Genomic DNA, 56,773 nt, shown 5'->3' on the forward strand with positions numbered 1-56,773 from the left:
TCGCGGCCACCAGGCCACGCAGCGGCAGCGCAAGGAAAGTGATCAGAATCACGCCCCAGTAGTCCATTCGCTCAATCAGGCGGTTCGCAAAACAGGCGGCGACGACCATCACAACCTGGGCGACCACGACAGTCTGGGCAGCGAAGGCATTAGGATCGCCTTGATGCGCCGCGACGACCGCAAGCCCATAAAGCGGCAGCATCGCCGCATTGCCCAGATGAAAAATCGCGAGCGATGCGGCGAGCAGCCGCAAGGGCCGGCACGTTAACAAGACGCGAAAACCGCTCGCATGCTCATGCTCAAGGTTCGACTCCCCCGATGTCGGGCCCCCGAGACCGCGCGCGCTGTCGTGATCGATTGCGTCGCGACGGATCAGCAGCGTCGCGATGACAGTCAGGAATCCGAACACACCGGCCAGCACGAACACCGCGCTGAATCCGTAGCGCCATCCAAGCCAGCCCGAGAGCGCGGCACCGATCACGTTGCCCGCGTGATTGGCCACCTGATTGCGGCCGAACTGCCGGTCGAAACCTTTCTCGCGCACGATTCCCAGCGTCACGCCGGCCACCGCCGGACCGAGCGCCGCCCCCGTCACGGCAGTGAATATCTGTGACGCCGCCACCATCCAGTAACTGTGGGATATCCACAGCGCGAGCGACGCGAGCGTCGTCATTACCCCCGCGACGACGATGATGCCGCGCTTGTGATGCGTCGCGTCCACCAACGCACCTGCCGGAGCAGTCGCAAGCACGCCCGCGATACCACCCAGCGTCATCACCGTGCCGATTGCGTCCGGATGCCAGCCATGCGCCTGAAGAAAGACGCCGAGAAATGGCCCGATACCGGCCTGCACATCGGCCATGAAGAAATTGAGTCCTTCGAGCGCGTACTGAGGATTCATGGCTCACTCATGGCGTCCGTTCTTGTTGGGTCGAAGCTGCGTGCCGACGATGCTGTGCTCCTGCGAGACTTCGACGGCATAGGCGTCGGTGCCTGGCGCCGGGTGACGTTAGAGGGATGGGTCTGCATGGCGCGCCACGACATACGCGCCATGCACGAGGCGCAGCCTTGTCAGGGCGCCTCCGGCGCATCGACGAGTTCGGCGATTTCGTCGACCTCGATCGTGCGGCCGTGCCTCGTCCTGACGCCGTGCCCCCACGCGTGAACGTGCACGCCCGGCGTCAGATAATCGGCCAGTTCGGCGGCAGTGTGAGGCGGCATGCGCAATGACGTGCCGTCGTCCAGCAGTGCGCCGCGCAATTCGCCTTTCGGGCCGAAGAGCGAAAGCACCACTTCGCCCGATGCGTCCATCGGTTTGCGTTTTACATCCGGCTTGTGATGCTTCTCGCCTTTGAGATGGGGACCTTCGTCGAGAATCACGACGCCGCTTGCGGTCGTCAGCGAAACGGCGGCGGTCATGTCGGCATCGCGTGGCTTGATGCCGCGCACGCGTACGACATCGCCGGGCGTGACGTGACGCACGATCTGTTTCGACAGATGCGGGGGAAAGTGAACCTGACGCGAGCCGACGATGAGGCCGTCGACTTCACCATGCGGATTCAACAGAAAACGTGTGACTTTGCCGCGTGTTTCCGGAAGGCTCGTAGGGTCGATCCAATGCATGTTCGTTGTCCTTAAAGTTGTGATGGCGCTGCCTCAATGCATCTGCGGCATGGGCAGCATGGGCGGCATGGGCGCGTTCCGCTCATAGAGCGGAGTCAGATTGCCCGGCGAGCCGAAGGCGGTCGCCTGAAGCGCGGTGCCGTATTGATTGCGCGTGCCGTAGCCTTGCGCCGATACGGTCGCCCCCGTCCGCACCAGGGCCGCAAACTGTTGAGCCACGGGCGGGGTGAGTTTGATCACCGTGCCGTCGGAGAGGATCACGCCATCGGGTTCGCCGCGCGGTGCGGTCGTAATGTGCGCGACCTGTCCTTGCGCGCTCAGGCGCGAGAGTCCTCCTTCGCGCGCGGCGCGCGGCATCGGCTGTACGCCGCGCATAGGCGGCTCGTCGATCACCTGCCGGCCCGTCTGTGTGTCGGTGATGCGTTGAGCCGCCAGGCTGCCACCTTCCTCACGTCTGCCGCTCACTTCTACGAGGTCACCGCGACGAACTGCCGAAGTCAGTTGCGCGCTCATATGCGGAGGAAAGCGCACAAGGGTGCCGTCGTCGGTGATGAAGCCATCGACGTCGCCATCCGGATTCGTGAGGAAGCGCGCGACGGTGCCGCGCGTGATCGCGACCGAAGCCGCGTCGGCAAGCACGCGCGGCTCTGCACCTTGCGGCGGTGCAGGCAGCGGCGTTGCGGAGAGGGAAGGCAGCGGAGGATCTGTGCCGACGCGCGGCGGTGTCGGCGTTGCAGCGGATGGTGCTGCGCAGACGGCGTTCGCTGTAAGCAAGGCCGCGAGCACGGCGATTCGCAAGCTGGCATATCGGGTCGATTGCATGATTCACTCCTTTTTGCGTAGCGAGGAATCATCTGCAAGGCGTATGCCAATCTGGAAACGCCGGCGGCTCGACCCATTTCGCGACCACGCCGTGTGGAAGTGTCAAAGTACCGGACAGCACATGTCCAATTCCGGACGGTGTGCGCTTCAGACGGAGGCGTCGGACATGGCCAGCGACGCCATGCGCGTGTAGAGCGACTGGCGGCTGATGCCGAGCCGCCGCGCCGCCTCGGCGCGATTGCCGCCCGATGCCGACAGCGCATGAACAATCAGCGCGCGCTCTAGTTGCGCCACCGCTTGCGGCAGCGGAAGCTCGAGCAGCGCCAGGGGAATCGGGTCATCCGCGCTGTCGCGTGTCGCTGACAGAAAGGCGAAATCGTCACGCGTGAGCACCTGGGCCGGCGCAAGCGCGCTCGCCCGCTCGATCGCATTGGCCAACTCCCGGACGTTGCCGGGCCAGGCGAAGGTGGCGAGCAGGCGCTGCGCATCGGCAGAAAGATGTTTGCGCGCGGTATCGGCCGATGCATTCGCAAGGAAGTGCTCGGCAAGCGGCAGGATATCGGCCACGCGCTCGCGCAGCGGCGGCATATGCAGCGGAATGACGTTGAGACGAAACAGCAGGTCTTGCCGGAACGTCCCGGCCGCGACCATCGAAGCGAGATCGCGATGCGTGGCGGCGACGACACGCACATCGACCGTCACGATCCGGTTCGTGCCGAGAGGGGTCACTTGCCGCTCCTGAAGCACGCGCAGGAGCTTCGCTTGCATGGGAAGCGACATATCGCCGACTTCATCGAGAAAGAGCGTGCCGCCATGCGCTTCCTCGACGCGCCCTCGCCTGTCGCCCTGTGCACCCGTGAATGCGCCTTTGCCGTGTCCGAAGAGTTCGCTCTCGAGCAGATCGTCGGGAATGGCCGCACAGTTCACCGCGACGAAGGGACCGCTCGCGCGCGCCGACGCACGGTGCAGCACCCGCGCCGCGATTTCCTTACCGGTCCCCGTTTCACCGGTGATCAGCACGGTCGAATCGCCACCCGCCGCGCGGCCGAGGCGCTTCTGCACCTCACGCATGGTCTCGCTCACGCCGAGCAGTTGCGGCTCATCGGATCGTGCCTCGTCGGGGAACACGCGTGCGGCGGGCGCGTCGGCCTGGGCCGACAGAATGCGCTTGAGCAGCGCGGCGACCTCGTCCCGTCCGACCGGCTTGGTGAGGTGCTCGAAAGCGCCGAGCCGCATTGCCCCAATGGTGTTGTCGCTTGTCGCGTGCGCAGTGAGCATCACGACCGGTACGCTCTGTAGCCCCGGCGTTTTGCGCAGCGTTTCCAGCACGGCGAGGCCGTCAGCGCCCGGTAAGCGGAAGTCGAGAAAGATGCAGTCGGGCGCGGGACGCCCGCGCAACTGCTCGAACGCGTCATCGCCGGACCGGGCTTCGGACGGCGAGTAGCCGAGGTCCTGCACGGTTTCCGCAAGGCCTTCGCGGAACGCGTCGTCGTCATCGATGATCAGGATGGTCGCCATGGCAAGTCGATCACAAAGCGTGTCACGTTCGAATCTTCCGCAAGGTAGGCGCGCCCACCATGCGCCGACGCAATCTCGCGGACGACGGCGAGACCGAGACCCGATCCCTCGGGACGGCCCGTCACGAACGGCTCGAAGATCCGCTCGCGCTCGGCGGGCCTCACGCCGGCACCATTATCGATGACTTCGAGCCTGAGCCGTTCACCGCCTTGCGCGACGGCGCAATACGCGCGGACCGTCACGTTCCCGCCTGACGGCGCGTGCCTGAGCGCGTTCACAAGAAGGTTGTCGAGCGCACGTGCCATCTGCGCGGGATCGAAAACGGGCCGCGTCGGATTCTGCGCAACTTCCGCGCCGAGCGTGACATGTCTACTTTCGGCGCGCGATTCGTGCGTATGAACGATATCGTCGAGCCACGCGCGCAGATCGACCTCGCATGGGCGAACCGTCACCGATTGGGTCAGCGCCAGCAGGCTCGTTACTTGCAGCTCGATGCGCGCCACCTGCTCGATGATGGTCCTCAACGCGGCTTCGCGGCGTGCGCCGTCACCCGCCAGCGCGTTCTCGGCCTTGAGTCGCATCGCGCCCGCCGGATTGCGAATCTCATGCGCGATTTGCGCCGCCATCTTCCCCAACGTGCTGAACCGCTCGGCCTCTGCGAGTTGCCGGTTCAGCGCGTTGGCATCGTGCTTGAGTCGCTCGGCACGCTCCCCGTAGCGGTTAAGCGCATCGACGATCTGGTCGAGATCGCGTTCGCCAAAGCGCTCAAGCCGCTTGCCGCGCTCGAACCCACCGTCAGGTGCGAGCGCATGTTCGAGCCGTGCGAGGCTCTGTCGCCATCGCTTGAGCGTCAGCGCCAGAAACAGCGCCAGCACGACGATGACGGCGAGCACACCCGCCAGGATGGCGGCGGCGCGCTCGCCGTAGGGTCCAAGCGGCGGTCGGGCGCGCGTCAACGTCCATGCGAGCAGGTCCGCGTGTTGCGGGACCGGACAGGCGACCGCGAGCACGGCGTCCGTCCCGCTCAGCACCGTCTCTGACTGCAACTGCCGGGTACTGAAAGCGCTCTTCAGTGCACGGAGAATAAGTGGCGTCTCGGCTTCAGGAATATCGCGTTTAACGCCGCTGCCTCCATAGGTAGGAAATGCGTACGCAACAAAGCCGCTCGACGCATTCGAAGGCGGTTGACTGGTCCAGAAGCCGCCTTCTACACCGTCGGTCTGGAGCAGCACAAGATCGAGCACCGCGTGCATCAGATCGACGTTGGTTTCGCCGGAGCGCTGCATCGACAGGTCGTAGCGCGAGGCAATCGCGGTGCAAGCGGCCGCCGCTTGCTGCCTCGCGGTGACGACGCGCTCGCTCAGCGCCGACGACAACATGAGCCACACGGCGACACTCAGCAAACCGCACAGCACGGCGATGAGAATCCAGAGCGTGAGAAGCTGAGTGGAAAACGAGGGTCTCGGCATTGAAGATCATGAACGAACGGCGACGGCGGAGTGTAAAGCAAGTCTCCTGCCAGGCACACGGCGCATTGGAGTGGAGAGTATGTTACCTGGCGATGACGGGACCGCGTCCTGAGATGACTCCGTGTGCCACGCTTCACCGTGCGGCAATGTGCTTCGGAAAGCTCATCGCGACGACGAACCCACCGTCGGCTGCGTTGGAAAGCTCAAGCGCGCCGCCGTGATGGCGGACGAGGCGGCGCACGATGGCGAGGCCCAGCCCGCTGTGCATGGTGCCACCGCGCGCGGAATCGAGCCGGACGAACGGACGCAGCACCCGGTCGAGGTCCGGCTCGGACACGCCAGGCCCGTGGTCGCGCACGACGAGTTCGTAATGCCCGTCATGCGCTCGCGTGACGAGCTCCACGGGCGGCTCGCCGTAGGTCAGCGCGTTCTCGACGAGGTTCGACAGAATGCGGTCTATATCCACGATGGGCAGCATGAAATCGCCCCCGGCGCGCAGATCGAGCGTCACGAGCGCATCGGTGTCCGCTGCGCCGCTGGGACTCAGTGCGTCGGTGTAATCGCGGCGACAGTAAGCATCCACGCTCGTCATGGGCGAACTTTCCGGACTCTCGCGTGCAAAGTCCAGAAACTGCGTGATGACGCGCGACATGGAGTCCGTGTCGCGCAGAAAGCCGTCGCGATCTTCGGGATCGGTCAGCAGGTCTGCGCGCACCTGCATGCGCGTGAGCGGTGTACGCAGGTCGTGCGCGATGCTGGCGAGCATCACGGCGCGCTCCCGCTCGGCGTCGGCCAGTTCGCGGGTCATGTCGTTGAAGTCGCCGATCAGCTCGCGCACCTCACGCGGTCCCCGCTTGCGCACGATGCTTGCGTGGTGCCCGGTTCGGTGCTCGCGCGCGGCGGCGGCGAGGTCGCGCACCGTCCCGTTGAATCGCCATGCGAGTACGACGGCGACTACTATGGCAAACGCCAGTGTCAAGGCAAGGGCTCCCGTGAAGCGGCTCAGCGGCACGTCTGCCTGCGGCAGCACGATACCGCGCATGCTGTCCGCGGGAAGCACGCGCAGTGTCCCCTGGTCGTCCATCGCCACGTGGGTGCCGGGCGGCAGCACGTGCCGCAGTTGCCATTCGATGGGCCCGCCCGTGTCGCCGCGAAAGCGCTGGGCGTCGGCCGCCGGCAGTTGCTTCAGGTCCACGAACGAAATACCGAGGATGTTCGCCACGGACCGCGCGCCTGCGCTGTCCTGCTGGACCATGCTGGCGCCAGCCTCCACGACGCGCGCAATATGGAAGGCGGCGAGGCTCGCGCGGGTTTGCTCAATCAACAGCAGCGACGTGAGGTGAACCAGCACGAGCAGGCTTACCGTGGCGACGACAAGCCGGCCAAACATCGAATCAAGCGGATTCTTCATCGGCCGCGCCGTCCGGAATGAACATATAGCCGACGCCGCGCATGGTTTGCAGCCGTCGGGGATTGGACGGATCGTCCTCGATCAGGCGGCGCAGGCGCCATACCGGCACGTCGATGCCGCGCTCGGTGACTTCGGCATCCGGGCCGTGGAGCAGCTCAATCAGCCGCGTGCGCGAGAGCGTCTCTCTGGGGTGCAAGGCCAGCACCTCGAGCAGTGCATACTCCCCGCCCGTGAGCTTCACGGGGGTGCCTTCGCATCGCAGCGTGCGGGTTGAAAAATCCAGTTCGAAACGACCGAACCGGCAAGGGGCGCGCTTCTTCTGTACCACCGTGGTTTGCTGCGGACCTTGGCGGCGCAGCACCGCGCGAATCCGCGCGAGCAGCTCCTGCGGCATGAACGGCTTGCCGAGATAGTCGTCCGCCCCGAGTTCCAGCCCCAGCACGCGCTCCACGCCTTCGGCCCGCGCGGTCAGCATGATGACCGGAATCGTGTCGCCGCTCGCGCGCAGCTGCTTGAGCGCGGTGAGGCCGTCTACCCCCGGCATCATGAGGTCCAGCACGATGACGGACGGCCGCTCGCGCTGCAGCCGCCGCGCGAGATTCACAGCGTCGTGCAGAACGGAGAACGCGATGCCGCGCTGCTGGAAAAACTTGCGCAACAGGTCGCGCAGTTCGGCGTCGTCATCGACGAGCAGGACTTGCAGGGCGGCGTCGGACAAGGCGGGTGCTTGCACTTCCATCATTCGAGGAGAGGTGAGGACGCGGTAATCGTAGCCCAAGGAGAACCCGATTGGCTTTCTGAATATTACTGGGAGTCGCGCTCGCTAACGAAAGCGGCACAACGCTCCGGCCACGGGGATGTTGGGTGCGCCGAAAGCCCGATTCTCTTTCTTCTCCTTCGTCTGTCTTGGCGCGTAACTGGACAGTAAGTTTCCGTAAGCACGAAAACCTCCGCCCTCGGTAGCGTTACGCCTTGCCCAGCACCGGTTCCGCTCTGCTGCTACTGAAGCGTCCGGTGCCGTCCCGTTCTCGCATCGCGCCGTCGCGATGTCCAAACAGGTCAAAGATGAAGACGCCCATCCTCCAGAACCACCCGCACCACCCTATGACGTGCTGGCCGCGCCGGCTGTTTGCTGCACTCTCGATACTCGCCGTAGTCGGCACCGCCGGCTGTAACAGGCAAACAGGCGGACCGCCGGGCGGACTGGCCGCGCAAACGGCCCAGGTGGGCGTGCTCACGCTCGCGCCGCAGCACATCGTCGAGACCACCGAACTCTCCGGTCGCCTCTCATCACAGAAGGTCTCGGACGTTCGCCCGCAGGTGAGCGGCATCGTCCTCAAGCGCCTGTTCGTGGAAGGCAGCGACGTCACCGCGGGCCAGGTGCTCTATCAGGTCGACCCGGCCACCTATCAGGCCGCCTACAACCAGGCGCGCGGCACGCTCGAAAACGCCCGCGCCACGCTGGCTTCGGCGAAGACGAAGGCGGACCGCTACACGGAACTCGTGAAGATCAACGCCGTGAGCAAGCAGGACTACGACGATGCCGTCGCCGCCGTTCGCGAAAACGCCGCCAGTGTCACGGCCGACGAGGCATCGCTCGAATCGTCGCGCGTGAACCTCCAATACACACGCGTGCGGGCGCCGATTTCAGGGCGCATCGGCGCATCCACTGTGACCGAAGGTGCGCTCGTGACCTCCGACCAGACCACCGCGCTCGCCACCATCCAGGCGTTCGACCGGATGTACCTCGACGTCACACGGCCCAGCAGCGAATGGCTGAAGCTGCGCAAGGCCTTCGCTTCCGGGCGCCTGAAGAAGACGGGCAACGACAGCGCCGCCGTCACGCTCGTGATGGAAGACGGCACCGAATACGCCCACCCCGGCGCGCTACAGTTCTCCGGCGTCACGGTGGACGCCACCACGGGTTCGGTCACGCTGCGCAGCACGTTCCCGAACCCCGAACGGGAACTGCTGCCCGGCATGTTCGTGCGCGCCCGCCTCGTAGAAGGCGAGAACGACAACGCGATACTCGTGCCGCAGATGGCGGTCACGCGCGCGTCCGACGGCAAGGCGAGCGTCTACGTGGTAGATGCGGCCGGCAACGCGCAGCAGGTGCAGGTAACAGCCGACAACGCGTTCCGCGACCAATGGATCGTGACCTCGGGTCTGCACGCCGGGGACCGCGTGATCGTGAGCGGTCTGCAGAGCGTGCATGCAGGTGCGCCGGTCAAGGTGGCCGCCGATACGTCGCAGAGGCAGGTGGATGCGGCATCAGGAACATCCGCGACAGACACGGCCTCGACCGTGTCGGCACAACGCTAGGCGGAGAACGGCATGGCAGAGTTCTTCATCAAGCGTCCGATTCTCGCGTGGGTCATGGCCATCGTCATCATGCTGGTGGGTGCGGCGGCGGTCACGAGCCTTCCTGTAGAGCAGTACCCCACCATCGCGCCGCCCTCGGTGCAGATCACGGCCACCTACCCCGGCGCCTCGGCCGATACCATCGCGGCCACCGTCACCCAGGTGATCGAGCAGAAGCTGAGCGGCATCGACAACGTGCTGTACATGTCGTCCACGAGCAGTTCCGCAGGGCAGGCCACCATCACCTTGACGTTCAACCCCGGCACGAATCCCGACATCGCGCAGGTGCAGGTTCAGAACAAAGTGTCGCAGGCCACGCCCACGCTGCCCCAAACGGTGCAGGAGCAAGGCGTTCAGGTGGCGAAGGCGTCGACGAACTTTCTGATGATCGTCGCGCTCTCGTCGCCGGGCGGCACCTGGAACTCGGTGGATCTCGGCAACATCATTGCGAGCCAGATCGAGGACCCGCTCTCGCAGCTCAACGGCGTGGGCGACGTGACGCTGTTCGGCGCGCAGCACGCCATGCGCATCTGGCTCAATCCGGTGAAGCTGCGCAGCGTCGGCCTCACGGCTTCGGACGTGACCTCGGCCATTACGAACCAGAATGTCGAGCTCTCCACGGGCCAGGTGGGCGGCGCGCCTGCCACGGATTCGCAGGCCATCAACGCCACCATCCGCTCGTCCAGCCTGCTCACCACGGCTGATCAGTTCGCCAACATCCTGCTGCGCGTGAACAGCGACGGCTCGGGTGTGCTGCTCAAGGACGTGGCGCGCGTGGAGGTGGGCGGCGACAGCTACGAGACCTCGTCTCGCCTCAACGGCAAACCCGCCGCGGCGCTCGCCGTCAAGCTTGCGACCGGCGCGAACGCGCTCGAAGCCGCCAAAGCGGTGCGCGCGAAGCTCGCCGAACTCCAGCCGCAACTGCCGAAGGACGTCGCGATCAGTTATCCGTACGACACCACGCCATTCGTGCGCATTTCGATCGAAGAGGTCGTGAAGACGCTGTTCGAAGCGGTCGTGCTGGTGTTTCTCGTGATGTACCTGTTCCTGCAGAACGTACGCGCCACGCTGATTCCCACCATCGTGGTGCCGGTCGCGCTGCTGGGCACATTCGGCGTGATGTCGATGATCGGTTTCTCGATCAACGTGCTTTCCATGTTCGCCATGGTGCTCGCCATCGGCCTGCTCGTGGACGATGCGATCGTGGTGGTGGAGAACGTCGAGCGCATCATGAGCGAGGAGAAGCTCGAACCGAAGGCGGCCACACGCAAGGCGCTGGGCCAGATCACGGGCGCGCTGATCGGCGTGACCACGGTGCTCACCGCCGTGTTCATTCCGATGGCGTTCTTCTCGGGCTCCACCGGCGCGATCTACCGGCAGTTCTCCATCACGATCGTGTCCGCGATGCTGCTGTCGGTCGTGCTCGCGCTCACGCTCACGCCGGCCCTGTGCGCCACGCTGCTCAAGCGCGCCGACGCCGAGCACCACGAGAAGCGCGGCTTCTTCGGCTGGTTCAACCGCTGGTTTGGGAAAGGCAACGCGGGCTACAGCTCGTCGCTCGCCCGTGTGGTGGCTCGGCCTACGCGGTACATGCTGCTCTACGGCGTCATCGCCGGCATCGTGGCGTTGCTCTACGTCACGCTGCCCTCCTCGTTCCTGCCCGACGAGGACCAGGGCTACTTCATCGTGTCGATCAGCGCGCCCGCGGGCACGCCGGCCTCGGGCACGCTGAAGACGGTGCAGGCCGTGGAGCAGTATGTGCTGAACGACGAGCCGGGCGTGAAGCAGGTGATCGCCATCAACGGCTTCAGCTTCAACGGGCAAGGGCAGAACAACGCCATCGCGTTCGTGAGCCTCAAGGACTGGAGCCAGCGCAGTGCGCGTGACAGCGCGCAGGCCATCATCGGGCGCGCCAACCAGCATTTCGCGGGGAATCGCGATGCGCGCATCTTCGTGCTGAATCCGCCCGCCATTCAAGAACTGGGCACGCAAAGCGGTCTCGACTTTGAGATCGAAGACCGCGGCGGCGCGGGTCACGATAAGCTGCTCGCCGTGCGCAACCAGTTTCTCGGCATGGCGTCGAAGGAACCGACGCTCGCGATGGTCCGCCCTTCCGGCCTTGAAGACACGCCGCAGCTCCAGGTGGACGTCGACCGCAAAAAGGCCAACGCGCTGGGGCTTTCCGTCTCCGACGTTAACGACACGCTGCAGACGGCGTTCGGTTCGTCCTACGTGAACAACTACATCGACACGGGACGCGTGCAGAAGGTCTATGTGCAGTCCGACGCGCCGTATCGCATGATGCCCACCGATCTGGGCGACTGGTATGTGAAGGCGAGCAGCAGTTCGTCATCCTCATCGTCTTCAGGCACGACCACGACAGGCTACGACTCCACGATGGTGCCCTTCTCGTCGTTCGCAAAAAGCCGCTGGACGTTCGGGCCGCCGCAGATCGAGCGTTACAACCGGCGGTTGGCCATGGGCATTTCGGCCTCCACGCGGCCCGGTGTGAGCACCGGCGAGGCCATGAACGCGGTCGAGCAGCTCGCGCACAAACTGCCGCCCGGCTTCGCTCTGGAATGGACAGGACAATCGTACCAAGAGAAGCAGGCGGGCTCCCAGGCCACGACACTCTACGCGATCTCGCTCGTCGTCGTTTTCCTGTGCCTCGCGGGTCTCTACGAAAGCTGGTCGATTCCGCTCGCGGTGCTGCTCGTCGTGCCGCTCGGCGTGCTCGGTGCGTTGCTTGCCGCGCATGGGCGCGGACTTTCGAACGACATCTACTTCAAGGTGGGACTGCTGGCCACCATCGGGCTTTCCACGAAGAACGCCATTCTGATCGTCGAGTTCGCGAAGGATCTGCAGGCGCAGGGGTACAGCCTCGTGGACGCCGTACTCGAAGCCGCCCACATGCGGCTGCGCCCCATTCTCATGACCTCGCTCGCGTTTGTCTTCGGCGTGCTGCCGCTCGTCATCAGCACGGGTGCCGGCGCCGGTGCACGCCACGCCATCGGCACGGGTGTGACGGGCGGCATGATCGCGGCCACGGTGCTCGCCATCTTCTTCGTACCGGTCTTCTTCGTCGTGGTGCGCAGACTGTTCAAGGAACACGGTCACGCCACGCACTCTGCCGACATCAACGAGGGCAACGCATGAAACGCACACTGATCGCCCTTCTTTGTGCGGCCGCACTGGCAGGCTGCACGCTCGACCCGACGTACCAGCGCCCGGCCGCGCCGGTCGACAGCACCTGGTCCGCCACCCCCGCGCCGGCGCAGCCGAAGGCGGCGCAGACCACCGCGGCGGCGCCGCTGGCTGCCGACCTCGGCTGGCGCGACTTTTTCAAGGACCCGCGCCTGCAAAAACTGATCGAACTCGCGCTTGCGAACAACCGCGACATGCGCGTGGCCGCGCTCAATGTGGCGGAGTACGAAGCGCAGTACCGCATTGCGCGCGCCAACATCGGAGCGACCATCAGCGCATCGGGCTCGGTCACGCGCGAACGCGTGGAAGGCTCCACGAGCGCATACAGCTCAAGCAGCGCGAGCGTAGGCCTCACGTCGTGGGAGATCGACTTCTTCGGCCGCCTGCGCAGCCTGAAGCGTCAGGCACTGGAGCAATACCTCGCGACGGACGCGGCGCGCACGAGCACGCAGATCAGCCTGATCGCGACGGTCGCCACCGACTATCTGCAACTGCTCTCCGACGAAGCTTCGTTGCAGATCGCGCAAAACACCGTGGATGCGGACCAGCACACCTACGACCTCACGGTGAGCATGATGAAGATGGGCAACGCGTCGCTGCAGGACGTGCGCCAGGCCGAAAGCTCGCTGGCGAGCGCGCGCTCGAGCCTCGCCTCGTACACGCGTGCGGTGGCGCAGGACCGCAACAACCTGGTAGCCGAAATCGGCGCGCCGCTGCCCGACGATCTGCCCCAGTACCCTTCGCTGATGGAAAGCGAAAACACGTTCGCGGACATCGGCGAAGGCGTGCCGTCGGATCTGCTCACGCGCCGACCCGACATCGTCGAAGCCGAGCACACGCTGAAGGCCGCCAACGCCAACATCGGCGCGGCGCGCGCCGCGTTCCTTCCGAAGATCGAGCTGACGGCTTCTGCGGGCACCACAAGCGGCAGCCTCTCGAACCTGTTCAAGGCGGGCACCGGCGCGTGGACGTTTGCGCCGTCCATCTCTGTGCCTATCTTCGACTTCGGCTACAACCGCGCCACGCTGGACGTGGCGAAAGTCGAAAAGGACATCGACATCGCCAACTACGAAAAGGCCATCCAGACGGCGTTCAAGGAAGTGTCGAATGCGCTCGCGGGACGCACGACGTACGTCACGCAAGTGATCGCAGACCGTGATTATGTGAACTCCGCGCAGCAGTACTACGACCTCGCGCAGGCACGCTACCACAGCGGCACCGACAGCTTCCTGACCCTGCTGGACGCGCAACGCACGCTCTACACCGCGCAACAGCAACTGGTCACGGACATGCTCGCCAAACAGTCCAACCTGATCACGCTGTACAAGGTGCTGGGCGGCGGCTGGACCGAAACCGGCGCGGTGGCGCAGCGGTAGTCAGGCGTGTCACCGGGGGGTCGTTTTCCAGCTGGAAACGGCCCCTCTCATTCTGTCCACATTTGTCGCCCTTCGCTTTTTTCGGAACACGCGGCGATCTGTGCCTGAAGGATGAGGCTTGCGCGTACGGTTACGTACAGCGGTTTCCGTACATGCGTTAAGCCACCGTGCGCGGGTTCGAGTCATCTGCCACAAGCGTCCCGGAGCGACGCCGAGCACCTGCTCACGGCCGGCACGGACGTACCGTTGATGCGGTTGTCCCCAAAAAACAGTTTGACAAACTATCTTTAGATATATATCTTACGACACATCTTAAGACGCACACGGAGGGCGCATCATGCGTCATCACCACCGCTTTGCCGGCCGGCACGCCGCAGATCACCCGTTTGATTCTCCCTTCGAGCGCCCGTCGTTCCACGCGCTCTGGCATGCGTTGACCCGTCCCCATTCAGCTCGCGACGAAAGCGCGGAAAGCGTCCACCGCTTCTCTGCGCATGCGCTCTGGCACGCAATCGGCCGCCATCATGAGCATCGCGGCGGGCGCGGTCCCTTCGGCGGCGGGCCGGGCGGTTTCGGCGGCGACGGCGACGGCTTTCCCCGCGGCCGCAAATTCAGTTCCGACGACCTGCAACTGCTGCTGCTCTCGCTGATCGACGCGCAACCGAGCCACGGCTACGAGCTCATCAAGGCGCTGCAAACGCGCTCGAACGGCTTCTACAGCCCGAGCCCCGGCATGGTGTACCCGGCGCTCACCTATCTGGAAGAACTCGGCTACGTCACCGTGCAGCTCGAAGGCAACCGCAAGCGCTATGAACTCGCGCAGGCGGGTCGCGAGTATCTCGCGGCCAATCGCGAGCGCGTCGAGTTGATGCTGGCGAGACTCAGCCACATCGCGCGCAAGATGGATTCGGTGCGCCGCGCATTCGCCGGCGAAGAGCCGGCCGACATCAGCGAGGGCGGCTGGCTGCCCGAGCTGAACCAGGCGCGCCGCGCGCTGAAAAATGCGCTGCTGCGCCGTGACAACGCGCCCGCTGAAGAGCAGCGCCGCATTGCCGCGATCCTCATGCGAGCCGCGCAAGAAATCGAAGGCGAACAGAATCCAGGGAATCCTAACGATAACGCAACCGCCACCTGAACTGGCCGCTTCCGGCGCTTCGCGCGCCTCACACTGAATCCACGCGGCCAACGAACCGACAGGAGTAGCGCCTTCATGCCGACTCAGGAAAATCGACTCGACCTCGCCGTGCAACGCGTGCGGCATCCGCTGAAATTCCGCCTGCTGCAAGTGAAAAAAGTGCAGCCGCTCACACCGCATCTGATCCGCGTGACCTTGACCGGCGAGGACCTGCACGACTTCGTGTCCGCCTCGTTCGACGACCACATCAAGGTGTTCTTCCCGGAGCCCGGCGCCGACAAGCCGGTCCTGCCGCAAGCGGGCCCCGACGGTCCCTTGTTTCCCGAAGGACGCCGACCGGTCGCGCGCGATTTCACGCCGCGCCGCTTCGACCGCGAGGCGCGCGAGCTCGACATCGAATTCGCCATGCACGATGCCGGCCCCGCGGCGACGTGGGCGGCAGAGGCGCAAGCCGGCCAGTATCTCGGCATCGGCGGGCCTCGCGGTTCGCTCGTGATCCCCACCGCTTTCGACTGGCACTTGCTGATCGGCGACGACACCGCGTTGCCCGCCATCGCGCGCCGCCTCGAGGAGCTGCCGGCCGGCAAGCGCGTAGCGGCTGTGATCGAGGTAGCCGATCCGCCGGCGCGCATCGAGTTCAAAACGCAGGCGGAGCTGCATCTCGTGTGGCGTTACCGCAGCGAAGGCGACACGCGCGGCGAGGCCTTGCTGCAAGCGGTCCGCGCAACCTGCCTGCCGCGAGACGGCGAAGGCTATGTGTGGGCCGCGGGCGAATCAGCGACGATTCGCGCCGTTCGCTATCACCTGTGCACGGAACGCGGCGTCGACAAATCGCGCATTCGCGCGGCGAGCTACTGGAAACAGGGCGCCGTGGCCGTGCATGAAACGCTCGACGACTGAGCGCCACGCCCAAAACAACAACAAGGAATCTGCCGATGTATTCGCTCGACGCAAACCATGAGCGCCGTCTGCTCTGGCTGCTCGCGCTAACCCAGTTCACCATCATCATGGACTTCATGGTGATGATGCCGCTCGGTCCTCAGATCATGCATTCGTTCGGCATTACGCCTGCCGAGTTTGCAACGGCCGTGTCGGCGTATTCGTGGTGCTCGGGCTTGTCGGGCCTGTTCGCGGCCACCTATATCGACCGCTTCGACCGGCGCCGTCTTCTGCTCGCCATGTATGCGCTCTTCGCGTTGTCGAACCTCGCGTGCGCGCTCGCAAACAGCTTCCATCTGCTGCTCGCCGCGCGCGCGTTCGCGGGCATTACAGGCGGCGTGCTGGCCTCAGTCATCATGGCCATCGTCGCGGACGTGATTCCGGTGCAACGGCGAGGGGCCGCCACCGGTACCATCATGACCGCCTTCTCGCTTGCCGCGATCGCGGGCGTGCCGGCCGGCGTCATGTTGGGCGCGCATTTCGGCTGGGCCGCGCCATTTCTGCTGCTCGTCGCACTGTCGGGCGCGATCTGGCTGGCCGGCTGGCGACTCGTGCCGTCGCTCGCCGGGCATCTGAGCCGGCGTCAGCCGCCGCTCGTGGAAGTGCTGCCGGACTTGATGCGGCTTCTCTGCGACCCACGGCATCTGGCCGCCTTCGCGCTGACTTTCGTGATGATGGTCGCGCACATGCTCGTCATTCCGTTTATCTCGCCAGTACTGGTAGCCAACCACGGCGTCGCGCCTGAGCAGTTGTCGTGGCTGTACATGGCCGGCGGCGCGGCAACGTTCTTCACTTCGCGCCGCGTCGGCAAGCTCGCGGACCGCTTCGGCCCGCGGCGCGTGTTCCGGATCACGGCGCTGCTTGCCTGCCTGCCGGTACTCTTCGTGACGCACTTGCCGGATCTGCCGTTTTACGCGCTGCTGCTGTTCTTTCCCGTCTTCATGGTCCTCATGTCCGCACGGATGGTGCCGATGCAGGCCCTGCTGACCACCGTGCCGCAGCCGGATCGGCGAGGTGCGTTCCTCAGCGCAAACAGCGCGCTGCAGGCACTGGGCACAGGCTGCGGCGCGTGGTTCGGCGGCCTGATGCTCGGTAATGCTTCTGACGGTCGGATTCTCGGATATGGAACCGTCGGCTGGGTCTCGGTGGCGGTCGCGCTTGCCGGTGTTCTATGGATCTCGCACGTGCGAAGCGCGCAGGTACCGCAAAACGAAGCGCCCGCGCCGGCTGTCGTGCGCGGCGATGCGGTGGCCGGGGAAGGGTGACTGGAAATGCAATGAGCGGGCGCGGGTTTCCCCGCCCCGCCCGCCCCGCTTTACTTCCGTTACGTCCGTTACTTCCCTTACTTCATTTCCGCGCCGAGATCCGCCAGCGGATGCGCCTCCCGCTTCCACGGCGAAGTCAGAAAATGCCTGACGCGCTCGGGCCGCACTTCGGCCAGCGTGGCCGGCGCCCAGCGTCCCTTGCGGTCCTTGTCGATCAACTGGGCCCGCACGCCTTCGCAGAAATCGCCCTCTTCGATCGCCCGTTTGACGATGCCCAGTTCCATCCTGAAGCACTCGGCGAGTGTCATCTGGCGGCCGCGCAAGAGCGCCTCGCGCGTCACGTAAAGCATGGTGGGCGAATGGGCCGCGAGTGCATCGCACGTGGACTGCAGCCACTGCCTCGCTTCGCGCGGCGGGTCGCGCTCGAGATCCTGCCGCAACGTCGCCATGATTCTGTCAACGCCGGAACGCCGGTCGAAATGCCGCAACACCCGTTGCGTCAACGGCGCCAACGGGGCGTGCGGCACGATGTTGCACGGCGGCTCGAACACGCCGCGCAATGCGCTCATAAGATCGCCGTCGTGCGACATGCGCCGCAAGCGCTCTTCCGAAGACGCAAGCCAGTCGGCCGGCACGCACAGATCGGCGAGCTGCAGGCGCAACGCGTCGGCGCCCGACAATGTTGCGCCCGTCAGACCGACATACAACTCGAACTCCACGGGCATGACCGAAAGAAAGCGGGTCGCGCCGACGTCCGGCACGAAACCGATGCGCGTCTCCGGCATCGCGATCCTGCTGCGCTCGGTCACGATGCGCAGACGCGCCGCCTGCCCGAGTCCCATGCCGCCGCCCATCGCGATGCCGTCGAGCACCGCGACCACCGGCTTCGGAAAAGTATGCAGCGCGTAATCCAGCCGGTATTCGTCGACGAAAAACGCAAGCCAGCGGTTATCGCCGTTCGTCGCGAGGCGATGCACCTCGCGCACATCGCCGCCCGCACAAAAGCCCTTCTTTCCAGCGCCTTTCAGCACGAGCGCGACAATGCCGTCGTCATGTCGGCAATGCTCGAGCAGTACCGCGAGCTCGCGAATCATCGCGTGGGACAGCGCATTGAGCGCAGCCGGCCGGTTCAGCGTGATGATCGCGACGCGGTTGACCACGCGAAACAGGATCTCGCGTTCTGCTTCGACCGGCGCTTCGGGCATAAACTCGGGCAAGACGCTTTGTAAAGCGCTCATCGTTCGGTCTCCTCATTTTCGGCCCGCGGGGCGCTCGTGGTGTTCTGAGCGTCTGCGGCCTCGCCGTCCTGCATGACCTCCCAGCGCGGCGCGCGTTTTTCGAGGAACGCGTTGACGCCTTCGCGCTGATCGGCCCCGTCGAACAGATCGACGAAACGCTCGCGTTCCAGTGCAAGCGCGGCCGAGCGCGGCACGCCGTGACGCGCCTGATGTATCAACGTCTTGCTGAAGCCGACGGCCTGCGGACTCAGCGTCGCGACGCGCGCCGCCATGGCGAGCGCGGCCTCGCGCGCGGCGCCCTTGTCCACCACCTCCTCGACGAGACGAATACGTAGCGCGGTGGCCGCATCCACCCGTTCGCCCGTGAGAATCATGCGCTTCGCCCAGCCTTCGCCGACGAGCCACGGCAACGTCTGTGTGCCGCAACCGCAGGGCAGCAGCCCGACCGCGGTCTCGGGCAGCGCCATCACCGCGTGCTGTTCGGCAATCCGGATATCACACGCCAGTGCGCATTCGAGCCCGCCGCCCATCGCATAGCCGTTGATCGCGGCGATCACCACGGGCCGCGCGTTCTGCAACGCTTCGAAGGCCGCGCCGAAGCGCGCTGCCGCGACACGTGCGACTTCGCGGTTGCCGTCGGCGAAAGTATTCAGGTCCGCGCCTGCGCTGAAGAACTTCGGACCCTCGCCGGTGATGACGATGGCGCGAACCCGCGCCTCGCCGTTCAGGCGCGCAACCGTCTGCTGCAAGTGCAGCAAGCCTTCCGGCGTGAAGGCATTGGCGGGCGGGCGGTTCAGTGTGAGTTGCGCCACTGCTCCGCCGTGCGCGTAGTCGAGTTCGATCATCGCGCGTCTCCGTTGCCGCTGCCCTGCCCGCGGTCGTCACGATAGAGCTTGATGACTGCGGAAAAGTCCAGACGTCCTGCGCCTTTTGTGCTCATCGTCTGATAGAGCTGCTGGGCGAGCGCTCCGAGGTACACCGGCTGACGCGCAAGCTTCGCGGCGTCCGTGGCGAGTCCCAGATCCTTCAGCATGAGGTCCGTGCCGAAGCCGCCCGTATAACCGCGCGAGGCCGGCGCGCCGTCTATCACGCCCGGCATCGGGTTATAGGTGTCCGAGCTCCAGCAGCGGCCCGTCGACGTATTGATGATGCCGCCGAGCACCTTCACGTCGATGCCGAGCGCTTCGCCGAGCGACATGGCCTCGGCCACGCCCGCCATCGTGATGCCGAGCACGAGGTTGTTGCAGATCTTCGCGACCTGGCCCGTGCCCGTGTCGCCGCAATGCACGATGTTCTTCCCCATCGCCGACAGCACCGGCTTCACCTGCTCATATGTGCTCGCGCTGCCGCCCACCATGAAGGTCAGCGTGCCCGCTGCGGCGCCGCCCGTGCCGCCAGACACGGGAGCATCGACAAACGTATTGCCGCGCTGCGAGGCGAGTGCGGCGAACGCTTTGACGCTGGCCGGATCGATCGTGCTCGAATCCACGATGACGACGCCTTTGGGAATGCCGGCCAGCACGCCGTCTTCGGCCGTCAGCACGCTGTGCACATGCGCCGCCGCGGGCAGCATCGTGATCACGCATTCGACATCGCTCGCCGCCGCTTTCGGCGACGCAGCAGCCTTCGCGCCCGCCTCGACGAGCACCTGCACGGCCTGCGTATTCAGGTCGAAAACGTTGACCGCATGGCCTGCTTTCAGCAGGTTGTGCGCCATCGGCGCGCCCATGTTGCCGAGTCCGATAAAGCCAATCTTCATGATGCCGCCTCCATGGTTGCGGGCTCGTTCAGCGCAGGCTGATGGTCGTGTTCACACCGTCGTTGACTGTATCGTCGTCGAACCAGCGCGCGGTGACCGTTTTGGTTTGCGTGTAGAACTGCACGACCTGCTTGCCGTACGGGCCCAGGTCGCCGAGCTTCGAACCGCGCGAACCCGTGAAGCTGAAAAACGGCACGGGCACCGGAATCGGAATGTTGATGCCGACCTGGCCGACGTCGATCTCGCTCTGGAATTTGCGCGCCGCCGCGCCGCTTTGCGTGAAGAGGCCGACGCCGTTGCCGAACGGATTGCGATTGACGAGCGCGATAGCATCGTCGAGCGTCGCGGCATTGAGCACAAGCAGCACCGGCCCGAAAATCTCGGTGCGATAGATCTCCATCTCCGTGCTGACGTCCGTGAAAATCGTCGGACCGATGAAATTGCCTTCCTCGTAGCCCGGCACTTTCACGTCGCGGCCGTCGAGTGCTAGCGTGGCGCCTTCTTTCACGCCCGCTTCGATCAGCCCGAGAATGCGCGCTTTCGCGGCGCGCGAAACAACCGGGCCGATATCCGTGTTCGGCTCGTGGCCCGCGTTGACCTTGAGCGTGCGCGCCTTCGCGACCAGATCGGGCAGCCACTGCTGCGCCGCGCCCACCAGCACGACCACCGACGTCGCCATGCAACGCTGCCCCGCCGCGCCGAAACCGGCGCCCGCGAGCGCATTCAAGGTCTGCTCCCGATTCGCATCGGGCAGCACGACGGCGTGATTCTTCGCGCCCATCATCGACTGCACGCGCTTGCCGTGCTCACCGCCTAAGCGGTATACGTGCGTGCCGACCGCCGTGGAGCCGACGAAGGAAATCGCCTTCACCAGTTCATGCGTGCACAGCGCGTCGACCACGTCCTTGCCGCCGTGCACCACGTTCAGCACGCCCTTGGGCACGCCCGCCTCGAGTGCCAGCTCGACCAGTTGCATGGTCGACAACGGGTCCTGCTCGGAAGGCTTCAGCACGAAGGTATTGCCGCAAACAATCGCCATCGGAAACATCCAGAGCGGGATCATGGCGGGGAAGTTGAACGGCGTGATGCCCGCGCATACGCCAAGCGGCTGACGCAGCGTGTAGGTATCCACACCGCCCGCGACGTTTTCGGCGAATTCGCCTTGCTGCAAGGTGCCGATCGAGCACGCATGCTCGACCACTTCGAGTCCACGAAACACGTCGCCTTCGGCATCCGCGATCGTCTTGCCCTGTTCGGCGCTCAGCGTCTTCGCAATGCGCGGCATGTGCTCGCGAATCAGCGCCTGGTACCGGAGCATGATGCGCATGCGCGCGCCGATGGGCGTGTCTTTCCATGTGCTGAACGCGGCATGCGCCGAGCGGATCGCTTCGTTGACTTCGTCGGCGGTTGCGAAGGGCACGCGCGCAAGCACCTGTTGCGTCGCCGGATTGATAATGTCACGCCATTCGGTGGTTTTCGATTCGACGAACTCGCCGTTGATCAGCAGCTTCACGGTGTTCGAGGCCATTGCGTTCATGCGGTGAACTCCTGTTGTACCTGAAATGGACCTGTACCGGGCCTAGGGCCGGCCAGCGATTCTGGACAAAAATGCACGAGGCGACGCGCGCTAGCGCAGGTCGGGGAAATCTTCTTCCCAGTACTCGTCCGGCAAACGCGCGGGTTCCGCCTGCCGCTCCATTTCGCGTCGCCGCAACTCCACGCGGCGGATCTTGCCCGAGATGGTTTTCGGCAGTTCGCTGAATTGCAGACGGCGAATCCGCTTATACGGTGCGAGTTTTTCGCGGGAGAAGGCGAACACGGCCCGCGCGAGTTCCGGCCCCGCTTCGTACCCCTGGCGCACGGTGACAAACGCTTTGGGCACCGAAAGGCGCAGCGCGTCGGCGCTCGGCACAACCGCCGCTTCGCCTATGGCCTCGTGCTCGATCAGCACGCTTTCCAGTTCGAAGGGACTCAGCCGGTAGTCCGACGATTTGAAAACGTCGTCGGCACGGCCCACGTACACGTAATAGCCGTCATCGCGACGCAGGGCGACGTCGGACGTGCGGTAAAAGCCGTTGCGCATGGCCTGCGCGGTCGCCTTCTCGTTGTTCGCATAGCCCGTCATCAAACCCAGCGGTCGCCCCGTTCCGTCGGGTCCGAGCGGCAACGCGATCTCGCCTTCGGTGACAGGCTGATCGTCGGCGTCGAGCAATTCGATCCGATAGCCCGGCAACGGACGCCCCATCGAACCCGCCACGACCGGCTGCCCCGGCGAGTTGCCGATCTGGCAGGTGGTCTCGGTCTGCCCGAAACCATCGCGAATCGTGATGCCCCACGCGTGCTTCACGCGCTCGATGATCTCCGGATTCAGCGGCTCGCCCGCGCCGACAATCTCGCGCAGCTTCACCGGATACTCCGCGAGAGGCTCCTGCACGAGCATGCGCCACACGGTGGGCGGTGCGCACAGCGTGGTCACGTTGAAACGCACCAGCACATTGAGCGTGTCCTTGGGCACGAAGCGCGCGAAGTTGAACACGAACACGCAGGCCTGCGCATTCCACGGCGCGAAGAAACAGCTCCACGCGTGCTTCGCCCAGCCCGGCGAGCTGATATTCCAATGGATGTCGTTCGGCTGCAGGCCGATCCAGTACAGCGTCGACAGGTGGCCGACCGGATAGCTTTGATGCGTGTGCTCGACGAGCTTCGGCTTCGAGGTCGTGCCGGAGGTGAAATACAGCAGCAGCGGATCGGTGGCGCGCGTGACGCCCTCGGGCGTGAATTGCGGCGATGCGTCATACGCCGCGGCCAGATCGATCCAGCCGTCGCGCGGCGCGCCCACGGAAAGGCGCGTCAAAGGCACGTCGAGCGAATCGAATTTGGAGAGCTCCGCGCTATCCACCACCGCAAAGTTCGCGCCGCCAATCTGCACGCGGTCGCGCACGTCGTCGGCAGAAAGCTGGGTAGTGGCGGGCAGCACGATGGCGCCGAGCTTCATCGCAGCGAGCATGACGTCCCACAGTTCGACGCGGTTCGGCAGCATCAGCAGCACGCGGTCGCCGCGCTTCACGCCCACGCCGCGCAGAAAGTTGGCCATGCGCGCGGAGCGTTCCGACATCTGCGCGTACGACAGGCGCAAGCCCTCTCCGGCCGGATCGTCGACGATCCACAGCGCCGGGTTGTCGTTGCCGCGCGCGATCGCGTCGAAATAGTCGAGCGCCCAGTTGAACTCGTCCAGCACCGGCCAGGCGAACTCGCGGTACGCGCGGTCATAGTCGGTTCGATGACGCAGTAACAGGTCGCGGGCGTCGAAGAAGGCTTTCGCTGCAGTCATGGTCGTCTCCTGATTGGGCGCGGTGGGATCCGCTCTGGCTCGGGTTGGCTTCGCTTTGCTCTGTCGGCAAGCTATTTTGCGCTCAAACTCGGCTTGCGCAGCGTTCAGACATGACGCGCGATCACCATGCGCTGCACTTCGCTGGTTCCTTCGTAAATCTGCGTAATGCGGGCGTCGCGATAATGGCGCTCCACTGCGTAGTCTTCGAGGTAGCCGTAGCCGCCGTGAATCTGGATCGCGTTGGAGCAGATCTGCTCGGCCGTTTCCGAGGCGAAGAGCTTGGCCTGCGATGCCTCCGACAAACACCGCTCGCCCGCCGAGCGCAGCCGCGCCGCGTGGTGCACGAGCAGGCGCGCGGCGTTCAGGCGCGTGGCCATGTCCGCAAGCATGTTGGCGATGGTCTGGTGGTCTTTTAGCGCCTTGCCGAACTGCACGCGCTCGCTCGCATAGACGCGTGCGGCGTCGAACGCGGCTCGCGCAATCCCGACAGCCTGCGCCGCGATGCCGATGCGCCCGCCTTCCAGATTCGACAGCGCGATGCGCAAGCCCTCGCCCGGTTCGCCGAGCAGGTTGGCTTCGGGGACCGTGCAGTCGTCGAGCGAAATAGGACAGGTGTCCGACGCGCGAATGCCGAGCTTGTGCTCCGGCTTGCCGACGTTGAAGCCCGGCGTATCGGTCGGCACGATAAACGCGGAGAGACCGCGCTTGCCGCGATCCGGATCCGTGACGGCGAACACGATCGCGATGTCGGCACGCGCCCCGTTCGTCACGAACTGCTTGTTGCCGTTCAATATCCATTTGCCGTCGCGCAGCACCGCACGCGTGCGCAGGTTGTTCGCTTCCGAGCCCGCTTGCGGCTCGGTCAGGCAGAATGCGCCGATGCGCCGGCCGGTGGCAAGGTCGTGCAAATAGCGGTCTTTTTGCGCGTCGCTGCCGAAGTTGAGAATCGGTCCGCAGCCGACAGAGTTATGCACGCTCATCAGCGTCGCACAGGCGGCGCAGCCGGCCGCGATTTCTTCGAGCGCGAGCGCATAAGCCACATAGTCGGTGTACGAACCGCCCCATTGCGGCGGCACGATCATGCCGAGAAAGCCGAGCTCGCCCATTTGCCTCACGACGTCCGCGGGCAGTTGCGCGTCGCGGTCCCACTGCGCGGCGTTGGGGGCGAGGCGCTCGGTCGCGAAGTCGCGGGCCGCGTCGCGGATCATGCGTTGTTCTTCGGTGTAGAAGCTGTCCATGAGCGTGCGTCCTGTGCTTGCGTTGGCAGCAAGTGTAGGCAAGCTTCATGGCCGCTTCGATGCTCAGTCCGATCATTGTGCGTGAGCGCGTTTGCCATAGCGCGTGTTCGCAGCCCACCATCAGGACGGACGGCGGCCCAACGGCCACGGCCACGGCCACGCGCGCGGGACACCGCGCGAACCCCGCACGCGGCGGCCCGCTCAATCTGGCGCGGGCACGGGCGTGTGCGTCGCCCTTCCCCCGCTCCTTCAGAAGTTGTGGCGGATACCGGCTGTGACGCCCGTCGTCGTGCCTTGCTGACCATTGATCGCGTAGCCCATCAAGAGGCCGCTGTTCATGGCGCCGCGATTGTTGACCGCGGCAAACTGCGTGTAGAGCGCTGTTCGGGTGGACAGCGAGTACACCACGCCTATCGCACCGAGAATCGACGAATTGACCGAATCGTTGCGATCTGTCCGGTAATACACGCCGCCGTTGACGTTCAACGCAGGGGTCGCATTCCAGTCGAGGCCAAAGCCGTAGATGTTCGAATTGAACGAGTGCGCGACCTTGAAGTTCACGAACTGCGCTTTGGCGGTAACGTTGGCGAACCGGTAGAGAGCCCCTACCATGCGCCCCGAAAAATCCAGTGTGCTCGGAATCGGCGTGGAAACGGTACCGCCGCCATTGCCGGAATACAGTGCGGCGTTGATCACGAAGTTGCCGAGCTGGTACCTCAGATTGCCGGAATATTGCCGGCCCGCCTGAAAGTCGCCGGCTTTTCCACCGAACGCAAGCAGTGCGCTGCCTTGAAAGCCCGCAAAAGCTGGGCTCGTGTAGGACATGCCGTTCGAGTTGAAGGCCCCCGTACCCGCCACGTTGTTCGCGTAGTTGACGAGACCGCTGCCGATCTGCGAGAAGCCGCGCGGATCGGTTTCATATAGCGACAGAAAAAAGGGCGAGTACTGCAAGCCGAGCTTCACCTCACCCGGCTTGCCGGCCAGAGAAACGAAGGCCTGGCGCCCGAAGAAATTGCCGTTGGAATTGTTGATGCCGCCATTCATCACACTCACACCGCTTTCGAGCGTGAAGCGCACTTTCGCACCTCCGCCCAGGTCTTCCACGCCCGTCAGCCCGAATACCGTGGGCGAACTGCCGCCGTCGACCGCCGCCAATTGATGACCGTCGTTAAGACCCGTCTTCGCATTGAGCGTGCGGCTCATGTACAGCAGTCCGGCGTCGACGCGTCCATATAAGGTCACGCTGCTTTGCGCACACGCGCTGCCGATCACAGAAGCTCCGCCGATGCACGCAATGGGCAACTTCACGCACCTGGAAAAGCGACTCATGTTGTCTCCTCCGATATTTAGTATGACTATGTATATAGAAAACGCAGGCGCCGCATTCACGGCGCCGGTTTCTCCCGAATAGGAACTCGTTGTTGTTATCGAAAACTACGTGGTTCGCCCGCCGTCTAATCGCGGCCGGCCTCGATGATCTTTTGCGCCAGCGCCGCGGGGTTCGAGAACATCACCTGGTGGCTTCCTTCCATGTGCAGCACGCGGCAAGGGAAAAGGCGCTCGGCAAAGCGCGGAAACCAAGCATACTCGCCTGGCGGCATCGCCACATCGGCTTGCGCGTTCAGGTAGGTCTTCGGAATCTGCAGCGTGTAGAAGGTCTTCAGCGGGACCTTGTCGGTGAGCATCCGGTACGGTTCGGGGCACAGCAGGCTGTAGGTGTGCTTTGCGGTGGCCTCATCCGCGTCACCGATAAAACTGTCGCGCCAGACCGGGTACGGAAGCACCACGCAATTGTCGCCACGCTCCGCCGCAATGGCATCCATCATCACGGAGTACGCGGGCGGCGACACGTCGCTCACGCTTTCCCCGTCCTTCAGCACAAAGGCGTTCCAGTAGACGAGCCGCCTGATACGCTCGGGAATCTCCTCCGCGACGCGCGAAATGACCGACCCGCCGAAGCTGTGCGCCACCAGCACGATGTCCTTCAAACCTTTGCTGGTGATGTACTCCACGATCGAATTCACGCCCTGCGCGTGACCCACGTCGCGCTCGCCGGGTCGCGCATCGCGCGTATGCCCCGCCACCGTCGGCGTGTGCACTTGGTGCCCGGCCATTCGCAGATTCTCCGCCACCGGCGCCCATAGCTCGCCATAGTGCCAGGCGCCGTGAATCAGTACGAACGTATATCTCCTGTCCATGTTTTCTCCTCTGATTTGAAAGCCAGGTATTGTTGAATGCCTAATGTAGGTTGAAGAAGCGCCGTGCATTGCCGCCGAGAATTTTCTGCCTGGCCTGCTCGCTCAGATGCGGATGCCCGTCGACCAGCTCGCCGATGCGCTGCTCGCCTAGCGGAAACGGATAATCGGAGCCCAGCATCACGCGGTCTTCTCCCATGGTGTCGACCAGAAACTGCAGTGCCCCGCGATCGAACACTGCGCTGTCCACATGAAAGCGGTCGAGGTACGACACCGGCGGATTCGGACATGCCTCGCGCACGATGTCGCGCTGCTCCCACGCGTTCTGCACGCGGCCGAGCAGAAACGCGAAGCTGCCGCCGCCATGCGCGAAGCAGAGCTGGAGCGAGCGCGGTATGCGCTCGAAAGCGCCGGAGAGAATGAGCGAAACCATGCTCAACTGCGTTTCCGCCGGCATCGACACCAGCCACGGCAGCATCCATTTCTTCATGCGACCGTCGGTCATCATGTCCCACGGGTGCACGAGCACCGGAATGCCGTCGTCCGCGCAATGCGTGAGAAAGGCCACGAGGTGTTCGTCGTCGAGATCGCGCGGCCCGAGATGATTGCCGATCTGCACGCCGTGGTGACCGGCGCGGCGCGCGCGCGTCGCCTCGCGACACGCGAGTTCCACGTCTTGCAGCGGCACCTGCGCGAGCGCCAGCAAGCGGCCGTTTGCCCGCGCGCACATGTCGAGCGCGCGGTCGTTCATGCGCATCGCCCATTCGTGTGCGGCGCGGGGCTCCTGGCTATAGCCGAACATCACGGGCGTCGCGCACATGAGCTGCCGCTCCACGCCGAGCGCATCCAGTTCCGCCACGCGCGCGACGGGGTCCCACAGTGCCCGCTTGACCGGGCGGAAGGGCCGCTCGCCGGTCATGATCATGCCGTGTTCGCCGTCGGCGTCGATCCTGAGCCAGGGCGCGCGTTCGGGATCGAGACTCGCCGCTTCCGCCTGAGTGATCGGCGGAAAAAAATGCGAGTGCATGTCGATTCGCAAAGTCATCTTTTTTTAGCCTGATGGTTGTGCCTGTTTTTCCTGCTTCGCGTCAACGCGCGTGTCCCGGGTGGAGATGGCCGCAGTTCTTGCAGCGGCGCAAGTCCTCGGACGCAAAGAAGGCGTCGAAGAGCGGCGGCAGATCGGTCACGATGCTCTTCAATTGCACTTCCACGCGGTGCACGAGGTGACTGCATGCGTCGCAATACCACTCGAATCCGTCGACCAAACCCGCCGGCCTCTGCCGCTCGACCACAAGACACAGGCTGCCTGCCTCGGGCCGCTGCGGCGAATGGCGGACGTGCGGCGGCAGCAGGAAAATGTCGCCTTCGTTCAGATCGACGCGCTCGCGCTTGCCGTCGATCCACAGATTCAGGTACGCATTGCCGCGCATCTGAAAGAAAAATTCCTCGACAGGATCGTCGTGGTAGTCGGTCCGATGATTCGGGCCGCCCACCACCGTGACGAGAAAATCGCTGTCTGGCCACACCTGCTGATTGCCGACCGGCGGCTTCAGCAGATGTGCGTGCTCGTCGATCCAACGCTGGAAATTGAAGGGTTTGCCGTACTTCAACATGGTCTTGTCTCCATCATCTTGTCTTCCTGGATGTGGCGCCTCGCGTTTCACCGGCGAGGCGCGTAGGCAATCGCCTTAATCTCGATCAGCAGATGGGCATGCGGCAGTTGATGCACCGCCACCGTCGTGCGCGTCGGCCCCGTCTCGTCGAAATACTCGTTGTAGATCTCGTTATAGCCGCCGAAATCGTTCATGTTGACGAGGAACGATGAAATCTCAACGACGTTCGACAAGTCCGCGCCCTCGCTCTGCAGAATGTCGCGCATGTTTTCGATCACCGCGCGGGTCTGCTCGCGAATGTCGAGCGTGAGCGTGCCGAACTCGTCGGCGGCCGCGCCCACGATCGTATTGTCGGGCCGCCGCGCGCTCGTGCCGGAGACAAACAGGAAGTCGCCGGCGCGCGTGATATGAGGAAAACGGCCGCGCGGCGTCGCCTTGCCGGCTACGACGCGCGCGTGAGAAGTGGTGTCGTCGTTCATGATGGTCGGTAAGTAGTGAATTCCGTCACGCTGAGCCCGTTGACGAGGCACTGCACGTGCACGCCGTGGGCAAGCGCGTGGGCGGCCCGCTGGATCTCGCAGGCCGCGTCGAGCGTAAAGCCGGCGGTGCCCGTGAGCTGGGGATCGGCGTCGCCTTGCATGCGGCCACGTCCACGCGCGGCCAGCTCGTCGTAGTCGATCATGCGCTTGCCCTCCCGGCTTGCGCTTGCTGTTGCTGCCGCGTTTGGACCATATCCAGGGCGACGTCCACGATCATGTCTTCCTGGCCGCCCACCATCCGGCGGCGCCCGAGCTCGACCATGATGTCGAACGCGGACAGCCCGTACTTCGCGGCGGCCGCTTCGGTATGCCGCAGAAAGCTCGAATACACGCCAGCGTAGCCGAGTGCGAGCGTTTCGCGGTCCACCCGCACGGGTCTTTCCTGCAGCGGGCGCACGATGTCGTCGGCCGCGTCGATCAGTTGCTTGACATTGCAACCATGGTTCAAGCCCTGCCGCTTCGTCGATATTCGCACGCGTGCCGGGTCCGGCCGAGCGGCTCGAAATCGACGCGACGATCCCGGCATAGTGAACCGGCGCGATACGCGACACCGCGTGAACATGGGAATTGTCGCCTGTCCGCCGCAGGTGACCATGTTCAGATTCGCCGCGCCGACATGCTCGAATGCATTGACCACCGGCACGACAAACGGTCCGATCGCCGGGGGCGTGAGATCGATCATCTGCAAGCCGGGCTTCGCCGCGTGCAGGAAGGCGTCGTTCTTCACATGCGCCGAGGCGGAGGTCGCGTCGAACACAATATCGATGTCCTTGAACATCGGCAGGCGCGCGAGGCCTTCCACGCCTTCGTGCGTCGTCGCGACGCCGAGGCGCCTCGCGCGGGCGAGTCCGTCGGAAGCGGGATCGATGCCGACCATCGCTGCCATCCTCACATATTTAGCATGACGTACCGTCTTGATCATCAGATCGGCGCCGATATTGCCCGGACCGATGATCGCCAGATCGAGCCTGTCCTTCGTTTTCATGTGGGCTCCGATTGGGTGGAAAAAGAGGCGCTCACCGTCCCGTGTCCCTCGATGCTCGCGGTGAACACGTCGCCCGCACTCGCGGCGACCATCGGCCCCGCGAGCGTGTGCCGCTCATGCGGCAGATCGCGTTCGAGCACGAGTGCGATTTCCGCCTCGACTTTCGGCTGCTGCGTGCGCGACATCGCGATCTCTTCGCCGTCCGCAACCGCCATGGTGTCGAACAGCATGCCGAAATCCGGCTGATCGACGCCGAATTGCCCCTGCACTGCACGCGAAGTCAAACCCACCTTGCAGCCGACGAGCCGTTCGCCGCTGGTCAGGCGCCGTTCGGTGTTGACCCGCTGCGCTTCGTACGCGGCGCCGCAGCGGATCGCCGCCGAGCTGCGCGATCGCATCGCGCACCGGCGCACACGCCACGCCGCTCTGCGCGGCCTGCCACAAGCGCTGTGCGATGGCTTTCGTCGCGCTTCGATCGAGTTCACTCATGCAACCCTCACGCAGACGTTGGTCAGTTCGGAATAGAAATCGAGCGAATGGCGACCTCCTTCGCGGCCGATGCCGGAGAGCTTCGAGCCGCCGAACGGCGTGCGCAGGTCGCGCACATACCACGCGTTGATCCACACGATGCCGGTCTCGATGCGCCGCGCCACGCGATGCCCGCGTGCGAGGTGCGTGGTCCAGACGCTGGCGGCGAGGCCATATGCGCTGTCGTTGACGCGCGCGACGACTTCGTCTTCGCTGTCGAACGGCGCGATATGACACACGGGGCCGAACACTTCCTCGGTGACGACGCGCGCCGTGTCGGGCAAGCCGGTCCAGATGGTTGGGAGTACGAACGCCCCTTCGTCGCGCGCGTCGTCAAAGCGCGGCACGTCGCCGCCCGTCACCACGGTCGCGCCCTCCTCGACGGCAAGCCGGAAGTAGGACAGCACCTTGTCGCGATGGCCGTGCGAGATGAGCGGCCCCATCGTCGTCGACGGGTCCTCGGGCGAGCCGACCCGCAATGCCTCGGTCTTCGTTTTCAGCGCCGCGACGAAACGTTCGAAAATCGGCCGCTCCACATACACGCGTTCGCTGCACATGCAAACCTGTCCCGCGTTCGTGAAGCTCGACTTGAGGACGCCTTCGACGGCGGCGTCGAAATCGGCATCGGCGAATACGACCGCCGCATTCTTGCCGCCCAGTTCGAATGAAATCTCCTTCACGCCGTCGGCCACGTTCTTCATGATCGCGCTGCCCGTGCGGGATTCGCCCGTGAAGGTCACGGCATCGATCTGCGGATGTCGCGTGAGAAATTCGCCCGCGGCGTTCGAGCCATGGCCGTGAATCAGATTGAACACGCCGGGCGGCAAACCCGCGGCGTGAATCACTTCGGCCAGCAAGGTCGCGGATCCGGGCGTCTCTTCGGAAGGCTTGGCGACCACGCAATTGCCCATGGCCAAAGCCGGCGCCACTTTCCAGGTCAACAACAGAAGCGGCAGATTCCACGGCGAGATGATGCCCACCACGCCAAGCGGTTTGCGCGTCACGTAGTTGATCAAGCTGCCGCCGTCGGCCGTCCGGGTTTCGAAGTACTCGCCATGCGCGTAACGCACGAGGTCGGCGAAAGTGCGGAAGTTGGTCACGCCGCGCGCGACGTCGAGCGTGCGCGCCTGCGCGAACGGCCGGCCCGTGTCGGCCACCTCCGCCGCGACGAAATCCTCGAAACGCGCCTCGATGCCGTCGGCGATCCGGTGCAGCCACTCGGCTCGCTGCGCCGGCGTGGTGTCTGCCCAACCGGCGCGCTGGGCCGCGCGCGCGGCGCGCACGGCGCGATCCACACTCGCTTCGTCGGCCTCGCACACGCGGGCCACGAGCGAGCCGTCCACCGGACTCACGTCGTTGAACGTGATGTCGCTCGCAACGAATTCGCCGCCGATGTAGTGCCGCAATAGCCGCTCTCCGTGCGCGGCGCCAGCCTGTTCTGCAATCACAATGTCTCCTGCCAGATGAAGTATGTGCAGGAGTCTATGAGCGGCGCGCCGGAAACGAAAATCAGGCCTTCGTCGCCAGCTATGCGAAAGAGGCATAGCAGCGCCGCGACCGCACTGCAGCGCTTCCGGCCTTCCGTTGCCTCAGACGGAACAGCCGATTTCGTGCGACGTATCGGTCGCCACCTCGCGCAGACAGTCGATGAACGACAGGCACGCGGCGCTCTGTTCCTTGTTGGAGCGCACCGAGAAACCGACCGCGCCGAATGCGCCCGTCTCCGGCAAGTCGAGTATCCGCAGCACACCCGCCGCCTCGAACTGGCGCGCAGCGACGCGCGGCATCAGCGCGACGCGCGGCGTTTCGAGCAGCAAGCCGATATTGGTCAGCAAAGACAGCGATTCGACGATATCGACGGGCAACGGCAACCCGGCCGCGCGGAACAGCTGCTCGGCCGCGAGCCGCGACGGCGAGTCGGGCGTGGGCAGAATCCACGGCAGCGCAGCCAGCTCGGACAGATGACCGACACCTAGAGGGCCGTCCTTGAAGCCCTTGCCGGCCACGACGCACAGCGACTCCTCGAACAGCACCTCATGAGTCAGCGGGAAGGCATTGGCAATGGGCAGTTCGCGCTCCGGCAAGCGGCCCACGACCACGTCGAGGTCGCCCGTGGCCAGCGCCGGAAAGAGATGCGCCGTGGTGCCCTCGCGCACGGTGACGAGCACCTTCGGCGAGCGCGCCTTGAGCGCGGCGATAGCATGCGGCAGAAGGCGGGCCGACGCGGCGATCAGGGTGCCGACAATCACATGACCGCTCGTGCCGAGGCGAAAGTCGTTCACTTCGTCGGTCATGTAGCGGAACTCGGCCATCAACGACTTGACGCGCCGCCCAAGCAGCACGCCGAGGTCGGTCGGCATGACCCCACGGTTGGAGCGCGAAAAAAGCGGCCCGTCGAAATACGATTCGAGCTCCTGAATCACCCTCGTCACGGCCGGTTGCGTGAGGTTGAGCTCATTGGCCGCGCGTATCACCGAGCGCGTTTCGAGCACGCGCTCGAAGATCATCAGCTGGTTCAGCTTCAGACGGCGAATCAAGGAGTTCTCGCTGATCGGATTGTGCATGACGATGATGGACTGCCTTTTGAAGTTGCAGAAGGTACCATGCGGTGCCGGGCGCGACTCTTTTTTCGTGCATCAGACAACCCACCATGAGGACAACGTTGAGCGCCATTGCCATCACGAGCACACCGTTAAACGGACGCGGTCCGGAGCGCCGATGAAAGCGGAAAAGGGCACCATCTCCGTGAGCCTCGTCAACGAAACGTTGGCGCTTGCGAGCGCCCGCGGGCTGGATGCATTGCAGTTCGCCGAAGCCGCGGGCATCGCTGCGCCGATGCTCGCGTCGCCGAAGAGCCGAGTGTCGGCGGCGCAATACGGCGCGCTGTGGGTCGGCATCGCACGCGCGCTCGACGATGAATTCTTCGGCCAGGATTCGCATCGCATGAAATGCGGCAGCTTCATCGCCATGACGCAGACCGCGCTCACGGCGCGCAACGGCGCCCAGGCGCTCGCGCGTGCGGTCGGTTTCATGCGTCTCGTGCTGGACGACCTGAACGTTCGGATCGAGACGAAGGCGGAGCGCGTGCGTCTGTGCTTCGAGGGACGCGAGGGAGCGAAGCCGCCCGCCATGTTTGCGTACGCGACGTATTTCATTGTGGTCTATGGACTGTTGTGCTGGCTGGTCGGGCGCCGCATTCCGCTCCTCGAGGCGCGTTTTCGCTGCGCCGAGCCGCCCGCCGCGCACGAGTACCAGCTGATGTTCTGCGACGACATGGCGTTTAACCAGGCCGAGTCGTATGTGGATCTTGCGCCCGCGTTTCTGGAGTTGCCGGTGATTCAGACCGCCCGCTCGGCGCAGGCCTTTTTGCGCGATGCGCCGGCAAGTTTCATCGTCAAGTTCCGCAATCCCGGCTCGTTTGCCGCGCGCGTGCGCAAGACGCTGCGCGCGGTGCCGATGGCGAGCTGGCCCGCCGCCGACCAGATGGCCGCGCGGCTCAACGTCGCCGAGGCGACCATGCGGCGCCGCCTCAAACAGGAAGGCCATACCTACCAGTCGATCAAGGACGAGCTGCGGCGCGACATCGCAATCGGCGAGTTGCAGAAGTCGCGCCGCACGATCGCGGATATCGCGGCTTCCGTGGGTTTCGCGGAGCCGAGCGCGTTTCATCGCGCGTTTCGCAAATGGACCGGCATGCGGCCCACCGACTATCGCCCGGCGCGTGCAGATTTCCCGCGGCGAGCGGAATCGGACTAAGCTGTAAGCAGCAGGCCAGTCTTCCTGGAGTGTCGGCCCGCGCCGCCCGGTTTCCGTCGACGGCGCGCGGCGCCCGTTAGCGATGAGCACGTATTCACGTCGCCCGTTCCGGCAGTCTGGCGCGCGCCGGCCGTTGATCCACGGCGGTGCCGCGCGCCGGTTCCTGCGCGGCATGACCGCGTGCGGGATACTTTTCGCGTTTGCGCTGCTGTTGGCCTCGCAGTGTGCGCCGCGGTTTGCCGCCTGGTTCGCATCGGGCGAATCTGGTGTGGTTTGGTCCGTTCAACTGGTTCAGGCGGTTCAGGCCGCGACCCTCCCCGCTCCGGCTGCCGGCGGCCAGGCGCCCAACAGCGTCGTGGTGATTCCGGTCAGCGGCGCGATCGGTCCGGCGAGCGCCGACTTCATCGTGCGCAGCCTGCAGCGGGCCGCCGACAGCCACGCGCAGCTCGCGGTCCTGCAACTGGACACGCCCGGCGGGCTCGATACGTCGATGCGGCAGATCATCAAGGCGATTCTCGCGTCGCCGGTTCCCGTCGCAACCTTCATCGCCCCGAGCGGCGCGCGGGCGGCAAGCGCTGGCACCTACATCGTTTATGCCAGCCACATAGCGGCGATGGCGCCCGGCACGAATCTCGGCGCGGCCACGCCGATCCAGATGGGAATCGGCGGCGCGGAACCGCCGGGAGGCACGCCGGGGTTGCCGGGCACGGGCCCAGGCAACCGCGCGCCGCAGGCACCGGCGCCGGACTCCGCCAGCGCGGCGGCGGGTGCCGCGAGCAGCGCCGCCACCGGCGCCAGTGCCAACCCCGCCACGAGCGCCCCCGCCGCGCTGCCGCTCGACACGCAGTCGACGGAATTGCGCAAGCAGGTCCACGATGCCGCTGCGTATATTCGCGGCCTCGCGCAGATGCGCGGGCGCAACGCCGACTGGGCCGAGCGCGCGGTGCGCGAAGCGGTGAGCCTGACAGCCGCCGACGCGCTCGCGCAGCACGTCGTCGATCTGAATGCGCGCGACGTGCCCGACCTGTTGCGCCAGCTCGACGGCCGCACGGTCGCGACGAGCGCGGGCAACGTCAGGCTGGCCACGGCCCATGCGCCCGTCGTGACCCTCGAGGCCGACTGGCGCAGCCGCTTTCTCGCGGTCATCACCGACCCGAACGTCGCGCTGATGCTGCTGATGCTCGGCATGTACGGCCTCTTCTTCGAATTTGCCAACCCCGGCTTCGTGCTGCCGGGCGTGGTCGGCGCGATCAGCCTGCTGATGGGGCTTTTCGCCATGCAGATGCTGCCCGTCAACTATGTCGGCCTCGGCCTGATCTTTCTCGGCATCGCGTTTCTGATCGGCGAGGCGTTTCTGCCGACCTTCGGCTCGCTCGGCTTCGGCGGCATTGTCGCGTTCGTGATCGGCGCGTTGATGCTGATCGACACTGACGTGCCGGGCTACGGCATTCCGCTGCCGATGATCGCCGCCGTGGTCGTGTTCAGCGTGCTGTTCGTGCTCGGCGTGTCGAGGCTCGCGCTGCGCGCGCGGCGCCGGCCAGTGGTGACCGGTTCCGAGGGGCTGATCGGCAGTGTCGGCGTGGTGCTCGACAACGGTCTGGTGGCCGCGGCAGCCGGTCCGGCGACCCGCGGGCCGGCCGGCTGGGCGCAGATCAACGGCGAGCGCTGGCAGGTGTCGAGCGGCGTTCCGGTCGCCGCGGGCGAGCCGGTGCGCGTGATCGCGCGGCAGGGGCTCACGCTGACGGTGGAGCCCGTCGCCGCCGCCGGGGCGCGGCAGCAGCAACCTTCTCTGGGAGGAAAGTCCTCATGATCGGTTTCACATTCGGGTTCAGCAGCCTTCTCGTTCTGCTGGTGGCGGCGCTGATCGCTTCGTCGATACGGATTTTTCGCGAGTACGAACGCGGCGTCGTGTTCATGCTGGGGCGCTTCTGGAAAGTGAAGGGCCCCGGGCTCGTGCTGATTATTCCGGTCGTGCAGCAGGTGGTGCGCATCGATTTGCGCACCGTCGTGTTCGACGTGCCGCCACAGGACGTGATCACGCGCGACAACGTGTCGGTCAAAGTCAACGCCGTGGTGTATTTCCGGGTGGTCGACCCGGAAAAGGCCGTGATCCAGGTCGCGCGCTACTTCGAGGCGACCAGCCAGCTCTCGCAGACCACGCTGCGCGCGGTCCTCGGCAAGCACGAGCTGGACGAACTGCTCGCCGACCGCGAGCAGTTGAACGCCGACATCCAGAAAGTGCTCGACGCGCAAACCGATGCGTGGGGCATCAAGGTGGCCATCGTCGAGATCAAGCATGTGGACATCAACGAAACCATGATCCGCGCGATTGCCCGCCAGGCGGAAGCGGAACGCGAACGGCGCGCCAAGGTGATTCACGCCGAGGGCGAGCTGCAGGCGTCGCAGCAACTGCTGCAGGCGGCGCAGACGCTCGCGCGCGAGCCGCAGGCCATGCAGTTGCGCTATCTGCAAACCCTGACGACGATCGCCGCCGACAAGAATTCCACCATTGTGTTTCCGCTGCCCGTCGATCTGCTGAATGCCGTGGTGGATCGGCTCGCCAAACCGCCGGTGTCTTGAAGCGGGCGCGTGCAACGGGCGCAGGCCAGCGCGCTCGCGGGATGAAACAATGCATTGCCGAACGGAGGCTTACCCGGACTTGTCGCCAACCCTAGAATACCAGGGTCGTCCTTAACTGCTCCCATGGAGCCCATCATGAAAACGCTTTTTCGAATTGGACTCGGCGCGCTGTTGGCCGCCGTCAGCATGAGCGCCGCGTGGGCGCAGTCGTCCACCCGTCCGACCGATCCCACCGCGCCCAAAACGCGTGCCGAGGTCAAGGCTGATCTCGTCGAATGGCGCGCCGCCGGCTACGATCCGCTCGACTGGCTGAACTACCCGCACAACGCGCAGCGCGCCGCGCGCATCGTCGCGCAAAGGCACGCGCAGCAAGCGGGCGCGGGTGTTGGCCAATAAGCCGGCAATGACCTCCCGATCAACGCGGCAATCGCTTCCTTTCCGCTTTTGCCGCGGTTTTGGCACGACGTCGTAAATTCGCTTGCGGCTGCGCGCGAGGCGCTGGCAAGGTATCATCTCGCCCCTACGACGAGAGACCCCGCCATATGGATTCCCTGCAACGCTATTTCGGACTCGACGCGGCCGGCACCACTCTGCGCACGGAAGTGCTCGCCGGCCTGACCACCTTTCTGACGATGGCCTACATCATCTTCGTGAACCCGGCGATTCTGGGCGACGCGGGGATGCCGAAAGACGCGGTGTTCGTCGCCACCTGCCTCGTGGCGGCGCTGGCCTCCCTGATCATGGGCCTCTACGCGAATTACCCGATCGCGCTCGCGCCCGGCATGGGACTGAACGCGTATTTCGCGTACACCGTGGTCAAGGGCATGGGCTTCACGTGGCAGGCCGCGCTCGGCGCGGTATTCATCTCCGGTTGCCTCTTTCTCGTCGTCACGCTGTTCCGGGTGCGCGAGGTGATCGTCAAGGGCATTCCGCACTCCATCCGCATTGCCATTACCGGCGGCATCGGCCTCTTTCTCGCGATCATTTCGCTGAAGACGGCGGGCGTCGTGGTCGGTAATCCGGCCACGCTCGTCACGCTCGGCGACCTGCACAACCCGCATGTGGTGCTCGCGATCATCGGCTTTTTCGCCATTGTGACGCTCGACTATCTGCGCGTGCGCGGCGCGATCCTGATCGGTATCGTGGGTGTGACGGTACTGAGCTTCTTCTTCGGCGGCAATCAGTTCCACGGCGTCGTCTCCGCGCCGCCGTCCATCGCGCCGACGCTGCTCCAGCTCGACATTCGCGGCGCGCTGTCCACCGGCGTGCTGAACGTGATCCTGGTGTTCTTCCTCGTCGAGCTGTTCGATGCAACGGGCACGCTGATGGGCGTCGCCAATCGCGCGGGTCTGCTGGTGGAAGGCAAGATGCATCGGCTGAACCGCGCGCTGCTCGCGGACAGCACCGCGATTCTGGCGGGGTCGATGCTCGGCACCTCGTCGACGACTGCCTATATCGAGAGCGCGTCGGGCGTCCAGGCAGGCGGGCGCACCGGCGTGACGGCGATCACGGTGGCCGTGCTGTTCCTTGCCGCGTTGTTCTTCGCGCCGCTCGCAGGCGTCGTGCCGGGCTACGCGACGGCACCGGCGCTGCTCTACGTGTCGTGCCTGATGCTGCGCGAAATGCTGGACCTGCCGTGGGACGACGCAACCGAAGTCGTGCCGGCCGCGCTGACCGCCCTGCTGATGCCGTTCACCTACTCCATCGCCAATGGCGTGGCGTTCGGCTTCATCTCGTATGCGGGACTCAAGCTGCTGACGGGCCGCGCACGCCAGGTGAAGCTCGTCGTGTGGATCATCGCGGCGGTTTTCCTGTTCCGCTATTTCTATCTCGGCAGCGAATAATCCTGCATCGGGCGGGCGTACCGACGTGCTCAGGCATCAGGCGCGCCAGTTCGCCTCGTAAAACCGCACATAGCCGCTGCGCAGCATCACGCACTGCGCGCTCGTCTCGGAGAGCAGGCGCCGCGTGGCGGCTTCAATGCGCTCGCGGTGCGTGTGGAATGCGCCGACCATGTCTTCGAGGCGCGGCGAGGCGGCGCCGAAGTGATCTTCGAGTGCTTCCGCGGTGATCATGCACTCCACCCTCTGCCCATCGACCAGCGCCGGAAACGCCAGGGTGAGTTCGCGACCTGAATATTCAGGGCTTTCATTCGGGAAAAGGATCTGCATGGGAGTCACCTGGAAGTTAGGCACTGCGCACGATTCGCATGGGTAATGCGCACGCCGGTTACACCTGATCGCGCCTCCAGCCTCTTCCTCCTTGTCCTATGCCGGCGACGCGGGCTCGTCATCCACGGCGCGCGAGCGTGGTTCGCGCCTCGCGAGGATGATTTGATTCACTTTAGACGAGTTCAGGCGCGGCGCAAGTTTTCCTTTTTATGAGCCTCACGCCGGTGCGGATTAGGAGTGGATGCCAGAAAATCGTGCATCCGCGTGCTCGTGCGTGCTCCGGGTGCGCATTCTCGCATTGCGCCCGACGCAAGCCGGCACGACCTGTGCAGCGTGCGTCCGCATACCGCGGTGTTTTCCCTGCCGCGCGCGGGGCTTTAGCTCCTGTAATATCAGTGTTCGGCCGCACGCGTGCCTGCTGCACTGCGGCATGAAACGGCGGGCAACGTACCCGCCGCCTCGCTCATTCGGAGACATGCCTTGAGCCATCGCCCCGCCACGCCGCCTCACATCGGTCGGACCCATGTCATCGCGCAAGCCCACGCGCGTTCGCTCGAACTCGGGCTGCGCGCGTCCGAAGTGCCGGACTTTCATCCGCTGCGACGGCCTGCGCTGCGCGAGCTGGTGGACCGCAATCAGTCGCTTTACACGCACGCGTTGCCGGTCATGGAAACGCTGCATGCGCAGATCGTCGACACGCAAAGCATGGTGCTGCTCACCGACAGTCAGGGCGTGATCCTGCACAGTCTCGGCGACAGCGACTTCGTCGAGAAGGCGAACCGCGTCGCGCTGTGCCCGGGCGTGTCGTGGGCCGAGGCCGATCGCGGCACCAATGCCATCGGCACGGCGCTTGTCGACGGGCAGCCGACCGTCGTCCACGCCGACGAACACTTCCTGCACGCGAACCGCATTCTCACGTGCTCGTGCGCGCCGATTGCGGATCCGTTCGGGCGCACCATCGGCGCGCTCGACGTGAGCGGCGACACGCGCGGCTTTCACAAGCACACGCTCGCGCTCGTGCGGATGTCGGCGCAGATGATCGAGAATCATCTGTTCTCCAATCAATTCGCCGACGCCGTCCGCGTGCATTTTCACGCCCGCGCGGAGTTCATCGGCACGCTGTTCGAGGGGCTCGCCGCGTTCGCCGCCGACGGCACGTTTCTGTCGGCGAATCGCAGCGCGCTGTTCCAGTTCGGACAGCCGCTCGCGGCGCTGCAGGCGCAGCCGTTCGAGGCGCTCTTCGGCGTCGCGTTCGCCCATGTCTTGCAGCGAATCACGCGCGCGCCCGGCGAAAACGTCGTGCTGACCTTGCCAAGCGGCGTGCGGGTGGTCGCGCGCGGCGAATATTCGGCGCAGCGTTATGTGGGGCCGGCAGCGGAGGTCGTCGATGTCGCGACGGCGCGCATGCCCGCCTCGAACGCCGTGCGTCAGGCGCCGCGTATTGGCGGCGAGGAGCCGCTTGCCACCCTTCAAACGCTCGACACCGGCGACGCCCAGGTCGCCGCGATTCTGCGGCGCGTCGCCAAGGTGCGCGGCCGCGACATTCCGATCCTGATACTCGGCAAAACGGGCACCGGCAAGGAATGGCTCGCGCGCGCCATCCATCACGATTCGCCGCGGCGCGCGGCGCCTTTCGTCGCGTTGAATTGCGCGTCGCTGCCGGACACGCTGATCGAGGCCGAGTTGTTCGGTTACGAAGACGGCGCGTTCACCGGCGCCAAAAAACGCGGCAGCGTCGGCAAGATCGTGCAGGCCGACGGCGGCACCCTGTTCCTCGACGAAATCGGCGACATGCCGCTCGCGCAGCAGGTGCGGCTCATGCGCGTGCTGCAGGAGCGCACCGTGGTGCCGCTCGGCGGCACGCGTGCGATTCCGGTGGATCTGCGGATCGTCTGCGCGACGCACCGCAACCTGCGCGCGATGATCGACGAGGGCACCTTCCGCGAAGACCTGTATTACCGCATCAACGGATTGGTGGTGACGTTGCCGGCGCTGCGCGAGCGCACGGATCTCGCCGCGCTGGTCACGCGCATACTGGAAATTCAACGCGAGGGCGAAGGCTTGCCGCGCCGCGTGTCGCCGCAGGTGCTGGAGCGCTTCATGCAATCGCGCTGGCCGGGCAATCTGCGGCAACTGGCGAACGTGCTGCGCACCGCGAGCATCATGGCCGAGGGCGCGGACCAGATCGAGCTCGACGATCTGCCGGAAGATTTCCTGCACGATTGCGCCGATGCCGCAGTGAACGGGAGCGCGTCCGTCACGCTCGCCGGCGGAGAAGACCAGAAAGGTGCTGCGTTGGACCCGCAGGCGCGCACGCCGTCGCGCATGGAAGACTGGCAGGCGACGTTGATCGCGCAGACGCTCGCGCGGCTCGACGGCAATGTGTCGGCGGCGGCACGCGAACTGGGACTCGCGCGCAACACGGTGTACCGTTATTTGCGACGCGGCGGCACGACTCACTGACGCATGCACCGCGCAATCGCCGGTGCCAGGCGGCGCGAGGCGGCGCGACCGTGTAAAGTGCGACGAAGCCCGTCACGCATTCACACGATGTCCGATTCAGACCGTCCGCCTCTCGTTCGCATCGAGCCGCTTGGCCGCAGCTTCGAGGCGCCCGATTCGCTCACCATTCTCGAAGCCGCCGGTTTCGCCGATCTGCGTTTGCCGCGCTCGTGCCGCAACGGCACCTGCCGCACGTGCATCTGCAAAATGACGGCGGGACAGGTGCGCTACACGATCGAGTGGCCGGGCCTGAGCCGCGAGGAAAAACAGGAAGGCTATATCCTGCCGTGCGTGGCCATTGCGCAAACCGACGTGGTGATCGAAGCGCCCGACGCCATTGCACTGCCGGTGCGCGAAACCGGCTGAGCGCCTCGAACCGATTTCAGTCGGTCTGCGCGAAGCGCGGCATCGTCACGCCTTCATGCTCGATCGGCTCGAAAAACACCGAGGCCGGGCGCGTCCAGATGGTGCCGTTGCTCGCCTTGTAAACGATCATCGTGACAGACGGATCAGACTCGAGCGTCGCCTCGCAGACCAGTTCGTAAATGCCGCCTTTGTAGTGGCGATAGCGCGTGATGGTCGTCATCGAATTCTCCCGGCGCGGGCGGTGCCGCCGCTCACGCGCCTTCCTTCATCTGTTTGAGGATCTTGTAGACGGTGGCGCGGCCCATGGTCAGCACAGCGGCCACGTAGTTCGCCGAGCTGCGGCCGCGAAACGCGCCTTGCGCGTGCAGCGCCTCGACGATTTCGCGCTTGTGCTCGCGCGTGAGCGCGTTGATGCCGATTTGCCGCTCGCGCAGCCACGTGTGCAGATACGTGTTGATGCGGTCCTGCCAGTCGTCGCGGAAGAGGTCCTCGGCCGGCGCATCGGTCAGATTGCCGCCCTTGATGAAGAGATCGAGCGTGGCGCGCACGTCTTCGAAGACCGCGATATTGAAGTTGATGCACAGCATGCCGGCCGGCTTGCCGGTGTCGTCGAACAGAATGTTGCTCACGCAACGCATGCGGCGGCCGTCCCAATTGAGCTTCTCGTAGGGACCGATGGTGCGCCCGCGCGCCGCGTAGTGCACCTCGTCGAGCACCGAGGGGCCGCCCACTTCGAGCTTCGACAGATTGTTCACGAGATACGCGATGGTCTGGTCGCGCAGGTCGTGAATCACGACTTCGGCGCACGGATAGAAAAGCGCCGCAATGCCGTCGGCGACGGGAGCGTAGCGTTCGAGCAGCAGGTCTTTCACGGGGGACGCGGTTGTCTGGCGCATGGGAGAATGGCGGACGGTGTTCGGGGCGCGTTTTAAGGGCGATGCCCGGCTTCAGGACCGGCAGCGCATTCCTGCGTTGCCTTGCCCGGCAACTCGCCATTGTAGCCACCCGGACGGGCGATCTGGGCGCCCGGGGAACTTTTTGCTATCCAATCAGCCCTATTTAGTGCATCATATTGGAATAGTCGTATTCCGCATTGGCAGCACTGGCAGTCTCTACCGGCATCTCCGCAGCATCCCCGACTGTTCGACCGCCGCCCGTCGGCGATCCCGTCACTCCGGCAATGCGCCGCCTGCATTAGCCGTCGCGAGTTGTGTAGCTGAGCTGTTCAGCTGAGTTTCAGCTTTCACGCGCCCGGTGTCCACGCGACATCAGCGTGTTTCTTCTCCATCGAATCCGCGACTTTGCGCGGCGCGCTCAAGCCCTTTCCCTCGGGCCTGTGCCAACTTTTTCCATGGCGGCGCGCCTTGTGGTGCTGCGCTGCCCGGCCTGCCGTGCCGCGCATGACACGCGTGACACGCCGGCCACGTCATACAGGACATGTGCTTATGAATTCAGCAGTCAAGACCTACAAGGGTTACGAGATTCACCCGCTCGTTTATCCGCGCCGTCCCACGAACGGCCAAACAAGCCGCAATGCGGACGCCGGCTACGACGCGTCGGTGCGTATCTGCCGCGTGGGCGCGAATCCGGCGGCCGACGGCCGCGTGTTCCGCCTGCAGTATCTGTTTCCGTTCGACGGCACGGGCAAGGCGCGCATTGCGTGCATGGCTCACGCCGAGCAATTGATCGACGGCCGCGTGGACGGCCAGTCGGTCGCCGACCTCTGAGCGGCGCTCACGGCGTCTGAGCCGTTGCCGCATAGCGCGGGCGTGACCAGCGCCTCCCGCCCGCAACCGTATCTGCTGCCGCGCCGCCTGCCAGGCGTCGCGCACCCCCTATCCCATCGACCAGGAGTTATGCATGGCGAAAGAAGAACTGCTTGAACTTGACGGTATCGTCGACGAAGTCCTTCCGGACAGCCGTTACCGCGTGACGCTCGACAACGGCGTCGTGGTTGGCGCTTACGCGTCCGGACGCATGCGCAAGAACCACATTCGTATTCTCGCGGGCGACCGCGTGACGCTGGAACTGTCGGTCTACGACCTGACCAAAGGCCGGATCAACTTCCGTCACAAGGACGAACGCGCAGGCGGCGGCGCCGCTCGCCCCGGTTCGCAAATGCGCCGCCGTTAAGGCGCGATAGCCCGCGGGCCGCGCGGGCTGTTCGCGCGCGGGCTTCCTCGTGGATTCTCCGCGTGGCGTTTGCCGCGGCCCTGCAGTCATGTCGTACGCGAAGCCCTGAGCGCGCCTTCTGCGCGTGGGTTCCGACCGAACCCAAAAGGCGCGCTTCGGCCCGGCTTCGTTTCTGCCGCCGCGACAACATCGCGTTACGACGGTTGTGGCGGTGCTCACCCTACTGTCTCTCCTACCGTTCCGGGCGCTGATCCGCGCTCTCAACCGCGCCTCACGCGCCCTTCTGCTTCTCTCCCTGGGACCGCCCAGCATGCGCCGCTTCGGTGCATGGCCCGTGCATGCCCTTTTGCGGTGCGCCGCCTTTCGCCGACAATCCGGCGCAAACGACCGGCTTCCTTGCTCACAGGGCCTCGGCGGCCATTGGCACTAGAGTTGCTTTAACGGTGTTCAGCCGTCGATTGCCACTTGCCCATGCTGCGTGTTCTCCTCGTCACCGACACCGATAAGCCGATAGGCGACCTGCGTGACGCGCTCGCCCGCCTCGGTTACGAGATGCTGGCGAGCACCGCGACGCCGCACGCGCTGCACAGCACCGTTCAGAGCGAGCGGCCGGACGTCATCATCATCGATACGGATTCGCCCTCGCGCGATACGCTGGAGCAGCTCGCGGTGATGAACGCCACCGCGCCACGGCCGGTCCTGATGTTCAGCCACGACGCCAATCAGCAACTGATCCGCGACGCCGTCGGCGCGGGCGTGACCGCCTATCTCGTCGAAGGACTCGAAACCGGACGGCTCGCGCCGATTCTCGAAGTCGCGCTCGCCCGCTTCGCGCAGGAATCGCAGCTGCGCGAGCGCCTCGCACAGGTCGAGAACGAACTCGCCGAGCGCAAGCTGATCGACCGCGCCAAACGCCTGCTGATGGATCAGCAGAAACTCACCGAGCACGCCGCCTACGCCATGCTGCGCAAACGCGCGATGAACCAGGGCGTCAAGCTCGCCGAGGTCGCGCGCGCGGTCGTCGCGGCGGCTGAACAGCCCAAGTGAAGCCTGTCCATGAACTCTGCCAGCCACCCCGCTTCATCGTCCGCTTCGCTTGCATCCGGGCCGCTCGAGAAAACGCATCTGCGGCTCGGCTTCGTCGCGCTCGCCGACGCCGCGCCGCTCGTCGCCGCCAAGCTGCTCGAATTCGGCCATGCGCACGGACTCACGCTCGAACTGTCGCGCCAGCCTTCGTGGGCGGCCGTGCGCGACAAGTTGATTTCCGGCGACCTCGACGCGGCGCATACGCTGTACGGCCTCGTCTACGGCGTGCAATTGGGCCTCGGCGGTCCGCAAACGGACATGGCCGTGCTGATGGTCCTCAACCGCAACGGCCAGGCGGTCACGCTGTCCAACCGTCTCGCGGATGCCCTCGCCGAACACGGCACGTTGCGGCAAGCGCTCGCCGCGCTCGGCCGCAAGCCGGTGTTCGCGCAGACTTTTCCGACCGGCACGCACGCGATGTGGCTGTACTACTGGCTCGCCGCGCAAGGCGTCCACCCTTTGCGCGAGATCGAAAGCGTGGTGATTCCGCCGCCGCAGATGGTCGCGGCGCTCGCCGAAGACCGGCTCGACGGCCTTTGCGTCGGCGAACCGTGGAATGCGATGGCCGAGGCGAAGGGCGTCGGCCGGACGGTCGCCTATACGAGCGAAGTGTGGCCCGATCATCCGGAGAAAGTGCTTGCGTGCCGCCGCGATTTTGTGAGCGCGCATCCGAACACCGCGCGGGCGCTCGTGCAGACGATGCTCGAAGCATGCCGCTGGCTCGACGGCGCCGGCCACCGCAATGAAATCGCGCGCTGGCTCGCGCGGCCCGAGTACATCGGCATAGACGAAGCGCTGATCGCGGCGCGCTTTGGCGACGCGATTCCCGCAACGGTGCCGCACGGTTTGCCCGTGCGTTTCTTCGACGACGGCGCTGTGAATTACCCGTGGCCATTCGAGGGCGCCTGGTTCCTGACGCAATTCGAGCGCTGGGGCATGATCGACGCGCGCGGCGATTATGCGCAGATCGCCGGACAGATCAATCAGACGCGGCTCTATCACGAGGCGGCCGCCCACGTGAAGGTCGCCGTGCCGGCGGAAGAACCCGCACAAACGTTCATGGACGGCACGAGATGGCCGAGTGCCACGTCCGTCGCTGATTTCGCGCAATACTTTTCGATTCGCAAATAAAGACCCGACGCGCGGCCTGCGTCACGGCGCTGCTTGCGGGGGCGCGGGCGTGGGAAAGCGCACGCTCACCACGAGGCCGCCGCCGAAGGCATCGCCCAGTTCGACGCGCGCCGCGTGAACCCGCGCAATCTCGCGCACGATCGACAAGCCGAGGCCGCTGCCTTCCACGGCCTGCGTCGCTTCGCTGCGATAGAAGCGCTCGAACACCGCCTCGCGTTCGCTCGCGGCAATGCCCGGCCCATTGTCGATCACCTGAAGCAAGGGCTCGCCGTCCTCGCACGCCACGCGCACGGTGATGACCGCGCCGTCGCCCGAATAGCGGATCGCGTTGTCGATCAGATTGCCCACCAGTTCCGCGAGCAGATCGGCCTGACCCGTTACGTCCACGCACGCGTTCTGCTCGAAGCCCAAGTCGATGCCGCGCGAGCGCGCCACCGGCGACCAGTCGAGCGTCACGCTGCGCGCAACCTTGTGCAAGGGCACGGCGGCATGCTTCACGGTGTAACCGCTGTCCGCATCGAGCCGCGACAGCGACAGCAACTGCTGCACGATCCGCACGGCCTGCTGCACCGCGCGGTTCAGGCGCCGCAAATGAACGCCCTGGCGCCGGGGTGCCGTGCCGTTCTTCTCGACGCCGTCCAGATCGCGCAGGGCCAGCTCGGACTCCGCCTGAATCACCGCAAGCGGCGTTTTCAACTGATGCGCGGCGTCGTTGAAAAAGCGCCGCCGCGATAGCTGCATTTTCCGCGTACGGCCAATGTACTGATTGATCGAATCGACGAGCGGCGCCACCTCGCTCGGCAAGCCGACGGTATCGAGCGGCGTCGGGTCGTCTTCGGCGCGCGCGGCGACTTTCGCCGACAGGCGATTGAGCGGCCGCAAGCCGCGCGCGACGCCGAGCCATACAATGCCGAGCGCGAGCAGCACGAGCAGGCCTTCCTGTTGCAGCGATCCGGTGAGAATCTCGCGCGCGAGTGCCTGGCGCGGCTCGATCGTCTCGCCCACGCGCACCAGCACCACGCGGGTTTGCGCTGTCGGCACGTCGTGCACCGGCAGTCTCAACGTCGCAATGCGCAGCGGACGGCCACGGAACACGTCGTCATAAAACTGCACGCTGTAGGGCTCGGCCGGCACCTTCTTCGTTTCGGGCAGATCGGGATACCCCGTCACCACGCGGCCGTGTTCCTCGCGAATCTGATAGTAGATGTTGCCGCCGCCGTTCGACTCGAACATTTCCAGCGCGAGGTAAGGCAGGTCGACCTCGATGCGCCCTTCGCGCAAACGCACGCCGTCGCGGATCGAGCGCAATGAAAATTCGAGCGTGCGGTCGAAAGCCGCGTGCGCCGCGTTCATCGCGCGTTGATAGGTGAGCCAGGCATCGAGCGCGAGCAGCAACAGAAGCGGCAGCAGCAGCCACAGCGCGACTCGCACGCGCAGATTCGAGCCCGTCATGGCGTGCGGGCTTCGAGCAGATAGCCGAGCCCGCGCAGCGTGACAATGCCGACCGAGCTGCGCTCCAGTTTCTTGCGCAGGCGGTGCACGTAAATTTCGATGGCGTCCGCATTCACCGATTCGTCGAGCCCGAAGATTTTCTCCGACAGCGTCTCCTTGTTGATCGCGCGGCCGTTGCGCAGCATCAGCACTTCGAGCACCGAACGTTCGCGCGGCGTGAGCGCAAGCGGCTCGCCGTCGAGCGTGAAGCCGCGATCCACGCTGTCGTAAATCAGCGTGCCGCATTGGGCAAGCGAGGCCTCCTGCCCGTGTCCGCGGCGCAGCAGCGCGCGCGCCCGCGCCTCCAGCTCAGTGAGCGCGAAGGGTTTGGCCAGATAGTCGTCGGCACCGAGATCGAGGCCGCGCACGCGTTCTTCCACCGAACCGTGCGCGGTCAGCATCAGCACGGGCACCACGTTGCGGCGCGCGCGCAGGCGGCGCAGCACCTCCAGCCCGTCGAGCTTGGGCAAGCCGATGTCGAGAATCACGAGCGCGTAGTCCTGCGTGCGCAGCACGTGATCGGCGGATTCGCCGTCATGCATGCAATCGACGGTGAGTTTTGCACTTGTCAGCGCGTCGGTCAGCGAGCGGGAAAGAATCGGATTGTCTTCGACGAGCAGCACACGCATGAACAGAGTCCCAGGGAAATCCATGAGGCGAATTCGTCCATTGTGACGCATTTCCCTCGCAAATTGAAAGCATTCAGAAAGCACGACTCTCTTACTATTCGCCTTCACAAAACCAACATGATGTTTTCTGGAGGAAGACGTGCACATCTCTCTGAAGCTTCTCGCCGGCGCTGTCGCGGTCGCCGCAAATGCAGCATGGGCGGCCTTTCCGGCCGGCTATCCGGGCGACTACCAGGCCACCGTCGACGGGGCGAAAAAGGAAGGCAAGCTGATCGTCTACTCGGTCACGGACACCGCCCTCGTGCGCCCGCTCATCAAGGACTTTGAAAGCCTGTACGGCATCAAGGTCGAGTACAACGACATGAACAGCACCGAGCTGTACAACCGCTATATCAGCGAAAACGCAGCGAGCAGCACGAGCGCCGACGTCTTGTGGAGCTCGGCCATGGACCTGCAGGTGAAGCTCGTCAACGACGGCCTGATGGCGAGCTACGAGTCGCCGGAAGCCAAACAGTTGCCGCAGTGGGCGCAGTACCAGAAGCAGGCCTACGGCACCACCTATGAACCGCTCGCCATCGTCTACAACAAGCGTCTCGTGCCCGCGGGCGAAGTGCCGCAAACGCGCGCCGACCTCATCAAGCTGCTGCAGGCCAAGCCGGATCAGTTCAAAGGCAAGGTCACGACTTACGACATCGAGAAGTCCGGCGTCGGCTTCAACTATCTGACCCAGGACGCGCGCGTGAACCCGCAGGTCACGTGGGATCTCGTCAAGGCGATGGGCGCCACCGGCCCGAAACTGCAGTCGAGCACCGGCGCGATGATGGAGCGCATTTCGTCGGGCGAGAACCTGATCGGCTACAACATTCTCGGCTCGTACGCGCTCACCAAGGCGAGGAAAGATCCGTCCATCGGCTATGTCTATCCTAAGGACTACACACTGGTGGTGAGCCGCCTCGTCACCATTTCGAAGAAGGCAAAGAGCCCGAACGCCGCGAAGCTGTGGGTCGACTACCTGCTGTCGCAGCGCGGCCAGACCTTGCTCGCGAATCAGGCGAGCCTCTTCTCGATCCGCTCGGACGTGGAAGGCGAAACGTCGATGGCCGGTCTCACGAAGCAGCTCGGCGATTCGTTGAAGCCCATTCCGATCGGCTCGGGCCTGCTGGTTTATCTCGACCAGTCAAAGCGCCTCGAATTCCTCAAGCAATGGCAACAGTCGATCAAGCGCTAGACGCGTCTCGTCTGAGATAGCGGCTCGCGCCTGACTCACGCGTTCGCGCCGCCCGCGCGCGAACGTCTCCGCTTTCCGTTGAACACACCTGTCGATATGCGGCTTTCAGCGCCGCAGGGGGACACTCATGCTTTTCACTAGCGCAACCGGGCCTCGCGACGCCGCGCCGCTCGCGGCAGACAGCGGCTCCATCGGCGCGTTGCCGCACGGCCGTCTGCAACCGCTGGCGGGGCTGCTGCGCTGGCTCGTCGTCGCGGTGCTGACCGTCGCGGTGGCGCTGCCGCTCGGCTTCATCCTGTTCCAGAGCGTGCTCAATGCGCCGTTCTTCGACGCCAACCGCACGCTCGGCCTCGCCGGCTTCGAATTCATTTTCAGCGACCCGGACTTCTGGTCCGCGCTGAAAAACTCGTTCGTGATCGCGGGCGGCATGCTGTTCATTTCCATTCCGCTCGGCGGCATTCTCGCGTTCCTGATGGTGCGCACCGACCTGCCCGGGCGCCGCTGGCTGGAGCCGCTGCTGCTCACGCCCGTGTTTGTTTCGCCGATGGTGCTCGCATTCGGCTACGTCGTCGCGGCCGGCCCGGTCGGCTTCTATTCGGTCTGGTGGAAGGCGCTGTTCGGCAGCGCCGAAGCGCCGTGGACCGTGTACTCGATTCTCGCGATCACGGTGATCGTCGGCCTCACGCATGTGCCGCACGTGTATCTGTATTCGTCGGCGGCGCTGCGCAATCTCGGCTCCGATGTCGAGGAAGCCGCGCGCGTCGCGGGCGCGCGCCCGTTTCGCGTGGCACTCGACGTGAGCCTGCCGATGACCCTGCCCGCGCTGCTTTTCGCAGGCGTGCTGGTGTTCTTCCTCGGCTTCGAGGTGTTCGGGCTGCCGCTCGTACTCGGCGACCCCGAAGGGCATCTCGTGCTCGCCACCTATCTGTACAAGCTCACCAACAAGCTCGGCGTGCCGTCGTATCACCTGATGGCCGCGGTCGCCGTGTGCATCGTGGCGATTACGTTTCCGCTCGTGCTGCTGCAGCGCCGGCTGCTCAAGCGCGCAAACCGCTTCGTCACCGTCAAGGGCAAGGCGGGACGTCAGACCGTGCTGCCGCTCGGTGCATGGCGCTGGGTCGCGCTCGCGATCGTCGCCGTGTGGCTGCTGTTGACTGTGTTCGTGCCGCTTTCCGGCATCACGCTGCGCGCGTTTGTCACCAACTGGGGCGAAGGCGTGCGTCTTGCCGACGTGCTCACGCTCGCCAACTTCACCGAGCTGTTCGAGCAGGACAACCTCGTGCGCGCGATGCTCAACACGCTCGGCATCGGCGTGATCGGCGGCGCGCTCGCGGTGGGCTTCTATTCGCTCGTGGCGTTCGCCGGCCATCGCCGCAACGACTGGGCGACGCGTCTGCTCGACTACCTCGTGCTGCTGCCGCGCGCGGTGCCGGGCCTGCTCGCGGGTCTCGCGTTCCTGTGGATCTTTCTATTCGTGCCGGGCGTGAAGGAACTCAAGAACTCGATGTGGAGCATCTGGATCGCCTACACCGTCGTGTGGCTCGCCTACGGCATGCGTCTGATTCAAAGCGCGCTGCTGCAAGTCGGCCCCGAACTCGAAGAAGCCGGGCGCAGCGTGGGCGGCACGCGGGCGCGCGTGAGTTTCGACGTGACGCTGCCGCTCGTGCGCTTCGGACTGCTTGCGGCGTGGCTGCTGATTTTCATGATTTTCGAGCGCGAATATTCGACCGCCGTCTATCTGCTCTCGCCCGGCACTGAGGTGATCGGCGCGCTGCTCGTGTCGCTGTGGGCGACGGGCGCGGTCGATCAGGTCGCGGCGCTTTCTGTCATCAACATCGCGATGGTCGGCGCCGGACTAGGCGTGGCCCTGCGCTTCGGAGTGAAACTGCATGGATAAGCTCTCGGTCGACAACCTCTTTCTGAGCTATGGCGACAACCCGATTCTCAAGGGCGTGTCGTTCGAACTGAACCCCGGCGAGGTGGTGTGCCTGCTCGGCGCCTCGGGCAGCGGCAAGACCACGCTGCTGCGGGCGGTGGCCGGTCTCGAACAGCCTTCGTCGGGCCGCATCGAACTGGACGGCAAGGCATTCTTCGACGGCACGGCGCACGTCGATCTGCCGGTCGAGCAGCGCTCGCTCGGGCTCGTGTTCCAGTCATACGCGCTGTGGCCGCATCGCACCGTGGCGGATAACGTCGGCTATGGGTTGAAGCTGCGGCGCGTGTCGGCGGCGGAGCAGAAAAAGCGCGTGCAAAGCGCGCTCGATCAGTTGGGACTTGGCCACCTGGCCGCGCGCTATCCGTATCAACTTTCGGGCGGCCAGCAGCAACGTGTGGCGATTGCACGCGCGCTCGTCTACAACCCGCCGGTGATTCTGCTCGACGAACCGCTTTCGAATCTCGATGCCAAGCTGCGCGAGGAAGCACGCGCGTGGCTGCGCGAACTGATTGTGTCGCTCGGGCTGTCGGCGCTTTGCGTGACGCACGACCAGACCGAGGCGATGGCGATGTCCGACCGCATCCTGCTGCTGCGCAACGGCCGCATCGAACAGGAAGGCACGCCCGCGGAACTGTACGGCGCGCCGCGCTCGCTCTACACCGCCGAGTTCATGGGCAGCAATAACCGTATCGACGCGCGGGTGGCCGCCGTGGACGGCGAGCGGGTGACGCTCGCCGGCGACGGCTGGCAATTGCAGGCGCAAGCGCGCGAGGCGCTCACGGCCGGTCAGCAGGCGCAAGCCGTGATCCGCCTCGAGCGCGTGCAGGTGGCCGACGGTCCGGGCGCGAACCGCCTCGAAGCGGATCTGATTACGTCGATGTATCTCGGCGACCGCTGGGAGTACCTGTTTCATTGCGGCGAGCTGCGTCTGCGCGCATTCGGCAATGTGCCGCGCGCAGCCGGGCGCCACTGGATCGAGTTTCCGGCGAACGACTGCTGGGCGTTCGCTCAGGCGAGCTGACAGTTCCGCACTGCGCAGCGCCGCCGCAGCGCTTTGCACCCTCACCCACCGAAGTAAAAAAAGCAGCTACAGGAGACTGTTGATGAAGTTGAGCATCAAGAAAACGACCCTCGGCGTGACCTGCGCCGGCCTCGCCGGTTTCGCCGGTTTCACGACAGGCGCACATGCGCAGTCGAGCGTGACCTTGTACGGCATCGTCGATGCGGGCGTCGAATATGTGAACCATGCAGGCGCGGGCGGCAGCGCCACGCGTCTTGTGTCCGGCGGCAAGAACACGTCGCGCTGGGGTCTGCGCGGCGTCGAGGATCTGGGCGGCGGATTGAAGGCCGTGTTCCAGCTGGAAAGCGGCATCAATATCGCAAACGGCCAGTTCGACGACGGCCCTGGTGCGATTTTCGACCGGCGCGCGACCCTCGGCCTGAAAAACCGCTTCGGGCAAATCACGCTGGGCCGCAATTTCACGACCACCTACGATTACATGCTGCCGTTCGATCCGATGGGATACGCGCCGAACTACTCGTGGGCGACCTCGTCCACCGCGACGGGCGGCCGCAAGGACGGACTGTTCTCGCGTTCCGCCAATGCCGTGCGCTACGACGGTACCTTCTCCGGCTTTAAATTCGGCGCGACGTACGGCTTCGGCAACGTGCCCGGCAGCATGAAATCCAGCTCGAAGTACGATTTCGGCCTCGGCTACGAAGCCGGCCCGTTCGCCGCCGTGGTGACCTTCGACCGGCAGAACGGCGCGAACGACAGCGTCACGCCCGCCGACACGACCAACTACATCCAGGGCATTCATGCGGGCCTCAGCTACGACTTCGGCGCGGTGAAGGCGATGGCCGGTTACCGCAACTACCGGCGCACCTTCCACACCGCCACGCCGACGCTGCGCAGCGACATGTACTGGATCGGCGGCCAATACGACGTGACGCCGTTCATCTCGCTGTTCGGCGCTGTCTATCACCAGGACATCAAGGACGCGAGCGACGCCGACCCAACGCTCATTTCGCTGCGCGGCCAGTACGCGCTCTCCAAGCGCACCGTGCTGTACCTGGCGGGCGGCTATGCGATGGCGCAGCACGGCAATGCCGTCAGCCTGTCGCGCGATCTGACCGGCGCGGCCGACACGCAGACGGGCGTGACCGCCGGCATTCAGCACCGCTTCTGAACGCGCTTCGTGTGTGCCGCGTGAAGGCCGTCACGTAGGCAAAAAAGCGCGAGGCGCGCGGGCGGTGCATGGCCCAGCGCGCCTCGCGTGCTCTTTCGTCGGCGCCGCGCGTGAATGCGCGCCCGGTGGCGATCAGAAGTTGAAGTTGTCGATATTGCTGGCGTCGAAGGTGGTCGGCGGTCCGAGAATGATCTCGCCTTGCGCGCCGATGGTGCGCTTGCCGAGCTTGCCGGCATCGAACGATTCGCCCTCCTTACCGCTGATCGTGCCCGACGCGAGCGCCGCCGCTGCGTAGCCGGCGAGATAGCCCAACTGATTCGGATCCCACAACTGGAATGCCTTCACCGTGCCGTTCTTGACGAATGCGCGCATCTGGTTCGGCGTGCCGAGACCGGTCACGGCCACCTTGCCCTTGCTCGACGACGTCGAGATATAACGCGCCGCCGCCGCAATGCCGACCGTGGTCGGCGCGACGATCGCCTTCAGGTTCGGATACGCCTGTAGCAGGCCCTGCGTCTCGACGAACGATTTCTGGTCGTCGTCGTTGCCGTAGGCAATCTTGACGAGCTTGATTTTCGAATACTCGGGCTTCTTCAATTCCTCCTGCATCCATTTGATCCAGGTGTTCTGGTTGGTCGCGTTCGGCGTGGCGGACAGCACCGCGAATTCGCCTTCGCCGCCCATCAGCTTCGAAACCAGCTGAATCTGGCCGCGGCCGATGCCCTCCGCGTTCGCCTGATTGACGAATAGCTGCCGGCCCTCGGGCGCCGTGTCCGAATCGAACGTGACGACCTTGATGCCTTGCGACATCGCTTTCTTCAGATACGGCACGACCGCATTGGCGTCGTTGGCCGCGATCACAATGGCGTCCTGCCGCTGCGTGATCAGCGTGTTGATGTATTGCACCTGCGACGACGCGCCTGCGTCCGACGGCCCCACCACCTTGCCCGTGCCGCCGAATTCCTTGATCGCGGCGAGGCCGCCGTCGTCGGCGATCACTTCATACGGATTGTTGATTTGCTTCGGCACGAATGCGATCTTCAGGCCGTTTTTCAGGCCCGCAGCGGGCGCCGCGCAACTGATCGCGAGCAACGCAATGCAAAGCGCCGCCGCGCCGGTGTGACGTAGGGGTTTGAACATGAAGTGTCTCCTGCTTGTTGTTGGACGGATGAGGTCCGGGTTTGTAGTCACGCTAAATCACGTCATGAAGATGCAGCCGACTTCGCGATGAAACGCCGGTCGCGCGCCGCGCGCCAACGGGCAACCAGGTTCGGTATCAGCACGGATGCAAGCAGCAGCACGCCGGTGACGATGGTGAGCGTTTCGCTCGATACGTCGTCGAGCGTCAAGGCGTTTTTCAGCACGCCGATAATGAGCAGCGACAGCAACACGCCGATCATCGAGCCGCGTCCGCCGAAAATGCTCACGCCGCCGAACAGCACCGCCGCAATCACCGACAACTCGAAACCCTCGCCGTTATCGCCGCGCGCGCTCGTGAAGCGTAGCGTGTGGATGACGCCGGCCAGCGCGCTCATCAAACCCGACAGCACGAACAGACGCAGCCTGATCTTCGCGACCTCGATGCCGGAAAACGCGGCGGCGGTCGGATTCGCGCCGATCGCGTAGAGGCTGCGGCCAAACGCGGTGGATTGCAGCAGCACGGTGAACAGCACCGCGCCGGCTATGACGATCGCGAAGGGCAGCGGAATAAAGGTCGCGCCGAGCGTCTCCATGCCGAATGCGGTGTACGCGGGCGGAAAATCGGCGACGGCCTGATCGCCGAGCAGCACATAGGCGAGGCCGCGAAAGAGCGCGAGCGTGCCGATCGTAACCGCGAGCGACGGCAGATTCAGCTTGACGATCACGAGACCGTTGAGAAGCCCCGCCGCCGCGCCCGCGATCAGCACGAGCGCGATCACGACCGGCATCGGCAAGCCCATATGCCACAGCACGCCCATCAACGCACTGGATGCGCCGAGCACCGAAGCCACCGACAAGTCGATCTCGGCCGCGACGATGACGAGCGTCATCGGCAAGGCCATCAAGGCGATCTCGGTGAGATCCGCCAACACGTTGCTCAGATTCGCGCCCGTGAGAAACACCGGCGAGAGCACGCGGCCGAGTGCAAGTGAGACGAACAGCACGAGTACCAGCAGCGCTTCCCATTGCAGCGGCGTTTCGCGTTTGCGCGCGAGCAGCGCGGAATCGGGTTTAGCCATGATCGCGTTTCCTCATCATGCGTTTGGCGACGGAGCGGGCGAGCAAAGTGTCGGCGGTAATGGCGGCGACGATCAACGCGCCCTCGATCGCCTGCTCCCAGAACGGTGAAACGTGCAGCACCACGAGCGCAATGCTGATCACGCCGAGCACCAGCGCGCCGAGCGTGGCGCCGAGTATCGTTCCCACGCCGCCCGTGATGGCGACGCTGCCCACCACGGCCGCCGCGACGACCTGCAGTTCGATGCCCTTCGCGGTGCTCGCGTCCACGGTGCCGAAGCGCGCGAGCCACAATGCGCCCGCAAAGCCGGCAATCGCGCCGGACAGCAGAAAGCCCGCCATCACGCGCCGCTCGACATTCAGGCCTGCCAGACGCGCGGCCTCGGGATTCGAGCCGATCGCATAGTGCTCGCGGCCGCCGCGAAACTGCTTCAGATAGATGGCGAGCGCGAGCAGCACGACGACGGCGATCAGCGCGAGTGTCGGGATGCCGAAGAATGTGCCGGTGGCAAGGCGCGAAAATGCATCGGGCAAACTGGTTGCGTTGATCTGTCCGCCGTGCACCCACGCGTAATCCGCACCGCGGAAAATGTAGAGGGTCGAAAGTGTCGCGACCAGCGAGGGCACGCGGCCGACCGCCACCAGCAGCGCGTTGATGCCGCCCGCCACGAGGCCGATAGCGAGCCCCGCTGCCAGCGCGACGATCACCGGCATCTGAGGAAACGCGACGTACAGGCTGCCTACCGCGTAGGCGCTGATGCCGACCGTGGAGCCGACCGACAGGTCGATATGACGCATCAGGATCACCA

The 56,773-nt window shown here is 65.1% G+C and carries 51 protein-coding genes and 2 pseudogenes (2 of these 53 only partly in view); 21 read left to right on the top strand and 32 right to left on the bottom strand.

Translation table 11 applies throughout. The features are described from left to right. The 7 genes from HV711_RS17490 to HV711_RS17520 form a co-directional block, all read right to left on the bottom strand. A protein-coding gene (locus tag HV711_RS17490) for an MFS transporter (protein WP_035479105.1) crosses the window boundary here: on the bottom strand, positions 1-901 show its 5' portion. It extends 344 nt beyond the left edge of the window; only the first 901 of its 1,245 coding nucleotides appear in the window; the start codon lies at positions 899-901; its stop codon lies off the left edge, out of view. 170 nt (positions 902-1,071) lie between these two features. Beyond that, positions 1,072-1,623: a hypothetical protein gene (locus tag HV711_RS17495; protein ID WP_035479106.1), complete on the bottom strand. Its 552-nt coding sequence runs from the start codon at positions 1,621-1,623 to the stop codon at positions 1,072-1,074. 33 nt (positions 1,624-1,656) lie between these two features. Continuing rightward, a complete protein-coding gene (locus HV711_RS17500) occupies positions 1,657-2,445 on the bottom strand; it encodes a hypothetical protein (RefSeq protein WP_035479108.1) in 789 nt (262 codons plus the stop codon). Positions 2,446-2,592: 147 nt separating this feature from the next. Beyond that, positions 2,593-3,963: a sigma-54-dependent transcriptional regulator gene (locus HV711_RS17505; protein ID WP_035479109.1), complete on the bottom strand. Its 1,371-nt coding sequence runs from the start codon at positions 3,961-3,963 to the stop codon at positions 2,593-2,595. Next, positions 3,948-5,432 carry a sensor histidine kinase gene (locus tag HV711_RS17510; protein ID WP_035479110.1) on the bottom strand — a complete coding sequence of 495 codons (1,485 nt, stop codon included), beginning with the start codon at positions 5,430-5,432 and terminating at the stop codon, positions 3,948-3,950. The genes HV711_RS17505 and HV711_RS17510 overlap by 16 nt, the downstream gene beginning before the upstream one ends. A gap of 133 nt (positions 5,433-5,565) precedes the next feature. Continuing rightward, positions 5,566-6,843, bottom strand: coding sequence for an ATP-binding protein (locus HV711_RS17515; RefSeq protein ID WP_035479112.1), 1,278 nt, complete (start codon positions 6,841-6,843; stop codon positions 5,566-5,568). Further along, entirely contained in the window at positions 6,827-7,585 is a 759-nt protein-coding gene (locus HV711_RS17520; RefSeq protein WP_035479113.1) for a response regulator, read from the bottom strand. The genes HV711_RS17515 and HV711_RS17520 overlap by 17 nt, the downstream gene beginning before the upstream one ends. 323 nt (positions 7,586-7,908) lie before the next feature. Between HV711_RS17520 and HV711_RS17525 the strand changes: the two genes are divergently transcribed. The 6 genes from HV711_RS17525 (at position 7,909) to HV711_RS17550 (ending at position 17,123) form a co-directional block, all read left to right on the top strand. Continuing rightward, positions 7,909-9,165, top strand: a complete 1,257-nt coding sequence (locus HV711_RS17525) for an efflux RND transporter periplasmic adaptor subunit (RefSeq protein WP_035479115.1) — start codon at positions 7,909-7,911, stop codon at positions 9,163-9,165. Positions 9,166-9,177: 12 nt separating this feature from the next. Beyond that, on the top strand, positions 9,178-12,360 hold the full coding sequence (locus tag HV711_RS17530) for an efflux RND transporter permease subunit (protein ID WP_035479116.1): 3,183 nt from the start codon (positions 9,178-9,180) through the stop codon (positions 12,358-12,360). Next, positions 12,357-13,784 carry an efflux transporter outer membrane subunit gene (locus tag HV711_RS17535; protein ID WP_035479118.1) on the top strand — a complete coding sequence of 476 codons (1,428 nt, stop codon included), beginning with the start codon at positions 12,357-12,359 and terminating at the stop codon, positions 13,782-13,784. The genes HV711_RS17530 and HV711_RS17535 overlap by 4 nt, the downstream gene beginning before the upstream one ends. 337 nt (positions 13,785-14,121) lie before the next feature. Then, the gene (locus tag HV711_RS17540; protein WP_035479119.1) at positions 14,122-14,919 is read left to right on the top strand and encodes a PadR family transcriptional regulator; all 798 of its coding nucleotides are present in this window, start codon (positions 14,122-14,124) and stop codon (positions 14,917-14,919) included. Positions 14,920-14,994: 75 nt separating this feature from the next. Beyond that, positions 14,995-15,819 (top strand): siderophore-interacting protein, encoded by an 825-nt coding sequence (locus HV711_RS17545; RefSeq protein WP_035479121.1) that lies wholly within the window; start codon positions 14,995-14,997, stop codon positions 15,817-15,819. 35 nt (positions 15,820-15,854) lie between these two features. After that, entirely contained in the window at positions 15,855-17,123 is a 1,269-nt protein-coding gene (locus tag HV711_RS17550; protein ID WP_035479122.1) for an MFS transporter, read from the top strand. A gap of 77 nt (positions 17,124-17,200) precedes the next feature. Here HV711_RS17550 and HV711_RS17555 read toward each other — a convergent pair whose 3' ends face one another. The 17 genes and pseudogenes from HV711_RS17555 to HV711_RS17635 all read right to left on the bottom strand — a co-directional run bounded on the left by HV711_RS17555 (position 17,201) and on the right by HV711_RS17635 (position 33,113). Continuing rightward, the gene (locus HV711_RS17555) at positions 17,201-18,361 is read right to left on the bottom strand and encodes an enoyl-CoA hydratase/isomerase family protein (protein ID WP_035479123.1); all 1,161 of its coding nucleotides are present in this window, start codon (positions 18,359-18,361) and stop codon (positions 17,201-17,203) included. Continuing rightward, positions 18,358-19,206, bottom strand: a complete 849-nt coding sequence (locus tag HV711_RS17560; RefSeq protein ID WP_035479124.1) for an enoyl-CoA hydratase — start codon at positions 19,204-19,206, stop codon at positions 18,358-18,360. The genes HV711_RS17555 and HV711_RS17560 overlap by 4 nt, the downstream gene beginning before the upstream one ends. After that, the gene (gene mmsB, locus HV711_RS17565; RefSeq protein ID WP_013590343.1) at positions 19,203-20,120 is read right to left on the bottom strand and encodes a 3-hydroxyisobutyrate dehydrogenase; all 918 of its coding nucleotides are present in this window, start codon (positions 20,118-20,120) and stop codon (positions 19,203-19,205) included. Before mmsB ends, HV711_RS17560 begins: the two co-directional genes overlap by 4 nt. Positions 20,121-20,148: 28 nt before the next feature. Further along, positions 20,149-21,657, bottom strand: a complete 1,509-nt coding sequence (locus HV711_RS17570; protein WP_028359791.1) for a CoA-acylating methylmalonate-semialdehyde dehydrogenase — start codon at positions 21,655-21,657, stop codon at positions 20,149-20,151. A 90-nt stretch (positions 21,658-21,747) separates the two neighbouring features. Further along, complete coding sequence (locus HV711_RS17575) at positions 21,748-23,451, bottom strand: AMP-binding protein (protein WP_013590345.1); 1,704 nt, start codon at positions 23,449-23,451, stop codon at positions 21,748-21,750. 104 nt (positions 23,452-23,555) lie between these two features. Continuing rightward, positions 23,556-24,689, bottom strand: coding sequence for an acyl-CoA dehydrogenase (locus tag HV711_RS17580; protein WP_035479125.1), 1,134 nt, complete (start codon positions 24,687-24,689; stop codon positions 23,556-23,558). A 249-nt stretch (positions 24,690-24,938) separates the two neighbouring features. Continuing rightward, complete coding sequence (locus HV711_RS17585) at positions 24,939-26,018, bottom strand: porin (protein ID WP_035479126.1); 1,080 nt, start codon at positions 26,016-26,018, stop codon at positions 24,939-24,941. Between the two features lie 125 nt (positions 26,019-26,143). Further along, a complete protein-coding gene (locus HV711_RS17590; RefSeq protein WP_035479128.1) occupies positions 26,144-26,887 on the bottom strand; it encodes an alpha/beta fold hydrolase in 744 nt (247 codons plus the stop codon). Between the two features lie 40 nt (positions 26,888-26,927). Next, complete coding sequence (locus tag HV711_RS17595) at positions 26,928-27,929, bottom strand: amidohydrolase family protein (RefSeq protein ID WP_028359787.1); 1,002 nt, start codon at positions 27,927-27,929, stop codon at positions 26,928-26,930. Between the two features lie 43 nt (positions 27,930-27,972). Further along, on the bottom strand, positions 27,973-28,497 hold the full coding sequence (locus HV711_RS17600; protein ID WP_035479129.1) for a 3-hydroxyanthranilate 3,4-dioxygenase: 525 nt from the start codon (positions 28,495-28,497) through the stop codon (positions 27,973-27,975). Positions 28,498-28,544: 47 nt separating this feature from the next. Beyond that, entirely contained in the window at positions 28,545-28,976 is a 432-nt protein-coding gene (locus HV711_RS17605) for a RidA family protein (protein ID WP_028360066.1), read from the bottom strand. Next, on the bottom strand, positions 28,973-29,179 hold the full coding sequence (locus HV711_RS17610) for a hypothetical protein (RefSeq protein ID WP_175145172.1): 207 nt from the start codon (positions 29,177-29,179) through the stop codon (positions 28,973-28,975). Before HV711_RS17610 ends, HV711_RS17605 begins: the two co-directional genes overlap by 4 nt. Beyond that, positions 29,176-29,457, bottom strand: a pseudogene (locus tag HV711_RS34085) (4-hydroxy-2-oxovalerate aldolase); the annotation flags it as partial. The gene HV711_RS17610 and the pseudogene HV711_RS34085, both read right to left, overlap by 4 nt. Positions 29,458-29,494: 37 nt before the next feature. Beyond that, positions 29,495-30,021 (bottom strand): annotated as a pseudogene (locus HV711_RS17620) (acetaldehyde dehydrogenase); the annotation flags it as partial. Continuing rightward, positions 30,018-30,419: a hypothetical protein gene (locus HV711_RS17625; protein WP_051224006.1), complete on the bottom strand. Its 402-nt coding sequence runs from the start codon at positions 30,417-30,419 to the stop codon at positions 30,018-30,020. The gene HV711_RS17625 and the pseudogene HV711_RS17620, both read right to left, overlap by 4 nt. A gap of 87 nt (positions 30,420-30,506) precedes the next feature. Continuing rightward, the gene (locus HV711_RS17630) at positions 30,507-31,997 is read right to left on the bottom strand and encodes a 2-hydroxymuconic semialdehyde dehydrogenase (protein ID WP_035479130.1); all 1,491 of its coding nucleotides are present in this window, start codon (positions 31,995-31,997) and stop codon (positions 30,507-30,509) included. Between the two features lie 141 nt (positions 31,998-32,138). Continuing rightward, a complete protein-coding gene (locus HV711_RS17635; RefSeq protein ID WP_035479132.1) occupies positions 32,139-33,113 on the bottom strand; it encodes a LysR substrate-binding domain-containing protein in 975 nt (324 codons plus the stop codon). 154 nt (positions 33,114-33,267) lie between these two features. Between HV711_RS17635 and HV711_RS17640 the strand changes: the two genes are divergently transcribed. The 5 genes from HV711_RS17640 to HV711_RS17660 all read left to right on the top strand — a co-directional run bounded on the left by HV711_RS17640 (position 33,268) and on the right by HV711_RS17660 (position 38,729). Next, positions 33,268-34,305, top strand: a complete 1,038-nt coding sequence (locus tag HV711_RS17640; protein ID WP_013590357.1) for an AraC family transcriptional regulator — start codon at positions 33,268-33,270, stop codon at positions 34,303-34,305. Between the two features lie 82 nt (positions 34,306-34,387). Then, on the top strand, positions 34,388-36,115 hold the full coding sequence (locus HV711_RS17645) for an NfeD family protein (RefSeq protein ID WP_035479133.1): 1,728 nt from the start codon (positions 34,388-34,390) through the stop codon (positions 36,113-36,115). Continuing rightward, the gene (locus HV711_RS17650) at positions 36,112-36,885 is read left to right on the top strand and encodes a slipin family protein (protein WP_014971933.1); all 774 of its coding nucleotides are present in this window, start codon (positions 36,112-36,114) and stop codon (positions 36,883-36,885) included. Before HV711_RS17645 ends, HV711_RS17650 begins: the two co-directional genes overlap by 4 nt. A 135-nt stretch (positions 36,886-37,020) precedes the next feature. Continuing rightward, positions 37,021-37,281, top strand: coding sequence for a DUF4148 domain-containing protein (locus tag HV711_RS17655; RefSeq protein WP_013590360.1), 261 nt, complete (start codon positions 37,021-37,023; stop codon positions 37,279-37,281). 146 nt (positions 37,282-37,427) lie between these two features. Next, positions 37,428-38,729, top strand: a complete 1,302-nt coding sequence (locus tag HV711_RS17660) for an NCS2 family permease (RefSeq protein ID WP_013590361.1) — start codon at positions 37,428-37,430, stop codon at positions 38,727-38,729. 36 nt (positions 38,730-38,765) lie between these two features. On the opposite strand, the gene HV711_RS17665 is transcribed toward HV711_RS17660, so the two are convergent. Beyond that, positions 38,766-39,056 carry a DUF1488 family protein gene (locus tag HV711_RS17665; RefSeq protein WP_013590362.1) on the bottom strand — a complete coding sequence of 97 codons (291 nt, stop codon included), beginning with the start codon at positions 39,054-39,056 and terminating at the stop codon, positions 38,766-38,768. Positions 39,057-39,536: 480 nt separating this feature from the next. Between HV711_RS17665 and HV711_RS17670 the strand changes: the two genes are divergently transcribed. Beyond that, entirely contained in the window at positions 39,537-41,519 is a 1,983-nt protein-coding gene (locus HV711_RS17670) for a sigma-54-dependent Fis family transcriptional regulator (RefSeq protein ID WP_035479135.1), read from the top strand. Positions 41,520-41,606: 87 nt separating this feature from the next. Next, on the top strand, positions 41,607-41,924 hold the full coding sequence (locus HV711_RS17675) for a 2Fe-2S iron-sulfur cluster-binding protein (protein ID WP_028359780.1): 318 nt from the start codon (positions 41,607-41,609) through the stop codon (positions 41,922-41,924). A gap of 16 nt (positions 41,925-41,940) precedes the next feature. Here the strand turns inward: HV711_RS17675 and HV711_RS17680 are convergent, their stop codons facing one another. Together HV711_RS17680 and HV711_RS17685 are read right to left on the bottom strand one after the other, a co-directional pair. Beyond that, positions 41,941-42,144: a DUF1653 domain-containing protein gene (locus tag HV711_RS17680; protein ID WP_035479138.1), complete on the bottom strand. Its 204-nt coding sequence runs from the start codon at positions 42,142-42,144 to the stop codon at positions 41,941-41,943. A gap of 31 nt (positions 42,145-42,175) precedes the next feature. Next, entirely contained in the window at positions 42,176-42,820 is a 645-nt protein-coding gene (locus HV711_RS17685) for a helix-turn-helix transcriptional regulator (RefSeq protein ID WP_013590366.1), read from the bottom strand. A gap of 549 nt (positions 42,821-43,369) precedes the next feature. On the opposite strand from HV711_RS17685, the gene HV711_RS17690 reads away from it, so the two are divergent. The 4 genes from HV711_RS17690 to HV711_RS17705 all read left to right on the top strand — a co-directional run bounded on the left by HV711_RS17690 (position 43,370) and on the right by HV711_RS17705 (position 46,274). After that, positions 43,370-43,651, top strand: a complete 282-nt coding sequence (locus HV711_RS17690; RefSeq protein ID WP_013590367.1) for a hypothetical protein — start codon at positions 43,370-43,372, stop codon at positions 43,649-43,651. Between the two features lie 133 nt (positions 43,652-43,784). After that, a complete protein-coding gene (infA, locus tag HV711_RS17695) occupies positions 43,785-44,057 on the top strand; it encodes a translation initiation factor IF-1 (RefSeq protein ID WP_013590368.1) in 273 nt (90 codons plus the stop codon). A gap of 471 nt (positions 44,058-44,528) precedes the next feature. Beyond that, on the top strand, positions 44,529-45,104 hold the full coding sequence (locus tag HV711_RS17700; RefSeq protein ID WP_013590369.1) for an ANTAR domain-containing response regulator: 576 nt from the start codon (positions 44,529-44,531) through the stop codon (positions 45,102-45,104). A gap of 9 nt (positions 45,105-45,113) precedes the next feature. Then, complete coding sequence (locus HV711_RS17705; protein ID WP_035479140.1) at positions 45,114-46,274, top strand: CmpA/NrtA family ABC transporter substrate-binding protein; 1,161 nt, start codon at positions 45,114-45,116, stop codon at positions 46,272-46,274. Positions 46,275-46,295: 21 nt separating this feature from the next. On the opposite strand, the gene HV711_RS17710 is transcribed toward HV711_RS17705, so the two are convergent. Continuing rightward, entirely contained in the window at positions 46,296-47,726 is a 1,431-nt protein-coding gene (locus HV711_RS17710; RefSeq protein WP_035479142.1) for a sensor histidine kinase, read from the bottom strand. Then, positions 47,723-48,418, bottom strand: a complete 696-nt coding sequence (locus HV711_RS17715) for a response regulator (protein ID WP_425195028.1) — start codon at positions 48,416-48,418, stop codon at positions 47,723-47,725. The genes HV711_RS17710 and HV711_RS17715 overlap by 4 nt, the downstream gene beginning before the upstream one ends. Before the next feature lie 115 nt (positions 48,419-48,533). Between HV711_RS17715 and HV711_RS17720 the strand changes: the two genes are divergently transcribed. The 4 genes from HV711_RS17720 to HV711_RS17735 all read left to right on the top strand — a co-directional run bounded on the left by HV711_RS17720 (position 48,534) and on the right by HV711_RS17735 (position 53,747). Beyond that, complete coding sequence (locus tag HV711_RS17720) at positions 48,534-49,622, top strand: ABC transporter substrate-binding protein (protein WP_035479145.1); 1,089 nt, start codon at positions 48,534-48,536, stop codon at positions 49,620-49,622. A 127-nt stretch (positions 49,623-49,749) separates the two neighbouring features. Further along, a complete protein-coding gene (locus HV711_RS17725) occupies positions 49,750-51,519 on the top strand; it encodes an ABC transporter permease (RefSeq protein WP_014971943.1) in 1,770 nt (589 codons plus the stop codon). Continuing rightward, positions 51,512-52,579, top strand: coding sequence for an ABC transporter ATP-binding protein (locus HV711_RS17730; protein WP_014971944.1), 1,068 nt, complete (start codon positions 51,512-51,514; stop codon positions 52,577-52,579). Before HV711_RS17725 ends, HV711_RS17730 begins: the two co-directional genes overlap by 8 nt. A gap of 82 nt (positions 52,580-52,661) precedes the next feature. Further along, a complete protein-coding gene (locus tag HV711_RS17735; RefSeq protein ID WP_035479146.1) occupies positions 52,662-53,747 on the top strand; it encodes a porin in 1,086 nt (361 codons plus the stop codon). 132 nt (positions 53,748-53,879) lie between these two features. Here the strand turns inward: HV711_RS17735 and rhaS are convergent, their stop codons facing one another. The 3 genes from rhaS to HV711_RS17750 all read right to left on the bottom strand — a co-directional run. After that, on the bottom strand, positions 53,880-54,887 hold the full coding sequence (rhaS, locus tag HV711_RS17740) for a rhamnose ABC transporter substrate-binding protein (protein WP_013590377.1): 1,008 nt from the start codon (positions 54,885-54,887) through the stop codon (positions 53,880-53,882). Between the two features lie 62 nt (positions 54,888-54,949). Next, positions 54,950-55,966 carry an ABC transporter permease gene (locus HV711_RS17745; protein ID WP_035479148.1) on the bottom strand — a complete coding sequence of 339 codons (1,017 nt, stop codon included), beginning with the start codon at positions 55,964-55,966 and terminating at the stop codon, positions 54,950-54,952. Then, positions 55,959-56,773, bottom strand: partial view of an ABC transporter permease gene (locus HV711_RS17750; protein ID WP_035479150.1) — the 3' portion only. The gene runs 247 nt beyond the window's last position; the window shows 815 of its 1,062 coding nt (coding positions 248-1,062); the start codon falls outside the window, past its right edge; the stop codon is at positions 55,959-55,961. Before HV711_RS17750 ends, HV711_RS17745 begins: the two co-directional genes overlap by 8 nt.

This window comes from Paraburkholderia phenoliruptrix (assembly GCF_902859825.1).
In the GTDB taxonomy this organism is placed as follows: domain Bacteria; phylum Pseudomonadota; class Gammaproteobacteria; order Burkholderiales; family Burkholderiaceae; genus Paraburkholderia; species Paraburkholderia phenoliruptrix.

What these genes read in the sequence shown, in the direction of transcription:
- HV711_RS17555 (WP_035479123.1), bottom strand. Translation starts at nt 18,361, where the DNA reads ATGAGCGCTTTACAAAGCGTCTTGCCCGAGTTTATGCCCGAAGCGCCG.
- HV711_RS17585 (WP_035479126.1), bottom strand. Translation starts at nt 26,018, where the DNA reads ATGAGTCGCTTTTCCAGGTGCGTGAAGTTGCCCATTGCGTGCATCGGC.
- HV711_RS17710 (WP_035479142.1), bottom strand. Translation starts at nt 47,726, where the DNA reads ATGACGGGCTCGAATCTGCGCGTGCGAGTCGCGCTGTGGCTGCTGCTG.
- HV711_RS17660 (WP_013590361.1), top strand. Translation starts at nt 37,428, where the DNA reads ATGGATTCCCTGCAACGCTATTTCGGACTCGACGCGGCCGGCACCACT.
- HV711_RS17680 (WP_035479138.1), bottom strand. Translation starts at nt 42,144, where the DNA reads ATGACGACCATCACGCGCTATCGCCACTACAAAGGCGGCATTTACGAA.
- HV711_RS17535 (WP_035479118.1), top strand. Translation starts at nt 12,357, where the DNA reads ATGAAACGCACACTGATCGCCCTTCTTTGTGCGGCCGCACTGGCAGGC.
- HV711_RS17525 (WP_035479115.1), top strand. Translation starts at nt 7,909, where the DNA reads ATGAAGACGCCCATCCTCCAGAACCACCCGCACCACCCTATGACGTGC.
- HV711_RS17645 (WP_035479133.1), top strand. Translation starts at nt 34,388, where the DNA reads ATGAGCACGTATTCACGTCGCCCGTTCCGGCAGTCTGGCGCGCGCCGG.
- HV711_RS17505 (WP_035479109.1), bottom strand. Translation starts at nt 3,963, where the DNA reads ATGGCGACCATCCTGATCATCGATGACGACGACGCGTTCCGCGAAGGC.
- HV711_RS17745 (WP_035479148.1), bottom strand. Translation starts at nt 55,966, where the DNA reads ATGGCTAAACCCGATTCCGCGCTGCTCGCGCGCAAACGCGAAACGCCG.
- HV711_RS17600 (WP_035479129.1), bottom strand. Translation starts at nt 28,497, where the DNA reads ATGTTGAAGTACGGCAAACCCTTCAATTTCCAGCGTTGGATCGACGAG.
- HV711_RS17500 (WP_035479108.1), bottom strand. Translation starts at nt 2,445, where the DNA reads ATGCAATCGACCCGATATGCCAGCTTGCGAATCGCCGTGCTCGCGGCC.
- HV711_RS17705 (WP_035479140.1), top strand. Translation starts at nt 45,114, where the DNA reads ATGAACTCTGCCAGCCACCCCGCTTCATCGTCCGCTTCGCTTGCATCC.
- HV711_RS17675 (WP_028359780.1), top strand. Translation starts at nt 41,607, where the DNA reads ATGTCCGATTCAGACCGTCCGCCTCTCGTTCGCATCGAGCCGCTTGGC.
- HV711_RS17725 (WP_014971943.1), top strand. Translation starts at nt 49,750, where the DNA reads ATGCTTTTCACTAGCGCAACCGGGCCTCGCGACGCCGCGCCGCTCGCG.
- rhaS (WP_013590377.1), bottom strand. Translation starts at nt 54,887, where the DNA reads ATGTTCAAACCCCTACGTCACACCGGCGCGGCGGCGCTTTGCATTGCG.
- HV711_RS17540 (WP_035479119.1), top strand. Translation starts at nt 14,122, where the DNA reads ATGCGTCATCACCACCGCTTTGCCGGCCGGCACGCCGCAGATCACCCG.
- HV711_RS17560 (WP_035479124.1), bottom strand. Translation starts at nt 19,206, where the DNA reads ATGATCGAACTCGACTACGCGCACGGCGGAGCAGTGGCGCAACTCACA.
- HV711_RS17575 (WP_013590345.1), bottom strand. Translation starts at nt 23,451, where the DNA reads ATGACTGCAGCGAAAGCCTTCTTCGACGCCCGCGACCTGTTACTGCGT.
- HV711_RS17730 (WP_014971944.1), top strand. Translation starts at nt 51,512, where the DNA reads ATGGATAAGCTCTCGGTCGACAACCTCTTTCTGAGCTATGGCGACAAC.
- HV711_RS17735 (WP_035479146.1), top strand. Translation starts at nt 52,662, where the DNA reads ATGAAGTTGAGCATCAAGAAAACGACCCTCGGCGTGACCTGCGCCGGC.
- HV711_RS17550 (WP_035479122.1), top strand. Translation starts at nt 15,855, where the DNA reads ATGTATTCGCTCGACGCAAACCATGAGCGCCGTCTGCTCTGGCTGCTC.
- HV711_RS17650 (WP_014971933.1), top strand. Translation starts at nt 36,112, where the DNA reads ATGATCGGTTTCACATTCGGGTTCAGCAGCCTTCTCGTTCTGCTGGTG.
- HV711_RS17635 (WP_035479132.1), bottom strand. Translation starts at nt 33,113, where the DNA reads ATGCACAATCCGATCAGCGAGAACTCCTTGATTCGCCGTCTGAAGCTG.
- HV711_RS17530 (WP_035479116.1), top strand. Translation starts at nt 9,178, where the DNA reads ATGGCAGAGTTCTTCATCAAGCGTCCGATTCTCGCGTGGGTCATGGCC.
- HV711_RS17545 (WP_035479121.1), top strand. Translation starts at nt 14,995, where the DNA reads ATGCCGACTCAGGAAAATCGACTCGACCTCGCCGTGCAACGCGTGCGG.
- HV711_RS17700 (WP_013590369.1), top strand. Translation starts at nt 44,529, where the DNA reads ATGCTGCGTGTTCTCCTCGTCACCGACACCGATAAGCCGATAGGCGAC.
- HV711_RS17580 (WP_035479125.1), bottom strand. Translation starts at nt 24,689, where the DNA reads ATGGACAGCTTCTACACCGAAGAACAACGCATGATCCGCGACGCGGCC.
- HV711_RS17655 (WP_013590360.1), top strand. Translation starts at nt 37,021, where the DNA reads ATGAAAACGCTTTTTCGAATTGGACTCGGCGCGCTGTTGGCCGCCGTC.
- infA (WP_013590368.1), top strand. Translation starts at nt 43,785, where the DNA reads ATGGCGAAAGAAGAACTGCTTGAACTTGACGGTATCGTCGACGAAGTC.
- HV711_RS17640 (WP_013590357.1), top strand. Translation starts at nt 33,268, where the DNA reads ATGAAAGCGGAAAAGGGCACCATCTCCGTGAGCCTCGTCAACGAAACG.
- HV711_RS17590 (WP_035479128.1), bottom strand. Translation starts at nt 26,887, where the DNA reads ATGGACAGGAGATATACGTTCGTACTGATTCACGGCGCCTGGCACTAT.
- HV711_RS17510 (WP_035479110.1), bottom strand. Translation starts at nt 5,432, where the DNA reads ATGCCGAGACCCTCGTTTTCCACTCAGCTTCTCACGCTCTGGATTCTC.
- HV711_RS17605 (WP_028360066.1), bottom strand. Translation starts at nt 28,976, where the DNA reads ATGAACGACGACACCACTTCTCACGCGCGCGTCGTAGCCGGCAAGGCG.
- HV711_RS17515 (WP_035479112.1), bottom strand. Translation starts at nt 6,843, where the DNA reads ATGAAGAATCCGCTTGATTCGATGTTTGGCCGGCTTGTCGTCGCCACG.
- HV711_RS17685 (WP_013590366.1), bottom strand. Translation starts at nt 42,820, where the DNA reads ATGCGCCAGACAACCGCGTCCCCCGTGAAAGACCTGCTGCTCGAACGC.
- HV711_RS17625 (WP_051224006.1), bottom strand. Translation starts at nt 30,419, where the DNA reads ATGCGATCGCGCAGCTCGGCGGCGATCCGCTGCGGCGCCGCGTACGAA.
- HV711_RS17595 (WP_028359787.1), bottom strand. Translation starts at nt 27,929, where the DNA reads ATGACTTTGCGAATCGACATGCACTCGCATTTTTTTCCGCCGATCACT.
- HV711_RS17715 (WP_425195028.1), bottom strand. Translation starts at nt 48,418, where the DNA reads ATGGATTTCCCTGGGACTCTGTTCATGCGTGTGCTGCTCGTCGAAGAC.
- HV711_RS17690 (WP_013590367.1), top strand. Translation starts at nt 43,370, where the DNA reads ATGAATTCAGCAGTCAAGACCTACAAGGGTTACGAGATTCACCCGCTC.
- HV711_RS17495 (WP_035479106.1), bottom strand. Translation starts at nt 1,623, where the DNA reads ATGCATTGGATCGACCCTACGAGCCTTCCGGAAACACGCGGCAAAGTC.
- HV711_RS17520 (WP_035479113.1), bottom strand. Translation starts at nt 7,585, where the DNA reads ATGATGGAAGTGCAAGCACCCGCCTTGTCCGACGCCGCCCTGCAAGTC.
- HV711_RS17570 (WP_028359791.1), bottom strand. Translation starts at nt 21,657, where the DNA reads ATGAACGCAATGGCCTCGAACACCGTGAAGCTGCTGATCAACGGCGAG.
- mmsB (WP_013590343.1), bottom strand. Translation starts at nt 20,120, where the DNA reads ATGAAGATTGGCTTTATCGGACTCGGCAACATGGGCGCGCCGATGGCG.
- HV711_RS17665 (WP_013590362.1), bottom strand. Translation starts at nt 39,056, where the DNA reads ATGCAGATCCTTTTCCCGAATGAAAGCCCTGAATATTCAGGTCGCGAA.
- HV711_RS17610 (WP_175145172.1), bottom strand. Translation starts at nt 29,179, where the DNA reads ATGATCGACTACGACGAGCTGGCCGCGCGTGGACGTGGCCGCATGCAA.